Origin of the sequence: Actinoplanes sp. NPDC026623 (assembly GCF_040638275.1) — a bacterium.
Lineage (GTDB): Bacteria > Actinomycetota > Actinomycetes > Mycobacteriales > Micromonosporaceae > Actinoplanes.
This window is the reverse complement of record NZ_JBEZXZ010000026.1, coordinates 1-57,671: the sequence shown is the minus strand read 5'-3', so window position 1 is coordinate 57,671 and position 57,671 is coordinate 1. Positions and strand designations below refer to the sequence as shown.

Here is a 57,671-nt window from a genome sequence, read left to right as displayed (position 1 = left end):
CCCGGCTCGACCGCGAGCGCCTCGGCGTCTGCCTGGACCTGGCCGCCCTCGCCTGCACCTGGGAGGAGCCCATCGGGGTCCTCGACCGGCTCGCCACGGCCGGCATCTCGATCATCCGGGTCCAGGTCGCCGCGGCACTCGAGGCCGCCGATCCGGTCGCCGCCGCCGAGCGGCTGCGCGGGTACGCGGAACCCGGCCGCCGCCACCCCGTCACCAACCCCGACGGCGGCCACGCCGGCGACCTGACCGAGGCGCTCGAGGGCACCCTGCCCGGCCCCTGGCGCGTGCTCTGCCCCGTACCGTTGCACAACCCTCCGGGCCCGCCGCTCGCGGCGACCACCGAGGTCTGGCGCGCGGCGCTGCGGCACCTGACGACCGAGGGCTCGGTCGGCACCGAGCACCTGGACGTGGAGACCTCGGGCCGCGACGACGCCGCCGCCCAGATCGCGTACGCGAAGAGCGCCCTGGGTGAGCTCGGCCTCTCGCCGCCGGCCGAGGCCTGGGCCGTGCACTGACCGCGGGACTTTCGCGGCCGGGGCCACCGCTCTAGAGTCGGTGCAGGCACTGCCGCGACGGGCGGGCCGGCCGGGAGGCGCAAACCCGGGCCGGGCCACCGCGTCCCCGCGGCCGTGCCCACCCGGCCTGCCGCCTCACGCAGGCCACCGGAACCCCTTTCGTGCGGTCGCGACCCACGCGACCGCGGACAGGGAGATGACATGGCCCGACCCATAACGCTCTTCACCGGCCAGTGGGCCGACCTGCCGTTCGAGGAGGTCTGCCGGCTGGCCTCCGAGTGGGGCTACGACGGCCTGGAGATCGCCTGCTGGGGCGACCACTTCGAGGTGGACCGGGCGCTGGCGGAGAGCGACTACCTCGACCGCAAACGCGAGCAGCTGGCGAAGCACAACCTGCAGGTCTTCGCGATCTCCAACCACCTGGTCGGCCAGGCGGTCTGCGACCATCCGATCGACGAGCGGCACGAGGGCATCCTGCCCGCCGCGATCTGGGGCGACGGCGACCCCGAACAGGTCCGGCAGCGGGCCGCCGAGCGGATGAAGGACACCGCGCGGGCGGCCGCCCGGTTCGGCGTCGACACCGTGATCGGCTTCACCGGCTCCTCGATCTGGCACACCGTGGCGATGTTCCCGCCGGTGCCCGAGTCGATGATCGAGCGCGGCTACCAGGACTTCGCCGAACGGTGGAACCCGATCCTCGACGTCTTCGACGCCGAAGGGGTCCGCTTCGCGCACGAGGTGCACCCCAGCGAGATCGCGTACGACTACTGGACCACCCGCCGCACGCTCGACGCGATCGGGCACCGGCCGGCGTTCGGGCTCAACTGGGACCCGTCGCACTTCGTCTGGCAGGACCTCGACCCGGTCAACTTCATCCTCGAGTTCGCCGACCGGATCTACCACGTCGACTGCAAGGACGCGAAGGTCCGCACCGGCGACGGCCGCCGCGGCCGGATGTCGTCGCACCTGCCCTGGGCCGACCTGCGCCGCGGCTGGGACTTCGTCTCGACCGGGCACGGCGACGTGCCGTGGGAGGACTGCTTCCGGGCGCTCAACGCGATCGGCTACGCCGGCCCCCTCTCCATCGAGTGGGAGGACGCCGGCATGGACCGCCTCGTCGGTGCGCCCGAGGCGCTGCAGTTCGTCCGCCGGCTGGCGTTCGACCCGCCGTCGGCCGCGTTCGACGCCGCCTTCTCGTCCTCGTCCTGAGCGTGCAAGGCCCGGCCCATGATCATGGACCGGGCCTTGCGCTGCGGCGTTGGCTCAGTACTTGGCGCCGGTGCCGTTCGACAGTGACGCGGCGCCGGTGCTCGACAGGTCGCTGTCCGAGGAGGTCTCGGAGGAGTGCAGCTTCTCACCGAGCTTGGACTGGTTCAGCTTGTCCTTGCCCTCGGCGACGAGCTTGTTGGCCTGCGCCTGGGCGACGCCTGCGGCTTCCTGAACCGTGGGATGCTCCCACAGCTTCTTGGCGTTGGTGGCGATCTCCTCGTACTTCTCCCGGCCGGCCCGGCTGCCCAGGACGAAGCCCGCCGCGAGACCCGTGATGAACATGAGCTTTCCGCGCATGGCGGCTCCTTCCGTTCGATGACGCTCGTGCGTCTGACCCGCTGCATACCCATCCTGCCGCTCCGTCATTCACCGTGAGCTGTTTCGTCCTTCGTTACGCACCACGCGGCGCGCCAGGGTCACCCACCTCCCGCGGGGGCGGCGCGGTCATGTATTGTCGTTCCGGTCGCCACGGTAACCGCGAACGCGGGAGCCGGGGTGCAGCAATCCCCTGTAGCTCAATTGGCAGAGCAGCCGGCTGTTAACCGGCAGGTTATTGGTTCGAGTCCAATCGGGGGAGCGTTTACGCAGGTCAGGGGCCACTTCGGTGGCCCCTTCGTCGTACCAACCCCGGTTTTTGCCGGTTATTGGTTCATACGCACACGGCAGAACATCGCCAAGATCTTCTTGGGCTCCTGCGCCCAGCTAGCGGAGGCTGGCCAGCAGCGATCGAACGATGAGTGGGCCGAGCCGTAGAGACTCTTACTCCGCTCGTGGAGGGGTCGCTGGGTCGAGCAGTTACTAGCGCTCAGCGAGGGCCGCTTCGGCGGGCGGAGATGCAGGTCGTCGTTCGTTGAGTAGATCGGCCCACGCAAGTTCGGGTGACCTTGCCGTCACGAGGCGCTCGCCCGGGGGGCTTGTCGGAGTTGTGTCCCCCCAGTACGGGCATCGCCGGTCTGCTGGCGCCGCGAGTCAGTCGACCGGCCTCATTACACTGCGATGTCTCAGCTAGTGCGATGAGTGATCATTTTCTGGGAGTATTGGGTGGCCAGTTCCAGGCATCAGGACGGCTTTGCCGCGCCCCTTTTCGACGATAACCCTGCTGTCCTGGACCTACTCGGAGGCGACGCGGTCGCTGACGCGGTCACCAGGGTCGTCACTGCTGGTGGGCTGGACCCAGTCACGGTCGGTATCCACAGCGCGTGGGGCGGGGGGAAGTCCACCGCGTTGAACCTCGTCGCGGCCCGTTTGGAGAGTTTCGGGCACGTGGTCGTGGTCCGCGTCGATCCGTGGGAGTTCGAGAACGCCGAGGACCTTCGCGGCACGTTGATCGCCCAGGTCCTCGACGAACTCCAGAACCGGGTCGAACAGACGGCAGAGGAGTCACCGAAACGCAAGCAGGTGCTGGGCCGTCTCAAGGATCTCCGTCGGCGAATCGCTTGGAGCCGTGTGGCGGGGGTTCTGGTGACGAGCGCGGTCAAGTTGTCGCCAGACCTTCCGGGCCTCATCGAGGCGCTCACTCCTGAGCCGAAGAAGCCGGACTCCGATGCCGACACCGGCGTGACCCAGGGTATGGCCGGGTTTCGGACGGCATTCGAGAATCTGATGAAGGACGTTGGCGGCATCAAGAAGGTCGTCGTGCTCGTCGACGACCTGGACCGCTGCCTGCCGCCGACGATCATGGCCACACTCGAAGCGATCAAGCTGTTCTTGTCGGTGAAGGGCATGGCGTTTGTACTGGCTGCGGACGAGGTACTCATCCGCGAGGCGATCGGGGTGCACCTGGAAGGCGCCGCCCGCGGCGGGTTTGCTCAGCTGTACACGGAAAAGATCATCCAACTGCCGATTACTCTGCCCGTGCTGTCCGCCGAACAGGCTGAGGCATATATCGCCCTGCTGCTGTGCAAGAACGCTGGGGAACTACCGTCCGACGGTCTCGACCAGGTCATCGAGTCGGCACGCCAGCGCCGCCTGGAAGGCAAGGCACCCTACGTTGTCGACCACGGTGACGGGTCCCCGAGTCCCTCGGGCGAGCACCTGCGTCTGGCCGCTCGGATCGCCGGTGGGCTGGCCGCCGATGTATGGCGCAGCCCCCGAGCGATCAAACGCTTCCTGAATGCGCTCGCGGTCCGTGAACACCTTGCCCGCGCCGGCGGTGCCGAGCTGGAACTCGAGGTGCTGCTCAAGCTGTATCTGCTCGAGGTCAGGCACCTGAATGACTTCCGCCTGCTGAGCCAGAAGACATCCCACGCACGTGTCGCGTTGCTCGGTGACTGGGAGGGCTGGGCCCTCGACGAGAGCCTGCAGCCGCCGGAGGTGAGCGAGGAGACGAAGTCCTGGGCGGCCAGCGAGCCGTCGCTGACGGGACACGAAGCAGCCATCGAGCGGTACCTTTCGGTGGCGGCTACCCTGCTCAGCGACGTTCACTTCGGTGGTGCGGTCACCGGCGCCTTGATGCGAATCATCGAGAAGCTAACCAACGCCTCCGACTCTACGCGCGCTGCCGGGGTACTGGATGCGAAGGGACTGGAGCCGGCCGAGCGGCTGATCGTGGTGAACAGCCTCGGAGACCAGCTGACCCGCCTCAGCGATGTCGGGCCGGTCATCGAGTCCCTGGTAGCGATCAGCGAGGATGACAAGGACCTGACCGAGGCGGTCAGCGTGGTGCTTAACCGGCCGACGGTGTTCAGCGTCCTGGAGCCGCACCACGTTGTTTACCTGAGCCGGTTCAGAGATGTCCTGAATGCGATCGTCGCCACGGCCGGGTTGGACGCCGACGTCGTCGAGGCTGCCCGTCAAGAGCTGTCCGAGCCGCCGCACTAATGGGGACCTCGGGCGCGTACGGGGGAAGCGGGGCCAAACCGTGGGAGGACGTCCACGATGCGTACGGCACTGCTGGCGAGGCGGGCAGTCCGGGCGGCTCGGACGAGCCGGGACCTTCCGATGAGAAAATCGAAGACTTCGTCAACGCGCTGATGAACGCCTTGGCGCGGACCGGGGGCCCGGCTCCCGGACCGTCAGGCTATCCGCTTTCATCGCTGCGGCCCCGCCGGGCAGGCGGTGCTGGCGACGGTGGGGGCGGCGGAGGCGGATCCAGCAGCTCCGGCAGAGGCGGCCGTAGTTTCGGCCGGCAGACCGCCCGAGGTGCCGCAGGCGTCGCGGGGGCCTCGGCACTTCGAAACGGCGATCGTGCCACGTTGGCCGAGCTCGGCCTCGACCTGGCCCACCTGGACAGCCTGCCCTCGTCGCGGGCAAAATGCGCCTACATCCTGGACACCCTGCTGGGGGCACCCAGCCACCCCGACGAGGTTGCCCTTCGCGCCGCGACGCAGCGCACGATGGTGGAGATCCTCAAGGCCAAAGAGCCGCCGACCCAGGCGCAAGAGATACGGCTGTTCCTGCAGAACCTGGTCTATGAGCAGGTCCTGGTCGAGCTGACCTCACGGCAGCGAACCGAGAATCTCACCCCGCAGCGTGCCAAGGAGATCGAGGTCAAAGCCAAGAAGTACCTACGCACGAGTGTGTCGAAGATAAGGCTGCCGAAGACGGCGAAGATGAGCGCCCAGACCTTCGTCAACGCCGCAGCCAAGCTCGCGGAGAAGGTCTTCGCCGTTTTCAAGATCAGAGGAGAGCGGTGAACACCCTTGAGCTGATGCCCAGCGGCTCGACAGGCTCCGAAGCCATCACCTGTGCGTGGCCTGCGGAACCGGGTAATAGCGACGAGGTTCAGACCGAGGTCGGGTGGTCGATGAGCGAACTCGGGCCAGCCGCAGCACCCGCCAAGGACTTCCTGCGCATCGTCGCTGCCGCTTACCTGGCCGACCGGACCGTGTCACGACCGCAGCTCGCCATGCTCCGCGACCTGTGCATCGTCGTGCACGTCGAGCAGCCCGAGGCATGGACCGTGCAGATGCTGGACCGGGTGGCCGACCTGCTGCACTGGCTGTCCGGCGACACCTGGCGTATCACGCTGGTCCAAGCCGACCCGGGCCCGGAGCACATCCGACCCGACGCCCCGGTTGAGCCGGCCGAGGCGGTCAGTCTGCTCTCCGGTGGCCTCGACTCGCTATGCGGCGCAATCCTGCAGCTCGACCACCCTGCTACGACCGTCTTCCTCGGGCATCGCGACAGCTCGACCTCGATTCGCAGGGCGCAGGAGACCGTCCGCGCGGCCCTGGTGGCCCGCCAGCCGGATTTCACCTACCTGCGGTACGCGTTCCGGCCCCTCCTGCCACGCCGCGAGTCGACCCCGCGAACCAGGTCTCTGCTATTCCAGGCCATGGCCACCGTGTTGGCCTCCGGACGTCGTGCCATTCGCATTCTCGTCCCTGAGAATGGCTTCACCAGCATCAACCCACCGCTGGAACCGTCACGAGGCGGGCCACTGACCACCCGGTCCACTCATCCCTGGACGTTCCGCCTCGTGCAACAGATACTCGACGCGCTGCCCTTGGCCGGCATGACCATCGCCAACCCGCACGCCACGATGACCAAGGGTGATCTGGTGGCGGCCGCGTTGCGGCCCGGCGCCGCCGGCGACCTCGCGGTGGCTGCCGCGACCGTGTCCTGCGCGAAGCAGAACGCCGGCAGGCTCCCCGGTGCTAACCCCAACCTCAACTGCGGGCTATGCATCGCCTGCATGATACGTCGCGGTGCGTTCGCAGCAGCCGGACGGACCGACCACACCCGCTACTTGGCCACCACGCTGACCGGCGCATCTCTCGAAAGGCTCAAGTACCTTCGCCGCCACGACATCGCCGCCACGACGTACGCGACCAGCGCGGGCCTCGACGAGCACCGGATCGTCGCCTCCGGACTGTGGCCGCCGCATACCGATTTCGACGCTGTACTCGACCTCTGCGACCGAGGGCTGGAGGAACTCTCCCTTGTCAACATCTAACCTCCCGACACTCGACTGCCACGCCCACATCGCCCCCGACGTCACCGCGCCGCAGATTCGGGCACTCAATGGAGCCATCATCTTCGCGATGACCCGCACCCCGGCTGAGGCCAACTATGCCGCCAACCGCGAAGACCCCACGATCCTCTGGAGCTATGGCGTGCATCCCGGCGTCCCGGGGGCCATCGCCGCTCTCACCGAGGACGGCATCCGCAGCGCGCTGAAGCGTCACCTAGTCATCGGCGAGATCGGCCTCGACCGCAAGAGCGTCCTGGAACCTCAAACCGCCGCACTCGATCTCATCTTGCGCGTTTGTGCAGACCAGCCGGTGCTGCTGTCTCTGCACAGCACCGGCCGTACCAGCCACCTCCTCGACGCACTGCATAAGCGCCCTCACGCCGGCGCGATCTTGCACTGGTTCAACGGCACCCGCGATGACATCGAACGCGCTGCGGCAATGGGCTGCTACTTCTCGGTCAACGCGGCCATGAGCGACGAACGCCTGGCCTGGATTCCCCGCGACCGTCTGTTGCCCGAAACCGACTTCCCGAGCAGTCGACGCACGACCCAAGCGCGCCGGCCAGGCGACACCACCTTCCTGGAACAACGCCTGTCGACCCTCACCGATCAGCCGGAAACCGCCGTACGCGAAATGTGGTACCGCAACCTCGCCGAACTCGCTGACCGCGCAGGCATCCTGCCTCGGCTCCCGGCACAGCTGCAGCGTCTTATCTCACGCCTCTAGGCTGCGCCGAGCAGATCGCCAGCCCCCGAGTCGCTGCCCGCAGGCCCGGGTGGATCACGCCGGGCGCGGCAGAGACATGAGGTAGTGGCAGTGGCAGCCGATACTCATGGCGTGACGTCAACACATCGAGATCAACACCGGCGAAGCCGGCGCGCGCGGTCTGTGGCCATGACGGCCGTGTGCCTGTGCCCCGTGCTGCTCGTGGTGTGGTTCATGCCGGTATCTACTGGAACCGACGCGGGCGCTTATGAAGCGACCGCGATCGCGGCGGTTGCGGCGATCACGGCGGCGCTGTTGGTTGTGGTGCCGGCCGTGGTCGTGGTCGCGATTCAGGCGCTGTCTCAGTTCTCGTGGCGCACCGTCCGAGTGCTGGCGGACCGGCAGATGGCGGGATGGGTCGGCGTAGCCGCAGTCGTAGGTGTTTGCGTTCCGCTGGGTTTGGCTGTCAACCCCAGCGCTCTCACGACACGGGTCGCTTTCACCTGCTTCATCGCGTCGATTGTCATCGTTGGTTGGGTGACCTGGAACGGGGCTCGTCGTGCCACGCCGGAATGGCTGGTCCGCCACGTGGCCACCAGAGTTATACCCCCGCGTGGTCGCTGGTCTCGAGGACGTCAGGAACTCGCCCGGCGTGTTGCCGTGCTCGGCGACCTGGTCGGAAGCCCCCGCCTGCCGGTCCGCGAGCATCGGCTCGCCGCCGTGGCGTGGGCCGTCGCCCTGTCCGCACAGGCCCGTGCCGGCGCGGACGTCGACGATGTCGCTCAGGCAGTGCGCGAGGTCGGCGCCGATCTCAGCCGCGAGACAACCCCGGATCATCGGGCGGCGATTGCGGCCATCGCTGCGCTCGGCGTGCATATGACCTGGTCACGGTCGATCAGCGATGCCGTCGTCGATGTCCTATTCGACCTCGCGGCCCAGAATCGTGCTGCCGGGCGGCATCAGGTCGCCGCGGAAGCTCTCGATGCTGTCGTCGACGCAGTCAGCGCGCGACTCGCCGAGGTCACGCCGTCGCAACAGGTGCTCACACTGGTGAATCTGCCGCGCTCCTCCATCGACCCGCCGGATGCGCCGGCCACTACGCCGGCGCCGTTCTCACGTATTTCTCCCCGCCCGACGGTCGTCGTGCCGCCCACATCGTTGAACCGTGATCGGTCCGCGTTCGAGCAGGTCAATCAGCTCACGCGTCAGCCAGTGAGTGTCACAGACCTCGGGCAGATGCTCGACGACCTTGATCTCGATCGAGCGAGCGCGCAGGACCGGAACCAAGACGCTTCTACCGGCGGTGACCGGGGCTACGAGCTGCTGGAGTCCACCGTCAATCGAATGATCGCCGTTCTTGCCTCACCCACGGCTACGTCAACCAGCTGGTCCGGCGGATACCACGAGGCCAGCGACTTCTCCGCGGACGTTGAGCGTCTCGGCCTGCTGGGTCACCGCTTGTACACCGGCCATCGGTATTCGCGATGCGATGCGATCGAGACCCATCTGGAAACGATCGCAGCCAAACTCATCGGCACCGATGCCGCCCCGTCGACGCCGCCGGACCGCACCAGATGGCGCATCGCTCATCTGTCGCGCCGCCCCAGCCCGGCGCCGATGATCGCCGCCACTTTGCGGGACCTGGCGATCGACGCGTTCGACGCCGGCTATGACCGGCGGGCGCTGCTGACCGGTCGCCGCCTGCTCAGTCTCGCCACTGCATCGGCGATCGCCGGCGATGATGTGGCGACTCGCTCGTACACCGACGCGGTCTACATGGTCATCAACCGCACGACCCGTCACGGACGCTCGGCGGCCGTCGTAGAGCGAGGTGCTCTCATCATCGCGGGATTGATCCGCGAGTCGGACGACCTGCGCCGGGCACTGCCAGCAGACGAGGTGGATCTGGACGGCCCGGTCAGCCTGCTGAGCGTTCTACCGTGGCAGGCGGGCGGGTTCGAGTCCGTCTTGGCTACCGCTGCTTGGCAATCCGAGCTCCGCGCTGCCGGCTGGCTTCCGGACGCCCGTACACGCCGCTCGGACCGAATCGTGGGCGGCCGCCTCGCCTCCGCCGCCCGTGACAAGGCGTTCGAGGAGCTCAACTCCCAGCTCGGGGATTCCGATCTGATCTATCCGATCGCCCTCCTGCTGGCGCTCTGGGCCGACGCCGTGGTGGCGCGGGCGAAAGGAGACAACGAGCCGGCCAACACGCTCGCCGCGTACCTGGCCGACCAACTGGCGGAGCTCGACGACCAGAACCGGGACGAGTGGTCGGAGCCTGACGAACCCATGCCCGTCGAAGAGTTGGAAAGTCTCGACGACGTTCCAAGGCCCAAGTTCATCAGTTCGCATCTGCGGCGCATCGTCGACGCGATCACCGTCTGGGCGCAGCCGGAGACTCAGATGGTGCCGGTCATACCCGCCGCCAATGCCGGTTCCCGCCACCTGCTCAGCTTGCTAGCCGAAGCGGTCCGTAACCCCGAATTCCAGAATTGGACCTACCATGGCGTGGCTGACGCCGAGGGCAGCAGCTTGGTTGTCATCCAGTATCCCGACGGAGAACGAATTCTGTTGCGGGACCAGGAAGCTGGTGCTCGGGGCCTATTCACCTGGGGCTATTCCGGCAATGGTCCTCACACGCTGGCCGAGGCGCTAGCCACACATGCGGCCGGTCCGCTGCTGCGTTGCACCGATTGCTTCGGCGCCAGCCCTATTGCACACGGGCTGATCGTTTGCACGAACTGTGCCAACAGCGGCCATCGGCCCGGTATCGCGAACTTCGCGATGCTGCTGGTCGAACGCGTGATCTCGGACCTACCGCGAGAGACCGAGAGTCCGTCCGCGCTGCCGAACGTCATATGGACGATTACCCGAGCCGAGCTCATACGGTCGGTGACCGGCCGCAGCCGACGCCGAACGCCCCGCGGCCGCCGAGCCCTCGACGGCGCGCCGGAGCCGGTCCCGGCGACCTAACAAACGCGCCGACCTCGCGAACGCGCCGACCTCGCACGCCAATATTCCGGCGACCGGGCTCTCGTCACCTTCGGCTGGCGCGAACGGAACATTCAGTTCATCTGGCCGGATAAATCCGCGTCGAAATCCAACACCTACGTCGCAATCACCACGATGTCTGGCGATTTATCCTGCAGCGTTGATCGGTTACGAGGCCACCCAAGTTACGCCCATGGCCCAGACCGCATGTCAGGGCCGAGTCTAACTAATAAGGTAGTCGATTCTCTCGCGTAAGAGGTTGAAGATTGCTTTCTCGCGTGGCTGCATCTCTGCCACCACTCGGCGCTCTCTAACCAATTCTTTCAGGTCATCGTCGTCCAAGGGGATCAGATAGCCGCGTCCGTCAGACGCAGTATCTTTGCAACGCTTCAGAAACAGATCCTTGTCCTGAAGATTTCGGCAAGTGAGTATACCGACCCAACCTCTATGATCCGACAGGCGTCCTGCTAGCTGGTCCAGCTCCGGATTCCTAGGATCCTCACTGTAATTCTTACATTCTACCGGTAGTTCGCGAACCTTGAATCTTGAACCGAGCCACGAAAAGGTGCCCAGGGGGCTTAGGTTGTCATAGGCGATGTCGACCCTCTTGCGTTTCTCATGGATCTCTCGCTCTTTCCTGACATTGTCAAGGTGAGGAAAGAAGAGAGCGGAAAGCAACGCCTCTACCGCGTGGTGATACAGCGTAGCCGCTGCGTTTCCGGGCGGAGTTCGCAGTACAGCTCCAAGTAGGGCGTCGTAGTCGGGTTCTGGTACCCCGAGTGCATGCGACAGTCGAGTATGACTAAGGACAGGAGATGTCTGATGTGAGACTGAACCCTTATACTCGGGGAGCGCCTCAGGAAACTCTGTTGTGTATTTGACGATGGCCAGTTTGTTGACCGGATATTTTTCCCTTAGCCTCCAGCGGTCGACCCTCGGACTACCCCCGACTATTTTTACCAAGTTCGAGCGAGCGTCAATCTCTTTACTCTCGTAGTGCGGGGCTAGAAACCCGTTGAAATAGCGTTCATGGTGGAGTGTAAGTCGAACGCGAACGATCGACTTAGGTATTAGCAACAATGGCCCGTCGTCGGTGCGCGGAAGCCCTACTTGATCTTCTTGCCACTGAAGAGAATTTGGGTTCCATACTATGCCGCTATGTTGCCGGTCGAGGTTGATTCCGTAGTATTCGCAAACCCGGTCAGTGTAGCGAATCAGTGCTCCCCGAAGGACGTGAGTTGAGATATCAGAGATAATATCCGGCCCAATGTCAGGGATGAATAGTGCGGAATCTTCCAAATCGGCGAGGACACCGCTCTCCGCTGCTTTGCTGGATGCGATTCTGGAGGCTACTCTTTCTGCGCCTATTCCCCCGAGGCCGCGACCGCGAGACCGCCCCTTAGAGTATCCGAGGTGTGTCTCATTCGGCTCGCCGAGCTGCCCTAATAAGTAATATATTCGATCATCGTCGCCGGAGCGGATTGCTGCGAGGAGTTCACCAAAGAACGACGCCAGCATTTCCTTGCAATCCTCCGCCCATGCTGACTGTTGAATTCTGATGGCGCGCGGATCAATGAATACTTGCGAGTCGGTAGCAGTATCCACATCGACGAAGTCAAGCTCGGACTGGCTGCGACCAAGGTCGAAGTATTCCGAAACTCTCATAGCTTGGGCTCCCGGCTCCGGTGGCTACCCTGCAGACTATGGCCACTGAAGGTAGTCAATCAATTACCGGGTGAACTCACTCACGTGGCGCCCTCAACGAGCCCTGCCGTTTCGTCATAGTCCTCTGGCGTTTGTCCAGGTCGACCGGCGTGGCGCCGTCAGGCTGATCCGATCCGCGAACAGCGTCGGACCCGCGCTGCCGACGGTGCGGGCACCGCTGGAGGTCGTGCCAGGGCTCCAGTCACGGGCCCGGCCGATCGGGCGGCCGGAGGGGAATCCGTGGATCACGAGTGGCTCCACCAAAGCGATGGACGGCTTCGAAGGCGATCCGGACTTCATCGCCCAGTTCGGCCCGGGTCGACACGCTCGTGGACTCCTGGTTCTGCCAGGTCCAGCTTCCGTCGCCTACGTCCACCCATCCGTTCGCCGCCGTGGTTCGCCCGGGGCCAGGTCCGCGGTCGCGCACCGGAGTAAAGAGGTGGACAGACTCATACCGTGGACGAGTGACCACCGGCCTAACGCAGGAACAGAAGCTGTCTCTAATCCACGAGTGCACCGATGCGTCGTCACTTTTCACTCGCGGGCTTGACATGCTCACGTCTATCCGTGACGACGACACCGGCGCCGTGGCGGTGATGTCGCTGCTCGCTCTCGGAGCGGAGAAGATGCTCAAGCTGACCATCGGCTTGGCGGCGGTGGACCGAGGCGAATCGTGGCCGTCGAAAGGCGACATGCAGGCCATCGGGCACAGGGTGATGAAGGCGGATCTGGTGGCTCGCCCGCTCGTGGACCTACGTCCTGGTACGGCTCCGGGGCATGTTGCCGATCTCAAGGACCGGGTGGCTGCCGACAGTGTGCTGCCGACTCTGCTCGAGGCTTTGGATCGATTCGGAGCTGCCGGCCGCTTTTACCATCTGGACATCCTTGCGGAGAAGACGCAGCCCGAGCAGTCGCCGAAGCATCTCTGGCATGACGCAACCGCTGCCGTTATGACGCAGGACCCGAAGTTGGCGTCTGCTATCGATAGCGCAGCCGACTTTGCGGCGGCCCGCCGTCGATGGAACCAGGTGATGGTCACAGCGCTACAGCTGTGGTGGGAGCTGTACCACGCTGCATGGCAGACAGGAGCAGTTGGAGACCTAGCGCGCCAGTACTCCGGTGAGCTGAAGCTCCGGGCCATCGCCACCGTTTGACCGTGAATCGGTCAAATGGGAAGTATTCTCAGGCGTCGTCGAACCGCAGGATGTCAAGGGCCTTCGCGGCGCCGGTGTCGAGGGTCTTTCGGGCAAAGTAGGTGTCCTGGGTCATGCTGACTTTAGCGTGTCCGAGCTGGTCGGCTGCTTGGCGGGCGGTGAGTCCGGCTTCGTCCATGAGGGTGGCCACCGTCTTGCGGAGGATATGTGACGTGAGGTCGGGCAGGCCGGCGTACGTGAAGGCGTCCTTGATCTGGTGGTCGATGTTGGACGGGTCGCGCAGGGTGCCGACCGCAGAAGGGAAGACCAGGGCGAGCTCACCGAACCTGAGGTCCTCGCGCCGGCGGCGGGCGAGTAGGAGGGCGACCGCCCAGTCGGGCAGGATCAGAGTGCGGTAGCCGGCTTCGGTCTTGGGCTCGGGCTTGATGATCAGGCCGGTGGCTTTGATCCGGATCACTGTGCCGCGCACCTCTACTGTCTTTGTGTCGAGGTTGACGGCGTCCCACGTGATGGCCAGTGCCTCGCCGATGCGCATGCCGGTGGCGGCCATGACGTCGATCAGGTCTGGCAAGTCTCGGCGACGGGCAACCGGGTCGTAGGTGACGTACGCGCGTAGCTGCCGGATACCGGCGGCGGTCAGTGCGCGGGGCTTGCCCTTCTTGGGTTTGACGCTGATTGGTGAGGTGTCGCGGACGGGGTTGCGGGCCATTGCGTCGAGGCGGGCGGCGTAGGCACAGACGTTGCTGAGCACCGACCGGGCGGTCTTGGTGAGGGCGGGGCCGTGCTTGGTTTCGACGGCGCGCAGGAAACGTTCGGCAGTACCGACGGTCAGCTCGCGGCACCGGATGTTGCCGACGGCGGGGATGATCTGTGCGTCGATGCGCTCGCGGTAGATGCGTTTGGTGCCGGGGCTCTTATCACTGAGGGAGAAGGCGGCCCACCATGCTTCGGCGACGGTGCTGAGTTTGGTGTCGGGGTTGATTTCGGCAGTGGCGTCGACGCGGACCCGGTCGCGGACGGCTTCCTTGAGGGTACGTTCGGCGGCGTTCTTGGTGGTGCCGCTGCGTTCGATGGCACGGACGACACCGTCGTAGTCGCGGAAGCCGCATCGGGCCCGCCAGGACGTACCAGATCCGATAGTCCTGATTTTGCCTGCGGTGCCGATCGAGAGTGGCGGACGTCCCATGAGTGCCCCCGGACTTACTCACGTTTTACTACGCTCAATATCGAGATATAACGATCGATGATGAGTATCGCGTTGCTCAATACAGCAGCTCAGAGCGTATATGCGAGGACGCATGCAGGCAACGATGTTAAGATCTGGCTTTTCCGGCAGGTTATTGGTTCGAGTCCAATCGGGGGAGCTTTTCACGCAGGTCAAGGGCCACTTATGTGGCCCTTTTTTCTTGTACCCCCCTGTGGGCATATGCCCGATATCTCACGTCGTGCGCTGATCGTCGGCCCAGCTACCCGCCGCGACCCCGCCCGGCCCGCCGACCGAAATGCGGGAACTCGCCGTAACCGGCTTGCCCGGCGGCGCCCTGACACCTTTGTACGGTACGAGCTCCTGACCGAGAGAACGGAATCACCGGTGCCCCCACGCAAGCGCGCCACTGGACAGGGCGAACTGCCCGGCATGTCCAGCACCAAGCAGATCCAGGACATCCTCTGGAGGGCCGCCGACAAGCTGCGCGGCTCGATGGACGCCGCGCAGTACAAGGAGTTCGTCCTCGGCCTGGTCTTCCTCAAGTACGTCTCGGACGCGTTCGCCGAGCGCCGCGCCCAGATCGCCGCGGACCTGACCGGCATCCCGGAGGACCGCCGCGCCGGCTTCCTCGACGAGCGCGACGAGTACACGTCGGAGAACGTCTTCTGGGTGCCGGAGACCGCCCGCTGGGACTACCTGGTGGACAACGCGCCCAACGGGGTCGGCGCGCTGCTCGACGAGGCCATGACCGCGATCATGCGGGAGAACAGAACGCTCGAGGGCGTGCTGCCGAGGATCTTCAACCAGAACAACGTCGACCAGAAGCGCCTCAAGGAACTCGTCGACCTGATCAGCGACGCCCGCTTCACCGGCCACGGCGACCGGGCGGCACAGGACGTGCTCGGCGAGGTCTACGAATACTTCCTGGAGAAGTTCGCCCGCGCCGAGGGCAAGCGGGCCGGCGAGTTCTACACCCCGGGGAGCGTGGTCAGGCTCCTCGTCGAGATCCTCGAGCCGTACGAGGGCCGCGTCTACGACCCGTGCTGCGGGTCCGGCGGCATGTTCGTGCAGGCCGGCAAGTTCGTCGCCGCCCACGCCGGGCGCGAGCACACCCACGACATCGCCGTGTACGGCCAGGAGGCCAACGAGCGCACCTGGCGGCTGGCGAAGATGAACCTCGCCATCCACGGCATGGACCCCAAGGGCATCGGCGACCGCTGGGCCGACACCTTCGCCGACGACAAGCACCCGGACCTGCGGGCCGACTTCGTCATGGCCAACCCGCCGTTCAACATGAGCGACTGGGCGCGCCGGGAGGGCGACCCGCGCTGGCGTTACGGCGTGCCCCCGCAGGGCAACGCCAACTACGCCTGGCTCCAGCACATGATCTCCAAGCTGGGCGACCGCGGCAGCGCAGGCGTGGTGCTGGCGAACGGCTCGATGTCGTCCAAGCAGTCCGGCGAGGGCGAGATCCGCCGGGCGATGGTGGAGCACGACCTGGTCGCCTGCATGGTCGCCCTGCCGCCGAACCTGTTCCGCACCACCGCGATCCCGGCCTGCCTGTGGTTCATGACCAGGGACAAGTCCCCGCAGGGCGCCAAGGCGCTGGCCGACCGGCGCGGCGAGATCCTGTTCATCGACGCGCGCGGCCTGGGCACGATGGTCGACCGCACCGAGCGCATCCTCACCGACGAGGACCTGGCCAGGATCGCCGACACCTACCACGTCTGGCGCGGCACCCGGTCGGCGAAGGCCAAGGGTCGGACGTACGAGAACGTCGCCGGCTTCTGCCACTCGGCGAGTCTCGACGAGGTGGCGGCCCACGACCACGTTCTCGCCCCCGGCCGCTACGTCGGCACCACCGAGGCCGAGGAGGACCCGAACGCCGAGGCGCTCCCCGACCGGATCGACCGCCTGGCCAAGGAGTTGTACGCCCACTTCGACGAGTCGTCGCGCATCGAGGCGGCGTTCCGTGATCACCTCGGGGCGCTCGATGTCTGAACGGCGGACGCTTGGCGACGTGGTCGAACTCCAGCGCGGCACCACGTATCTGAGCCGGCTGCTCGGTGAACCGGGACCCGCCCTGCTCGGTCTCGGGGTCATCAAGCGCCACGGGGGTTTCAAGGGCGCAGGGCTGAAGACCTACGGCGGCGACTCCGCCGCCAAGCTGCTGCTGCGGCCCGGCGATCTCTTCCTGTCCCTGAAGGACGTCACGCAGGAGGCGGCCCTGCTCGGCGCGGTGGCCCGGGTGCCCGATTCGGTGCCGGTGGGCCGGCTCACCCAGGACACGGTGAAGCTGACGGTCACCGACGGCGACGTCGACCCGGGCTACCTGTACTGGATCCTGCGGGCCCCTCAATATCGCGAGTACTGCCGCCAGCACGCCGTCGGCACGACCAACCTGTCGCTCTCGAGAGAGGACTTCCTGAGCTATCCGCTCCCGCCGGCGACGGCCGCCCGGCTGAGGCTGATCGAGCTCTTCGAAACCATCGAGGCGAAGATCGCGGTCAACAACCGCATCGCCGTCACGGCCGATGCGCTGCGGTCGGCGATGCTGGAGCACGCCCGCCGGGAACGGCCTCAGGACTTCGTGGCGCTGCCGCTGTCGCAGGTCGCCGAGTTCGTCAACGGCCGCGCGTTCACCAAGGACGCCACCGGGGACGGCCGCATGGTGATCCGCATCGCGGAAATCAACTCGGGCCCGGGATCGTCGACGGTCTACAACGACATCCAGGTCGACGAGCGGCATCTCGCCCGCCCCGGAGACATCCTCTTCTCCTGGTCCGGGTCGCTCGCGGTCGCGCGCTGGTTCCGGCCCGAGGCGATCATCAATCAGCACATCTTCAAGGTCATCCCGCGCGGCGAGAACCCCCCGTGGCTGGCCTTCGACGCCGTTCGATCGAAGCTGATCCACTATCGCGCCGTCGCCGCGGACAAGGCGACCACGATGGGCCACATCCAGCGTCACCACCTCGACGAGGAGGTGCTCGTCCCGGGCCCCACCGCGACGGCCCGGCTGGACCGGCAGGCGGCCGGCCTCTGGCGACGCGCCCTGGTGGCGGAGCAGGAGTCGCTGACCCTGATCGCGTTTCTCGACACGTTGCTGCCGGAGCTGTTGCCGGGGCGGCTGCGGGTCAGGGACGCCGGGGAAGCGGCCTAGGCGACGATGAGTGGCGGGGGAGGGGCTGGGATGAGCGAGGCCGACTGGGAGGCCGTCGCGCTGGCGGAGCTGGGCGCCCTAGGCTGGGAACCGGGCGCCGGCAGGGACTTCGCGCCCGGCTCCGGGCAGCGTCGCGACTGGGCCGACCTGGTGCTGGCCGGGGACCTGCGGGCCGCGATCGAACGGCTCAACCCCGGCCTGCCGCCGGCCGCGGTGACCGACGCGCTGCGGGCCGCCGTCGACGTCGCCTCCGGTGAGGCGTTCGCCGAGAACCGCGACGCGCACGAGCGGCTCGTCGACGGCATCCGCTCGGTCTCCCACACCGACGCGCACGGTGCCGCGCACACCTCCACCATCCGCGTCGCCGACCTGCACGACCCGCTGCGCAACAGCTACCGGGCGATCAACCAGGTGATCGTGGTGGACGGCGACCGGCGGCGCCGGTTCGACATCGTGCTCTACCTCAACGGCCTGCCGGTCGCCGTCATCGAGCTGAAGAACGCCACCGACGAGACCGCCACCCTCACCGGTGCGCACGCCCAGCTGCGGACCTACCTGTACGAGTTCCCGCTGGCGTTCCGGCACGCCGTGCTCTGCCTCGTCTCCGACGGGATCACCGCCAAGTACGGCACGCCGTTCACCCCGTACGAGCACTTCGCGCCGTGGAACATCGACGACGAGGGCCGGCGGGTCGACACCGCCGCGCCGGACTACGACGGGCCGGAGGCGCTCGCCGTCGCGCTGCGCGGACTGTTCCAGCGGCGGCGGTTCCTCGAGCTCACCGCCGGATTCGTCAACTTCACCGCCAGGACGAAGCGGATCGCCAAGGCGCATCAGCACTTCGCCGTCACCCAGGCGGTCGAGAGCATCGTCCGGGCGGCGCGGGGCGACGGCAAGGCCGGCGTCGTCTGGCACACCCAGGGCTCCGGCAAGTCCGAGGAGATGGTGTGCACGGCCGCGCTGACCGCCCGCCACCCGGCGCTGAAGAACCCGACGATCGTGGTGGTCACCGACCGCAACGACCTCGACGACCAGCTCTTCGACACGTTCGCGGACAGCGAGCGACTGCTCGGCCAGGCGCCGGAACAGGCCGGCACCCGGGCCGACCTGCGGGACAAGCTGTCCACCCGCAACGCGGGCGGCATCGTCTTCACCACGCTGCAGAAGTTCGGGCTCACCGTGGACGAGAAGGCGGCCGGGCGCTCGCATCCGCTGCTCTCCGACCGGCGCAACATCGTGGTGATCGTCGATGAGGCGCACCGCAGCCACTACGACAACCTGGACGGCTACGCCCGCCACCTGCGCGACGCCCTGCCGAATGCCACATTCGTGGCATTCACCGGCACCCCGATCTCGGCGGCCGATCGCAACACCCGCGAGGTCTTCGGTCGCTACATCGACACGTACGACCTCAAGCGCGCCGTCGACGACGAGGCGACCGTCCGCGTCCACCACGAACCGCGGATCATCCCGGTGTCGTTCCCGCCGGACGTCGACCCGGCGGAGCTCGACGAGAGGGCGGACACCGCATCGGCCGGCCTGGACGACGCGGAACGCCGCAGGGCCGCGGAGTCCGCCGCGAAGATGAACATCATCTACGGGGCGCCGGACCGGCTCCGGACCCTCGCCGAGGATCTCGTATCGCACTGGGAGGCCCGGCGCGAGCTGGTGTCGCCCCAGCTCGGTGGCCCCGGCAAGGCCATGCTGGTCTGCGCCACCCGGGAGATCTGCGTCGCCGTCTTCGACGCCATCGAGAAGCTGCGGCCGGGCTGGGCGGAACCGGCCGTCGACAAGGGCAAGATGAAGATCGTCTTCAGCAGCCTGCCCACCGACGACGCGATCTTCCACCCGCACCTGCTGCGCCCCTCCCAGCGCAAGACCATCCAGGCCCGCGCCAAGAACCCGGACGACGAGCTGGAGCTGCTCATCGTGCACTCGATGCTGCTCACCGGCTACGACGCGCCGCCGATCCACACCATCTACATGGACCGGCCGATGCGCGGCGCCAACCTGATGCAGGCCCTCGCCCGGGTCAACCGCCGCTTCCGCAACAAGCAGGACGGGCTGCTCGTCGGGTATGCCCCGCTGACCGAGAACCTGCGGAAGGCGCTCACCGAGTACAGCTCCGCCGACCAGGCCGACCAGACCCTCGGCCGGGAGATCGACCGGGCCATCAGCGAGGTGCACAACGAGGTCTCGGTCATCGCCGGCCTGCTGGCGCCGGTGAAGTGGCAGGAGATCCTCGCCGACGAGGGCAACGACCACCGATGGATCCAGGCCGTTCGCAAGGCCGCCAACTTCCTGCGCGACCCGCGTACGCCGGGCAACGCGGTCGAGGGCGACGCCAAGCCCCTGCACAGGCGTTTCCGCGAGTCGTCCGGCCGGCTCGAGAGCTTCCACGCCATCTGCGCCACGAGCCGGGACTTCCGGGAGCGGGCGGGCGACTTCGACGCCCTGCGGCGCGACATCCGGTACTTCACGGCCGTACGCATCATGATGGTCAAGCTCGACGCCGCCGAGCGTGAGGCACGCGGCCTGCCACGCACCGCCGAGGTGCAGTGGTATCTCGCGCGGCTCGCCGCGGAGGCGGTGGACGCCGCCGAGATCACCGACATCTACGCCGAGGCCGGCCTCGGCAGGCTGGACATCACCGACCTGAACGCGGCGGCCGTCCACCGGCTGGAGCACTCCGGGACCCCGCACCTGGCGGTCGAGGCGCTGCGCCGGCTGATCGAGCAGAGGATGCGCGAGGTCACCAGGCACAACGTGGTACGCCAGGAGGGCTTCTCCGCCAGGCTGGAGGAGCTGATGACCCGGTACATGAGGCAGCAGCTGACCAGCGCGCAGCTGATCGCCGAGCTCGTCGCCCTGGCCAAGGAGGTCTCCGCCGACGCCCGGCGCGGCCGGCGCTTCGACCCGCCGCTCGACCACGCCGAGCTGGCCTTCTACGACGCCGTCGCGCAGCACGGCGTCGCCCGCGCGGCGATGGGCGACGACGAGCTGGCGAAGATCGCCCGCGAGCTCGTCAAGACCATCCGCTCCAGGATCACCGTCGACTGGTACTCCCGCGAGCCGGTCCGGGCCAAGCTGCGCACCCACATCCGCCGGCTGCTGGCCAGGCACGACTACCCGCCGGACCACGAGCGCGCCGCCGTGGACCTGGTCATCCGCCAGCTGGAGACCTTCGCCGCCGAGTGGGCGCCGGAGGCCCGGGCCTGACCTGCCTCAGGTGCCGGTGCGCCGCACCGCATCGCGGGCCCAGGCGGTGGTCCGGCGGGCATCGCGCCAGGCCACCAGGGCCGTCCGCAGCCGGGGCGACCGGACCTCCTCGCCTCGCCGCCGGGCCCGCAACTGGTCCCTGAGCCACGCCGGGGCGTCGGCCCGCTCGACCGCCGCGCTCTTGGTGAGAAGATCGCCGTCGCGCAGCGCATGCCGGCCCCGGGCCATCGACGTGAGACCGAGATCGGCCATGACGGGATCCCACCAGACCCAGGGGCGCCGCGCCGCCCAGGCCCAGTACCCGGTCAGCTCGGCGCGGGCGGCCTCGCGAACGGCGTCGTCGCTCATCGCCGGAAACACGTCCCGCGGCGGCCGGCCGAACACCGCGAACCCGTGCCGCACCAGCTCCGCCCTCGAGATCCCCGAGAGGATGCGCCGGACGAGAAGCCCGTGGGTCCACGTCGGATGCCGCGCCGCCGCCTCGGCGATCCGGCCCGCGTCGACGTACACGCATCCGAGCCGCGCACCCCGGCCGGCACCCGCGTCGATCCGCCGGTGCAGCGCCACGAGCGCGGCCCCGCGGTCGTCGTCCACCGGGCCGTCGACCAGCGCGACCAGGTCGAGGTCGCTGACGCCGGGACGATGGTCGCCGGTAGCCAGCGATCCCGCCACCAGCAGATCGCCGACCCACCCGAGCGACTCCAGCCGTCCGCCGAACTCGGCGACGACCGGCGGCAAGATCCCCATCGCGGCAGTCTACGAAGTGTCGTAGGCCGGCGATACGGTCCCGACATGCCGTCAGACCGCTCGCTCAACCCGCCACCGCCGCACGACGGCGACACGCTCGCCCAGGCCCGCGGCGACCGCTGGCTGCCCGAACCCCCGCTCACCGCCGTCGACGAGGCGGGCGAATTCATCGACCGGGTCGGGTTCGCGGTGCTGTTCCCCGCCGAGCGGATCGCCGCCCCATCGATGTGGGAGGCGGTCGCCGGCCCGGACGCCACCCCGTTCGCCACCGGCATGGGCAAACTCGAGGAACGAGTCTGGGGCTGGAAGGACGAGCTCCCCCGCACCGGCACCGCGTGGTATGGCAAATTCCTCTACAAACGGGCATCGCTGCTCTCGCCCGCCATGCTCGCCGCGTTGTACCCGGGCGACGGCGAGCCGACCGACCACGCCGGCCTCGACCTGCCCGACCAGGCCCACCGCATCGCCGAGGCGCTGCTGACCGGCCCGCTGCCCACCGCGGCGCTGCGCGAGATCGTCGGCGACCGCGCCCGCTACGACCGGGCGATGTCCGCCCTGCAGCGGCACCTGCTGGTCACCTCGGCCGGCGTCCAGGCACACCGCGCCGGCTGGCCGGCCACCGTCATCGACCTGACCTGCCGGCTGTTCGACGTCGGCGGCGGCACCGACCACGGCTACGCCACCGCCCGCTTCGCCGACACCATGATCGAGGCGACGCCGGCCGAGCTGTCCCGCGCCTTCGGCTGGCCCATCGCCACCGCACGCCGGCGGCTCGCCGCGCTGTCCTGACCTGCGGTTCATCGGTCTTTCCGCTGCCGGTGGCCGGGCCCGCCGCTAGGCTGGGCCTGCGTTGTTCGTCCCCCTGTGAGGTGCCCGTGTCGCAGCCCATGTCGGTGGACGTCGTCATCGTCGGCGGCGGCCTCGCCGGCCTCGCCGCCGCCCGGCGTCTCGACCGCGCCGGCGTCAACTGGCTGCTGGTGGAGGCCTCCGACCGCCTCGGCGGCCGGGTCGCCACCGACATCGTCGACGGCTGGCGGCTCGACCGCGGCTTCCAGGTCATCAACACCGCATACCCGCGGCTGTCCGCGCTCGTCGACATCGACATCCTGGACATGCGCTACTTCACCCCCGGCGTCCTGGTGCGCCGCGGCTCGTCACTGCACCGCCTCGAGAACCCGCTGCGCGACCCGATGGCCACGGCACAGACGCTGAGCTCCGGCGTCGGCTCCCTCGCCGACCGCCTGAAGTTCGCGGCGCTCGCCGCCCGCTGCGCCACATACGCGCCGGAACGGCTGCTGAACGCCCCGGAGATGACGACCCAGGAGGCGCTGCGCCGGGCGGGACTCTCGCACCGCATGATCGAAGAGGTGCTGCGGCCGTTCCTGTCGGGCGTCTTCGCCGACCGCGCCCTGGACACCTCCAGCCACGTGCTGGCGATGATCCTGCGCTCGTTCGCCCGCGGCCGCATCGGCGTACCGGCGGCCGGCATGGCCGCCCTTCCCGCCGCGATCGCCGGCCCCCTCCCATACCAGCAACTGCTGGTCGGCGCCCGCACGCTCTCGGTCGCCCCCGGCCTGGTGTTCACCGACAGCGGCGAGATCCACTGCCGCGCCGTCGTGGTAGCCACCGACCCGTCAACCGCCGCGACGCTCCTGCCCCAACTACCGAAACCGGACATGCGGGGCCTGACGACCTACTACTTCGCCGCCGACCAGGCCCCCATCAACGAGCCGACCCTGCTCCTGGACGGCGACCGCCGCGAAATCGTCGCGAACACCATCGTGCTGTCCAACGCCGCGCCGGAATACGCCCCAGGCGGAAAATCCCTGATCGCGGCCTCGTCGGTGGGCGTCGCGGCCCCGTCGGACGCCTCGGAGACGGTGATCCGGGTGGAACTGGCCCGGATCTACGGCACCCCCACCGACGACTGGGAGCTGCTGAGCGTGGTCCCGATAGCGGAAGCCCTGCCGGCGGCGACCGTCCCACAATCCCGCTTGCGCAAATCGGTGGCGCTGGGAGACGGTCTGTTTGTGGCAGGCGACCACCGCGACAGCCCGTCGATACAGGGCGCGCTGGCCGGCGGATGGCGTACGGCCGGCGCGGTCCTGGCATCCCTCGACGCCCTGACCGGCGCAGGTTTGTAGATCACTGGTCTGCCCCGGGCAGGTCGGGATAGGATCGCCGCCGGTACGGGGCGGTAGCTCAGTGGGTTAGAGCAGGGGACTCATAATCCCTCGGTCGCGGGTTCGAGTCCCGCCCGCCCCACCAGGTCAGAGGCGTTTTTCATCGACGTCCATCACTGTGACAGGGGTTCGGGGGACATTTGGGGGACATCTCCCTACCTTCGGAGGTTGGCTTGCTCGCACTGTTACCGAGTCGTGACCCGGTTCGGCGCAGTGGATCTATGGAGCTTTCATCGTCAGGGTCCGTGTTGAGTCGTGTTCGGCCCGTCCGGGTAATCGCCGGTGGTGGCTGCCTGGATTCTGCTGATTGCAGCGATGGTGGCTGGACCGGGCGCAACGTGATCGGCGGGACGGGTGCGTGGCCCCGGTGCCGGGAGCCGCGGAGCTTTCCGGGCAGGGGTCCGCCGTGTTTGTGCGGGTGCTGGCGAGGTCGGCGTATCGGCGACGGCGAGGCTGGGCGCACGAACGCGGTGACCGCCGCTCCACAGGTGCTCGACGGCAGGTGTTGGATGATTTGGTGCGGAGCGCACCTTTTCTCTGCAACGTCCGAGTGGTCGGGGTGAGACTGGTCGACGATGAACGCGCGCCTGCGAACCCGCCGTCGCCATGCTGGCCGCCACCGGGAGAACCACCTCGAACGGTATGCACGCCGCCATGGCCTGATCGACGGCGGATCCAACTTCACCTGCCTGTCAGACACTGACACCGAAGGGTCTCTAGACGAGCAGCGCCACCACACCGACAACGATGCCGGTCATGCCCAACGCCACGGCGACCACCGGGTGCATCAGCCAGCCCACCCAAGACGGACCAGTCCTAGAGAACCCGCCGATCAGCCGCTCAGGTGTGCGCCTTCCGGCGCGCCGCCATACGAGACCTGCTGCATCCGTGAACGTGAGGGTGATGAGCACTTCGTCTTCGGGGAATGGCTGATCCGGCCCGACAGGGAACGGTTGTTCGAAGAAGACATGGCTACGTTCCGATTCGGCAACCATGTCCAGCCGAGTCTTGCCCGTTGCGAGCTTCTTCCGGATTGGCGTGAGCTTGTGGTCCCTGAAAGCAACATGGACCTCTACGTCGAAGACCGGAGACCCGCTGAAATTGTCGACCTGCCAGGAGATCGTCTTCGCTGCAATTCTCGTTACAACGCCGGTGTCGTCGTCAGTCACGGAATCAAATCAACAGACGCGACAGTGCCGACGATAAGCCTGGCCTGAGCTCCAGCCGAGTCCGCCTGTTCTTCCCGACGGGCTCGGATCTCGTGACGCAACAGCCAGCCGGTGAACAAGACTGCCAGTGCGGACGTCACCGCAGCGGCCAGGCTGCCCCAACCCTGCATCCAGTCGGTGATGTTCGGTATTTCAGTGGCCAGCGGCCCACCGGTGTTTGGCATGTCGGCACACTGTTCCTAATGGTCGTCTACGTTGACGAGGGAACCCCGGGCAACCACAGCACGCCCCGTGCATTGCACGTGTCTGGCGACCGTTAAAGGTGCGGGGCACTGTCGCCTGCGGACAATGGTGAAAGCCTTATTTCCGGCGTCGCTCTCGTATCTGCTTCATTATTTCCGACATCGGATCGGGTGCTGGCGTATAGGAGATCGGCGAACGCCATTCCCAGTGACCGCGTTCCTCGCCGTCCGCCATCGGCCGGTCGCACGGGCATCCCCACGCTTCCACCGGATCTGTGGCAGTAGGCACCCAGAATCGGAATGCCACGTGGTCCACTTCCGGTTCGGTGCGGCCGGGCGGCCATTGCTCTATGTGGAACCGATACGCCCGGCCTGCGTGCAACAACAGGTTCAACGACAGCGGCACCCGCGCACCGCCTCGGTGCACCGCGTCGGCCCTGACCCGGTAGTCCCTTGGCACCGTCACCGTGCCGAACAGGTTGGGGGGGCAGCGATTCCCCGCGCGCGTTTTCTTCCAACGTCGTGACGATCGTCGGCACCGGCCCGGGGCTGAGCCGGTCGTGTTCCCGTTCCCGTTCCATCTGGGCGACGCCACCCGCCTCGCGAGCGGACTCCTGGGCGGCCGTCGCGGACAAATCGGCCGCCTTGACGGCGGCCTCTGCCGCGTCAGCCGTCCGGCGCGTCTCGTCCGCTGTGCGCCGCGTCTCTGCAAGGGCGGCCGGGACACGCGGAGGCTCTTCATGCCGAGCACCACTGACACCACTACAGCAACCATGGCGATGACACCAGCGACGGCCCCGTTCACATCGGGGAGGTTCCATCCATCCACGCCGCCGAACATAGAGGTCCGTGAGCTGCGCAGCCGTACGACTCGCCGGAGGGCGCGCGGTCACCGCCGGTTTCCCCGGGGAGTAACCCGCGCCCGGCTGGTCTACGCTGCCCGGCCCACGTAGTTATCGATCACCACCGTGGCGTCGTACGCGGTCACGGTCGCCTCTGCCGCGCCGGCCATCGCCACCACGTCGCCGCCGAAACCGCCGGACGACGTCGCTCCGGTCAACGGGTCTTCCACTTCGGCGTGGGCTCCCTCGGAATCGAACGTGCCGCGCGTGTCGGGTGCTTCCACCTGGACCACGGTGAGCTAGACGGCCGGTCCCGGCGGCACAAACGCGGCCTCATACGTCGCGTAGTGCACCGCGTGGACAGTCAATATCAGGGCGCAGAGAATGCGCCCACATGTCGGTAATTGCACAGCTGCCATTGTGCCTTGGGTCGGCCACCCGTTCGCCCGTTCGGGTACGTCGTCCTTGTGGACGATCCCGGTCTCGCGCCCGCACGATCGGCGCGCACATGTTCCCTGCCGCACACTAGTCCGGGCGCCGCGACGATCGCCGCCGCCAGACAGCGATCATGGCTCGCCATGGACCTAGCCGACGCGCTCGCCGGAACGTTCGGCCCCGGCCCCAGGTTGGCGCGGGCCGGGGCCTCAACCCGCTGGCAGGAGCCTAGTTGACCTCGCGCAAAGCCTCGCAGAAATCGTCGGCGGCCGACTCGTTCGGGGACCGCCGGTGCAACTCCACGTCCAGTTGCCGGGCCACCATCAGCAGAGACGGCAACGATTTCCGGCCCGCACCCAACGCGCCCACACCGGTCGTGACAGCCTGATCCAGGTCACCCGCGCGGGCCGCGACGGCAGCCAACGTCAGCCGAGCCTCGGCCATCCGCATCGGGCCTTTCTCGCCGTCCGGCCCGGCACCCAACGTCAGCACCGTCCGGGTGTGATGCGCGGCCAACTGGTCATCCCCTGCTAAGCGGTAGGCGTCCATCGCGTAGAAATCCCACTTGTGAGGGTCCACGACGAAATGGTGATCGGGTCGGTCTGGTGTCGCCATCGAATCCAGTAAGGTCCGGCCCCGGGCCAGCGCGTCCCGCAATCCGGCCACGTCACCCAGACGAGCGAACGCCTTCGCCTCCTGCCCGGCTAACTGCACGGCCGCCGACCCGCCCGGCGCGACTGCCTGGCCGGTCTGCGGTCTTTGGGCTCTATTGAACATTGGCCCCCACCGTGCGGTGGGAGGCCAATGTCCTGCTTGCTTCTGGGACGACTTGCCCTACAGGCCGGTTCGCCTGTATTTGGTGACGCCGAACCTGGCCGTGTCTGGAATGTGTCCACCGGCCGCCGTGTCGACATCCCCCCTATGCCCGTCGGTGTCGGACGTGTCGCGGCTGGCGAGACCGAGTAAGAAGGCGTCGACAACCGGCCGGGGATCGGTCGGCTGCGCCTCGATGCTCCGCGCGAGACGGGCGGTGGTGAGAAAGCTGGCCGTCAGGAGCAAAATGACCGCCAGTCCTAGCAGGACTCGGAACGATGCCGCCCGAGCGTTCTGGTACAGATCCAGCGCCGGCATCGCTTCCGTACCGAGGGCCAGCGCCCCGGCGGCGATGCCGCAGATTCCCAGTAGTACCGGAGTCGATGTTAGGCGCACCTTACTCTCATCCTCCGTGCTGTAAGATTTAACCCCCACGTGGTCTATGGTAGACGAGTTCTCGCAAAATTCGGCAACTACTTCTTACGACCGCGAGCGGGGCTCGCGTTGAGTAAAGATCCACAGTGTAAGATTCACACTCCGCATCGGAGGAGGGCAATGGCTCCCGCAGGCGCACCACTGCCTCCGCGGACCCTCGCGGACAAACTTCGGCATCTCGTCGAAACGGTTCACCCACCTAGCAGGGGCCCGTTCTCGTTCCGGGAGATCGCCGAAGAGATCCGGAAGCGACAACGACCCGGTGAGCGAACCATCTCGCACACTCAGATCGCCGACCTGTGTTCGGGACGCAGCGCAAACCCGCAGCAGGCGACGTTGACGCTGCTGGCGGGGTTCTTCAAGGTCCCCGTTGCGTACTTCTTCGATGAGACCGTCGAGCAGCACCTCAACGAGCAGCTGGATGTGGTGGCGGCGTTGCGGGACACCCGGGCGCAGCAGTTGGCACTGCGCCTGAACGGCTTGTCGCCCAAGAGTATTGACCTGGTCGCCGACATGATCAAGCGGGTCCGCGAGTTGGAGGGCCTCGACGACGATCCGAGCTGACGTGTCGGTGGAGCGCACCGGGGACTCTTGGGGAGGCGACCGTGCACGCCGGAAAGCCGTTGCCGCTGCACGACGACTCTGTGAAGAATGCCGGACCGGGGGAGCGACATGAAGCGGCGAGGGCAGCGGCAACGATGCCGGGACATCGTCCGCGATCTCGACATTCCGTCACCATTTGACGTCCAGGAGTTGTGCCGACGCCTCGGTGACAAGCGCGGCCGGTCGATCCTGCTGCTGCCGATGGACCTACCTCCGGACAGTCCATGCGGTCTATGGATGTCCACCGAGCAGCAGGACTATGTGTTCTTCCAAAAGGCCACCAGTGGGCCGCACCAACTGCTGATCATCTTGCACGAAATCGGCCACCTGCTCTGCAACCATCACGTTGGCTCCGTGCTCAGCGACGACCTTTCCGCCCTGTTGGCCCCCGACCTGGACCCAGGCCTGATCAAAACCATGCTGGGCCGAAGCCACTACTCGCAGGAGTCGGAACACGAAGCCGAAACCATCGCCACCCTGATCCTCGGACAGGTCAGCCGCTTCTCACCAGAGGAGACCTTCGAGGTACCGGCTGAGGTAGCCGACGTCGTCGGCCGGATCAGCCGCTCATACCCCTGACACGGAACCGGAGCAGATGAACCCCACGATCAACGACATCCTCTACCCCATCGCCGCGGCGCTCGCCGGTATGGCCATGCTGTTCAAGCTCATTGGCCTGAGGAAGAACCGTGACGCCGCTTCGGTGACCCTCTGCCTCTCTTTCGGCCTCCTCGCGATCATCTTTGCCCTCTCGACGCCCTCGGTGTGGGCGGCCTTCGACCGCGCGCTCGGCGTGCCGAACCTCGCGGCTCTGGTAACCCAGAGCATTGTCATCGCCGACTCAGCAGCTCTGCAGGCCCTGATGCTGTTCTGGATGTATCCCCGGACCCAGGCATGGCGCAAGATCCGATTCCGGGCGACCCTGCTGACCGGGGTGCTGCTCGTGATGAGCGCCCTGTTCCTCATGACGCCGGCCGCGACTGAACGCACCCGGGACTTCGTTGCCACCCACGCACACCTCCCCACATACTCGCTGTACCTGCTGGTGTATCTGGCCGCCTACACGATCACCCGAATCGACATCCTGCGTATGTCCTGGCGCTATGCACCTGTCGCGGGTGCACCGTGGCTACGCCGAGGTCTGCGCATCTTCGGGCTCGGCGCGATCTGCGGGCTGTTCTATGCCGCGGCCCGCATCACCGATGTCGTGGCCGCGGTCGTGGGCTGGGACCCGAGCCGGTGGGAGAACGTGGCGCGTCTCGGCGCCAGCATCGGCGCGATCGTCACGATTGTCGGCCTCACCATCCCGGGCTGGGGACCGAATCTGTCACGGGTGGCCGAATGGTTCGGTAGTCAACGCGCTTATCGGCAGTTGTACCCGCTGTGGTCCGCGTTGCACCGTGCCGTTCCTGGCATCGCCCTGGATCCGCCGTCGCGCAATGAGTGGCTCTACCGCTACGCGGTACGCGCCGTGAAGTTCAAGCTCACCCGCCGCGCCGTCGAAATTCGCGATGGTCGCCTGGCGCTTCGCGACCACTTCGACGCGCGGGTCGAGTCGGCCGCCCGGCAGGCGGCCGCTGAGCGCAATCTCGACGACTCGCAGCTGTCGACTGTGGTGGAGGCCGCCGTGCTCGCCGGCGCGGTGCGCGCTATGCAACGCGACGAGCTGCCGGTGGAGCCTGTCCTGCTCGATGTGGATGGCGACGGTGACCGGACGGACATGGCCACCGAGGTGAAGTGGCTGGTGGAGGTGTCGCTGGCTTTCGACCGCTCACCTGTCGTCGCCGCAGCTCTGGCCGCGGATGCCCCGCAATCCGCTCCCCAAGCCGCCTAGGAGGTGATCACATGGCAACGGTGTTAAACGAGCAAGACCCCTTCGCACTGGTGAACGATCCCGGATTCATGGCTGACCCGTATCCGGCGTACGCATTGCTCAGGACGGCCGGGCCGGTGCGCTGGGCCACTACGCCGGACGGGTCGCCGGTGTGGCTCGTCACCCGCTACGCCGACGTGCGCCCCCTGCTCAACGACCCGCGACTGTCGATCAGCAAACGCAACTCCTCGGGCGGAGGCTATCGCGGCTTCGCGTTGCCCCCGTCGCTGGACGAGAACCTGGCCAACATCGACCCTCCCGACCACACGCGCCTCCGGCGCCTGGTATCGCGCGAGTTCACCGCTCGCCGGGTGGAAGAACTCCGTCCATTCATCCAAATCCTGACCAACCAGATGCTCGATCGCGTCGCCGGTCAAGGCCACGTCGATCTGATGACCGCGCTGGCGTTGCCACTGCCGCTGACGGTCATTGGCGAACTCCTCGGCGTGCCAAACAGCGAGGGAGAGCGGTTCCGCAACTGGACCTCCACACTGCTCGCGCCCAAGCCCGGCCAGCCCCCGGAACGAGCCAAGGAAGCCGTCACCGGCCTTCACCAACTCCTGATCGATATGGTCGCAGGCAAGCGGGCCAAGCCCGGTGAAGACCTGATCTCCGCGTTGATCAGCATGCGCGACGAAGACGGAGACCGGCTCAGCGAGGACGAGCTGACCTCGCTAGCGTTCCTGATCCTCTGGGCCGGCTACGAGACGACCGTTCACCTGATCGGCAACGGAGTCCTGGCGCTGCTCACCCACCCCGATCAGCTCGCCCGCCTACGCGCGCAGCCAGGTCTGATGCCCTCGGCGGTGGAGGAAATGCTGCGCTTCGCTGGGCCAAACCCCTTCGCCATCCGCCGGTTCCCCCTCGAGGACCTCCAGGTCGGCGAACACATCATCCCCACAGGCGACACCGTCCTGCTGTGCCTGGCCGCCTCGCACCGTGACCCGAGCCGCTTCCCCGACGCCGACCTGTTCGACGTCGGACGTGAGGACAACGCCCATCTCGCATTCGGCCACGGAATCCATCACTGCCTCGGCAGTGCCCTAGCCCGGTTGGAGACCGAGATCGCAGTAGGCACCCTGGTGAGCCGGTTCCCTGACCTGGCGCTCAACACACCGGTCGACCAGCTCGCCTGGCTTCCATCATTTCGTAGCCGAGGTCTACAGGAGTTGCCCCTGACGTTCTGAACGCCGGGTCGGTGGCGTACCGGGCAAGGCCGGTCATCCGCGCCTCCCGATGTCGCGCTGGCGGCGGGTCTCGGTCACGAATCGGCGTACGGCGCGTCGGCTGCGCAGGTGCAGCACGGTGGCGTCCCGGCCGTGCTCGCTGATGCACCGCACGACCCTGGGCAGGTGCCGAGCGCGGTAGGTCATCACGTACCGCAGGACCTCACCGGTGATGCGGTCGAAGACCTCGTCGGAATGTTGGCCGCCGAGGTAGCGCAGCCGCCGGCGCAGGATCCTCAGAAGGCAGACGAGCGGGTGCGGGTCGACCACGATGATCGTGTCGGCCGCCGCAGCCCGGATAGGCAGGGTGGCCAGGCTGTTCCCGTCGATCACCCACGCCGTACCGGCGACCGCCTCGCGTTGCGCCGCCTCGAAGTCGTCGTCGGATACGAGGGTCCAGCCGTTTGCTGCTACGAGTTGGCAGCCTGGGGGGTCGTCACGGGGCAGAACCGCCAACTACGTAGTGTGATGATCACCGGTGCCGGTGGCATCCGGATCTGCCGATGAGCGCGCATCGGGATCTGCTTGAAGGCAGTCTCGGCGCGGCGACGCCCGCAACCGCGGCGCGTTCTCCGACATGCTCGCCGCTGCGTGTCATTTCCCGTTGGTTGCCCGGTAGAGGTCGCGTAGCGCGCCGATCTCGCCGCCGTGGTGCATGACTTCGCGGTTGATGTGGACGATTAGGGCGATCATCGGTTCCTTGGCGAAGAAGGCGCCTTTGGGGCCGAGCGGGCGTTCGAGCTCGGTCCGATCGAGGGCCGTGATGGCGGTGTGCCAGTCGCGGTAGGAGTCGGCGAGGAGTTGCAGCGCGCCCTCGGCCGTGCCGGGCAGCTCGGCGGGCTGGTGGACAGGGTGGAACATGTGCTTGTCGGTTTCGGGCCCGAAGAACGCGCTGGTCCGAGTCGACATCGCGGTGGCGACGTGGATGATGCGCCAGGCGAGCGTAGTGAGCGGCGGCGGGTTGGGCTCCGGCTGGGCCATGTCGAGGACAAACTTGCCGTTTCCATCGCTCCGCAGAGACCAGCACCCGTCCGCCGGCTCCCAGAAATATTCGTCGTCGGTGAGCCCGGCCACGCGCGGCCAGAGATTGGCGTCCCAGTAGAACTCGAGCTGCGAAACAATGAGCCCTGCATAGTTGATCATGAATCCTCCTCGACCGCCACATCCTTCCGGCGCGGTCGCCGCGTTCGCAAGTCCGGCCCGCAGGTCGACACGTCAAGCTGCTACCGCGTCGCGCTGCCGCGTGTCACCAGCGGCTCAATGACGATGCCCGCCTTGATCGTCACAACGGACCGTATCTCCATCCCATCGCAGCGATCACGTGCGCGGATCTGCCGCCGAGCGCGCTGCGGGCCGGTGGAGAGCCGTCACGTCGTGTGACGCCGACCTGGGTCGGTCCGGCGCACGCTCGCGCCGAGAACAGTGTGCGGCTAAGCCCGTTGCCGGGAGCTGACTGGTTGCTTCTGAGCAAGTGCGAGGAGGTGCGCACTGGTATTGATCAATAGCGGGTCTCGTTCGACGAGGCGAGCGCAGCGCAGCGCCGCATCGACTCGGTTGTCGAACACCGGCAGGCCAGCGGTGTCCAACGCGGGCCAGGCGGGGCCTTCAACGCCGTAGACGGTAACCTCGGTCAGCCCGGCACTGCGGACCTCGGTCGCGAGTTCCTCGGCGGTGTGGAAATGCGCTGTTACGAAGCCGACGTGTCCGTCGTAATCACCAGCAGTGATCGCCGCACGCACAGCCGGCTCCAGGGCCCCGGTCAGACGGCCGTCGGCGCCCAGTTCCAGGAGCGACAAGTAGCGGCTGATGCCGGCGGCGGCCAGGATTCCGCCCGGACGCAGCACTCGGACGGCCTCGTCCAGGGCGCGGGCGCGGTCAGCAGAATCGGTCAGGTGGTACAGCGGGCCGAGCAGTAGTACGACGTCGGCGCTGTCGTCGAGGAAGTCGAGCGCGCGGGCGTCGCCCAGTTGCGCGGTGACGCCGGGACGCGCTGCGGCGCTTTGGACGTGAGCGGGCACCGGATCGATGACGTGCACCGTATGCCCGTCTGCCGCCAACCACGCCGCGTGGACGCCCGTGCCACCGCCGACGTCGACAACGTAACGGCCCGAGGCTGGCAACCATCGCCGGATCAACTCCTGGGTGCGCAGATACTCCAGGCGTCCATGGGCCGACCGGCGTAGCCGCGTGTCCTCGACACAGTCAACGCCGTAATGCTCTACCAGTTCCCGGTTCATTGCCCCATATTGATCACTGCCTGTACGAGACGCCAGTGATTTCGGGATGACGGAGCCCTCGGACCAGACCGACCTCGGCAGGTCCTCTGGCCGTGCCGCGTGAACATCCCGACGTCGAGTCGCGCGTATCCGCATCTGCCGCTGTCATCGCGCGGGCCGCTAGGCGCGCCATCACTGTCCGTGTCGGCCGAGCCGATGATCGCGTACACGACTTTGCCGACGGCGGACTCGTGATCATGCGGTGACGATTGATCACCCGCGCCTGCCTGAGGCTTCTCAGACATCGATCGATAGGTCCCATACGCGATCCATGGCGAGCTCGGGGGTTTCAGGGATTTTGACACCATTGCCGAGCGTCTCGGCGATGGCCCGCGCCAGACGCGCGCGGATCGGTGAGACCCGCTGCATCGCCCGGACGAGAGTGCCGTTGGTGTTCAGGCAGGGGAGCACGGCCAGCCATTCGCCGATCGGGCCGGGTTGGCGTGGCCAGCATCTACCTCGACATCGCTTCGGTGCGCTTCGGTCGTCGCGCCTCGATCGAGGATCTCGCGGTACGCCGCGAATGGCGCTCCCGAGGCATCGGTGCCAGCCTGCTGACGACCGCCAAAGCGTGGACGCAGGAACACGGCGCCGACTACGTCTTTCTGGAGTCCGGCGCGAACCGAGGCGCACCGCTTCTACCTTCGCCAAGGTGCGACCCAGGCGGCCGCAGCGTTCCGGTGGACCATTGGACAGTCCCGCTGAGGGGTCTCGGAACGCGATCGCGGTATCCGCTTCTGCCGCCGACAACGCGCGCGTCGACCTGAAGACGGTATGATCAAGCGTTACGACGTTGCGCCCTCCCTGGTTGGACGGGGGTCGATTTAAGCCCCGTCCGGGTTGGGGCCACGTCAGACCGTCAGAATCACGCGTCCGATCAGCAGTCAGCAACAAAGCCCCACCCCACCCTTTGCGGCCGGGCCCCGCTGCGACGGGAGCTATTTTCCGCGTCGAGGCCGGATCCGTTGTAAAAGGTCGGTAGCTGCCAAGGTTTTAGGGTTTGGGAGTGGTGGTGGCGCGTTTGACGAGGGCCGCGGCAACGTCGCGGAGTTTGTGGTTGGTGTCCTGCGACAGCTTGGTCAGGATGGCGAAGGCTTCGTCGGCGCTGCACCGCCGATCGCCCATGATGATGCCCTTGGCCTGCTCAATCACCGCGCGGCTACGCATCGCGATTTCCATGTGCTGAGCAAGGGTGGTCTGGGCGTTGTAAAGGTAGGCGTTGGCCATGGCCACCTCGGCATAGCCCGCGAAGGTCTCAGCGACGGCGAGGGCGTTCTCGTCGAAGGCGTCAGGTTCGGTGGCGTAGACGTTGAGCGCCCCGTTGACCGCCTCCTGCACCGGTAGCCCGATCGACAGGGAGCTGTGGGCTCCCGCTTCGCGGGCTCGGGACGTCCAGTCCGGCCACCGGTCGTCGCGTGTCATGTCGGCGACGTGCTGGATGCTGGTGGAGACGGCTGCGTCGAGGCAGGGGCCGTGGCCGAGTTTGTACTGCGTCTCGTCGAGTGCCAGGGCGAGGTCGCCGGTGAAGGCGGCCGTGTGTGCGTCTTGGTTCTTGACGAGGGTGACGGATACCTCGCTGGCGCCCGGGATGGTGCGTTTGGCGAGGTCGGCAATCTGCTGAAAGACGCCGTTGAGGTCGGTCTCGCTGAGCTTGATCCGGCCGAGTTGCGCGAAGGCGTCGGCGGACCCCATAAGCTGCGTCTGCGTCATGAGTGGTGCGTCCCTTGAGACGGGCACATCACCACGACCCCTGATGGGTGCGGGCGTGCGCGGATCCGCTGAAGGACCCTCGTGTGGAGGGCTCTGGACCCGCGCCGGTGTTTGACGCTGGCTCGGTCAACATTGAAGGATGTAGACCTCAGGCCTTGAAGTCTACCCCTCGGACCGTCGACAACCGTTTAGGCGGTTATACGCTTAGCAGCCACTTAACAACTCTGGGTGAGTGTGCCGTGGTGCAACCTGCCGGCCGTGGTCCTCCAGGGGCCGTCGGTTAAGCAGCCAGCCGCCAGCCTCGCGGGGTATTGGCTGTAGCGGGAGCACGACGGAGGCCAAGCCTGTGCGCACATTTATCCTGGTCGGTCTGCGGCGATGGTGAATTGCGCCCAGACGTGTTTGTCTGTGTCGGTCGGGTACCAGCCGACTTCTTGGGCGAGGCGTTGTGTCAGGGTCAGGCCGAGGCCGCCGCTGCCGGGTCGGCGGTCAGGATCGACGGTAGGCCGGGTGGTGGGGTCGTTGTCGGTGACGTCGATGATCAGGTGCCCGTCGGCGCGCAGCAACGCGACGACGGTCGGAGGTTTGCCGTGCCGCAGCGCGTTGCCGGCCAACTCTGTCGCGGCGATCATGAGTCGTTCGGCGAGGTCGGCCAGGTCGGCGGCATTCTTCGGTGCGTGGGCGCGGACCGCGCGTTGCAGGCCGGCGCGTACGGCTTCCAGCGCCGGTGGCCGGTCCAGGGTCCACCGTGCGATCTCCTCGTCGGGCGGCATCGGATGTCGATTCGTCCATCTCGTCATGGCTCCCTTAGTGCCCACCAGCGGCGCCAAGATGCCGATCCACGTCTCATGATTCCCATCCGCGTTTCATCGGCCCGCGCGCCGGACGGTCCCACCTCGAGCGATGCGCGAGCCTGAGTGGGACGGCACCACATGTCACCTGCAGCCGCGCCACTACGGCACCGCATCCAGGCGTGAACCGTGAAAAGTCACCCGCCCGGTGGCCGAGGTGGGCGGTTACGCTATGGATGAACGCCAGCGCCGATGGGTGGGAATGCGATGAGTGCATGGCCGTCGGCGGATCTCGTGGGTCTGCTGGAAGGTGATCCGCACGGGTGTGCCCTGGCGACAGCGGTCCGCGCCCAGGACGGCGCCATCATCGACTTCACCCTCACCTATCTGAACGAAGCCGGTAGCCGGTTCCTGCAACGACCTCGTGACGAGCTCATCAGCCGCACCTATCGGCAGTTGTGGCCCGAGACCGTCACCGACGGGACGCTCCGGTTGTACCGGCAGGTGGTGCAGGAGCGGGTGCCGGCAGTACGCACCGTCTACTACGACCGGGCTACCGTCAGCGGTCACTTCGAGGTCCGGGTCATGCCGTTCGGTGACGGGTTCGTGGCCCGGTTCGTCGATCTCTCCAAGCTGACGATGGGTTCCGAGAGCGAGGGCGGCGCCCGGCTCTACGACGCGCTCGATGCGGCCTTCGACGGCTTCGTGCTGCTGAGAGCCGTCCGCGACGACGATGGCGCGATCGTCGACTTCACCCGCGAGTACGTCAATCAGGTCGGTGCGAAACTCGCCGGCCGTTCCGTTGAGGATCTCATCGGGCAGCGGCTCGCCGAGCGGCCGTCCGGTGCCGCGGAGGTCGACCTGGTGCCGTATCTGCGCGCGGTCGCGGAGACCGGCGAGACGTGGCATCACCAGGTGACCGCGTCGAGCACGGCGCAGGTGTGGGAGCTCAAGGCGGTCCGCGTCGATACCGGCTTCGTCGCGGTGTCCTATCGTGAGGTCACCGAGCAGGTTGATCACCAGCGGCAACTCGAACACAGCGTGGAGCAGGCCCGCGCTGCGGCGCAACGGACCACTGCGCTGCAGAGCGTCACCGCGGCGCTGGTCGCCGCCCAAACCCCCGACGAGGTATACCTGGCCATCGGCGCGGTCCTACGACCCTCCGCCGGCGGGCACGGTCTCGCCGTGCTGCTCATCGAGCAGGACCGGCTGGCGTTGCGGTATTCCGCCGGCTACGAGGACCACGTCGTCGCACAGCTCGGGCAGGTACCGTTGGCGCACCCGTACCCGGCCGCCGGCGTCGCCCGTACCGGGCAACCCCGCTACCTCAGTACACCCGAGGAATTCGAAGCCGCCCAGCCGGACCCCGACAGCGCCATCTCCGGTGGTAGCCGCAAGGCCTGGGCGTTCCTGCCGCTGACCACCGCTGGACAGGTCATCGGCACGCTGGTGATCGGCTACCAGCAGCCCCGCCAGTTCGACGACGACGAACGGGCCAACCTGACGGCGTTCAGCCGGCTGGCCGCCCAGGCGCTGCAGCGAGCTTTGCTCTACCAAGCCCAACTGTCCATCGCCGCCGACCTGCAACGCGCGCTGCTGCCGGCCGCGCTGCCCAGCATCCCCGGCGCCCGGCACGCGGTCCGCTACCTACCCTGGACCGACGGCGCCGACGTCGGCGGCGACTGGTACGACGTCATACCGATCACCGCCGACCGGGCCGCCATCGTGATCGGTGACGTGGCTGGTCACAGCCCTCAAGCCGCGGCGACGATGGGGCAACTGCGCAGCGCGCTACGCGCCTACGCCGCCGACGGCGCCCCACCCGCCGACGTGATACGCCGCGCGAACGAGCACCTGCTGCGCTACGAACCGCAGGCCATGGCGACCTGCTGCTACCTCGAACTGCAGCTGTCACACGGCACCGCGACCGCGGTCCTCGCCGGCCATCCCCCGCCCGTCCTGCGCACCGACGACCACACCGGGCCACTGCACGTGCGACCCGGGCCGCCGCTGGGGACCCGGCACGCCACCTACCGCGACGAGATCCTCCCGCTGCCACCTGGGTGCAGCATCGTGCTGTACACCGACGGACTCATCGAGGACCGCCGCTACACCGTCGACCGGGGCCTGACCGAACTGTCCCAAGCGATCCAGTCCGGACCCGCCAACGACCCCGCAGCTCTGCTCGAACACATTCTCAGCGCCGACGTGGGCCCCAACCCGCGCAGCGACGACGTCGCCATCCTCGCCTTCACCCTCGTTACGCAACCCTGACCCAGACTCACGCACAACAGCGAAAATACTGCCAGTTTTCAACCTCCCCGGCCGAACCGATGGGTTTCTCCTCATAGCATGCAGACGTCGCCTAAAGGGGAATTGACTGGCAATGGCGGAGACGGCGCGGAGGAAGGTCCCCCTGGCTGCGGGCCGCAGAACTCGTCGAATAACCACATCGATGGCAGACTGCGACCGAGTGCCAGACAGGCCAATCGAGGCCACCATCCAAGAGATCGGCCCACCTCACCGACCCACAATCCGTCGGCCCCGAAGGACGCCCTGATCTGCCCCGAGCTTTGCGTCCGCACCGTTTTTCTTTCGGTGACGGAGTGTAGGCGCGAGGCTAGGCATGGTCGAAACAGCGCGGTCAGTGGAGGTCCACCAGCTCGCCGGCGGCCCTACGCCGTCCCCGCGACCATGTCTGGCCAAGTGACGCAGGCGGCCGGCGCGGCGATGTGACTAGGTGAGTCACCCGCAGGCACGAGGCGTCGGCCACCCCGCCCGCGTGCACGCCAAAAGCGCTGGCACGGGCCGATAGCCTCCTTGCGTGGCGAAGCGTGCACCCGACTCGATTTCCATCCGGCTGCCAGATGGCCGAAGCCTGGACGCGACGAATGAGACTCCAGGGCCAGCCGAGCGCGGGACGCTGGAACTGGTCGAGGTTCTGCGACCGCGCCTTTTCGACGTGTGCCCGATCTGCGGCGAACCGGCAGCAACGTCGGCGGAGCATGTGCCGCCTCAGCGTCTCGGGGGCAAGGTGATGACCAGGACGTGCACACGGTGCAACAACGGGTTCGGCAGCAGGGTTGAAGCCGACCTTGTTGATTGGTACGAGGGCGCGCTGACGACGTGGTTCGCCTCGGAGACAGTGCAGGGCAAACGGCGCGTCGGCAGACTGCTGCTTCGCTGGACTGAGGACGGTGAATATCTGCTGATGCCCGCCGGCCCATCAGACGAGATCTTCGCCGAGATCCTTGCCGCCGGCGACGTCGACATGGAGTACGACACCCCGGAGCACAAGCGGTGGTCAATCGCGCTGCTCAAATGCGTCTACCTCGCTCTCTGCATCAAGTTCGGTGTGATCGAAGGCGAGTGGGCTGACCAGGTCCGCGCCGACCTGCTGGCAGCACGTGACGCGCGTAGCCAGGCCGACGTGCCGCCCAGCAAGATCGCGCAGCGTCTTCACGTCCTGCGCAGCTTCGGGCCAGAGCCGATCGGCTCGGACCCGATCATCACTGGCATCGTCCATGGGCCAGACGGCCCCCTGGAGGGCGTACTCCTCGCCGGGCGGCTCTTCGTCTCCTGGTGGCCAGTCAACGATGACCAGGAGACCGCACCGGTTGAGACCGGTCGGCGCGTTACGACTATGTGCGTGGGAGCACCGATGCAGAGCGTAGTGACCGCAGTGACACCGGAGCAGCGCACTCCGACCAGCTGACCTCTGCCCGAAACGGCGGGCAGGTGCCGAGCCGGTTGTTAGCGGTCTCGTGTCGCCTGTGTGGACTCAACCGACGCGTTGAGGGACGAAATGGCTCGCTGCGGTCTACTTGGTGATCATCCATTCGCCTAGCTGCAGGTAGGTCAGATCTGAGTGGAGCATGATCCTGACGGCGTCTTGCGCGGTTCGGGCGATGGGCTCTCCGTGAAGGTTGAGCGACGTATTGAGCAGGATGCCGTTGCCGGTGGCCCGGAAGTATGAGCTCAGGATCGTCGACATGCCGCTGCCGTCGTGGTCGTCGACGATTTGGGGGCGGCAGCTCAGATCTGCCGGGTGCAGGGCGGCGATCATGTCGTCGGTGGCGCTGCCGATAGCGTCGAAGCCGAGCATCATGAATGGGCTTGCCAGGTTCTTGGGGTTGGTGATGTAGCGGGCTTGCTGGCTGGCGAGGATGGCGGGGGCGAAAGGCATCCAGAAGTCACGTTGTTTGATGAGCTGGTTCAGCCGTCGGGGAACGTCGGGGTCGGCCGGGTTGGCGAGAATGGATCGGTTGCCGAGCGCTCGTGCGCCGTATTCCATGCGCCCTGCGCATCGCGCGACGATCTGTCCTTCGGCGAGGAGCCCGGCGACGGTCTCGTGTATGTCGTCCGGTCGTTGTGCGTGTAGTCCGGTTCCGCGGACGGCGTTGGTGGCGTCGTCGTCGGTGATGTCATCGCCGAGGTAGCAGTCGGCCAGCGGTTTCACCCGATCGTGACCTTCCTTGGCGAGCTGGGTGTAGAGGGCGCCGAGGGCGAGGCTCTCGTCGCCGCACGAGGGGAACGCGGCGAAGCTGCTGACCGTGTCGAGTCCGGCGATGCGCTGATTGCTTTTGACGTTCATGAAGACGCCGCCGCCGCCGAGGACGTCGTGAATTCCGGTGGCGGCGACCGCGGTCGACACCCAATCGGCCAGGAGTCGGTCGGTGAATTCCTGCAAGCCGGCGAAGACTTGGTCGAAGCGGATGCCCTTGAGCTCGGCCTCGATGCGCGGCCAGCCGCGTTCGATGCTCAGGTTCGGGTTTGTTCGCTGGAACCGCAGGCCGCCGGCGTCGAGTCCGAGATGCCGGCGCAGGATGTCGGCGACGCGTGTCGCCTGCTCAGGGCGGGCGTACGGCGCCATGCCCATGAGTTTGAACTCGTCCTCGTGGGGGGTGAACCCATAGGCGTGGGTGAGCCAGAACCAGAGCAGGCCCAACGAGTTGCGCATGTCTGTGCGCGCGACTTCCTCACGGTGACCGTTGTGCCAGATGGCGATGGTCGCGCATGCGCCGTCACCGAAGCCGTCGCAGGTGACCACCAGGTATAGCTGGGCGGGGTCGGTGCGGAGACCGTAGTACGCAGCGGCGCCGTGCATAGTGTGGTGGTCGTGGAAGGAGATCGCCGCCTTGGTCAGGCCCGCCTGCTCGAGCAGCGTCCGCACCCGGGTGTCCATGCCGTCGGGGTCGGCCGCGACCAGGCGTGCTTCAGCTTGAGCGAGCAGCGGCCGGCGATGAAATCCCCTGAGCCTGCGGAGCCACTCGTCGCGGGCACAGTGGTCGACCGCACCGGATCGACTGCCATAGGCAACCGAGGTCACCTCGTCGGGCTTGGCGCCGACGGCGTCGAGGCAAGCTTGCACGGCGCGGTGGGGGAAGCCCATGTATCCCTTGAGCCCGGTGAGCCGTTCCTCTTGGACGCAGTAGGCGACATCGCCGTCGACCGCGACCGCGGCCGTCGCGTTGGCACCGCCATGCAGGCCAAGGATGATGTTAGGCACGAGCGGGCTCCTCGCAGCGGTCGGTGACCTGCTGGGTGAACCAGCACCACTCCTCGGCTTTCAGCACGCTGAGCTGCCGAAAGGCGTCGTGCTGGTCCTCGTGCAGGCCGGCGATGACGGGCTGAGCGTTCTCGGTGAACCACGCCTGCAGGTCGGCGTACAGCGCATGCACGGCGGGGTGGGCCATGCGGAACTCGCGATGAAACGGTGCCTCGTCGAGGAGCCCGGCAGCGCGGACCTGGCGTTCTATGACGGTGCCGGGGACGACCCGAAGGACGCTGCGGGCCATGAACTGTGGGATGCGGAAGCGGCCGAAGGCGTCGATCGCTTCGACCTCCGCGCGCAGCGCGGTCAGGGTCTGCCAGGGGTGCCACAGGATGTAGCTGCCGACGATGACGATGCCGGCGGTATCGGCGGCGACGACGACCTTGTTCAGGTGGGTGAGGTCCTGGCGTTTGCCGTAGAGCCGGTGCAGGGTGTTCGGATTGAGCGACTCGATGCCGACCAGCGCGGTGCGCACACCGGCGTCGGCGAGGACGCGGATCGTGTCGGGGGTCAGCGTCTCGGGCCGCACGCTGATCGCGAAGGTAATGATGCCGGCGAGCCCAAGGGCGCGGATACCGTCGCGTAGGGCGACAGCGCGTTCGTGGCAACGGTCGGGAGTGCCGCCGAAGTCAGAGTCGGTGAACGCGAACTGGGTGGCGCCGATGGTGTGGTGCAGGCAGGCGATGTCGGCGAGTACGGCGTCCATCGGAAGCTCGTACCAGCCGCCTCCGGGCAGGTCGGCGTTGTAGGCGCAGAAGGTGCACCGGGACCGGCAGCCGCGGCTGCCGGCCACCGAAACCACGGCGCCCGCGGAATAGGGCAGGTCTGCAGTCCGCAGGTCTGTCAGGGGCGTGTGCTCACGCAGATGCTGGTCGAGGTGGGCAAGGAGCGGGGCCAGTTGGTCATCCTCTGCACGCTCGCCGGTGCCGGCGACGTGGTCGACGGCACCATGTGCGTGCAGTTCAGCGGCGGCGCTGACGGCCAGAGGGCCGAATCCGACGACCCGGACTCCGTGCTCGATACGCGCGGCGCGTAGTTCATCGGCGATGGCGTGCAGTCGGGTGCCGTAGGCGTCGGTGGTGAACAGATGCGCCACGACGATGTCGATTCCGGCTGCCGGCTCGGTGAGCGCCGTGTGGAGGGTCTTGGCCGGGCGGCCGCGGTAGTAGGCGTCGAGCAGGGTGCTGTCGTAGCCGGCCCGCTCGAGCGAGGCTTGCAGGGCGAGTGCTTCGCCGTCGACGTGGTGCTGCTTGAATCCGGATTCGTAGAGGGTCGGGGCCCAGACCAGGACCCGGGGCCGGTTCAACGTCCGCATGGTGCCTCGCATCGCCGGCACACGGTGGCCACTTCACCGCGGAACGGGGCGAAGACCGGGGACTGAAACCAGACCGTGTCGAGGTCGTCGGTGAGCAGGTTCCCGGCGACCAGGTCCGGGTTCTCGACCCCGAAGATGCAGGGGTGGATGTTGGCGCGCTGGTCCACGGCGAAGCCGATGCTGCCGCTGCCGCAGCCTGCCTTGGGGTCGATCGATTCGATCTCGACGTCGTACCTGTCGGCGAGGCGGACGCATTCCGGGAGCAGCGTCTGGGTGATGGTGGCGTCGTCCAGGGTGGTCGCCGGGTTGGCCCGGCCGACCGGCTTCTGCGGGAAGAACTTGAAGTGGCGCACGCCCAGGTCCATGCCGGTCACCACGACTTGTTCGAGTTCGCGCAGGTTGATGTGGTTGACGACGGTGTTGATGACGACCTCGGCGAACTCGCCGATCACCCGGATGCCGTCGAGGGTCTTGTTCCAGCACCCGGGGACGCCGCGGATCATCTCGTGGGTGGCCGGCGTGCCCCCGTCCAGGGAGACCTGGATCGGGGAGTAGCCCAGATTGCGGAGCCGTTCCAGGCGGCCACCGCCGAGGATGGTCGCGTTGGTCGACAACCCGAACCCCAGGCCACGGCGGAGAATGTGCTCGGCAAGGTCGAAGAACGCGGGGTAGAGCAGGCTCTCGCCGCCGGTGATGTAGACGTCCAGGACACCGTAGGCGTCCAGCTTGTCGATGGCGGTGAGCCAGTCGGCCGGCGACAGCAGGAAGGGGTCGGCTTTCGGGCCTCCGGAGCAGTAACAGGTGACGCAGTGCTGGTTGCAGCGGGTGAACGGCTGCAGATGAACCCAGAAGGGCTTGAGCACCTTGGTCCGTGGCCGGGTGGTCTCGGCCTCATCGGCCGCCTGATGCACGTCGTCGGCGGTAACCGGTTGCGGCTCAGCGGCTGTTGCCCGCAATACGCCGCTGGTGTGCAGCTCCTCAAGAGTGCCCATGACCGCGCTGGCGCTAAACGCGAAGCGGCGTTGCACCACCTGCAGCGCATCCGGACAGAGCGTGGTCGATCGCGGTTGCTGATACAGCATGGCGAGCACCGTCGCGGTAGGCCCGAGGTGGAAGATCCGGCGCGGGACGATGGTCCACCCCAGGGCGCCGAAGTACTCCGTGCGCAGCCGCAGGCCCGGCGACGCGCAAAGGGTTGGGGGGAGGTCGGGCATTGCTGCTCCTCGTCAAGCGCTCACCCGGGGGCGGGCCACATCAGGCCCGCCCCCGGCTGTGAAGGGATCCGGTTCGGTGGAGGAGAAGGGCTACTGCTGAGCCGGAGCCAGCCGCGCCGTGCCACCACCGGCCGAGACCGTGCCGGTGTAGGTCTTGCTGCCGAGCGCCATCGTGGCGGCGGTGACGGACTCGTAGGTGGTGACCGTTTCAACCCGGTCGTTGGTCTTGCGCGTGTCCATGGGGAACCTCCCTGGAGTAGGCGGGCCTCGTCGTGTGCCCGCGCTACGTTCTATTGAGAGGTGATTGCCGCCCGGTTCGCTAGACGCTCGCATTGGACAATTAGAGAACGCCGTCAATTGTCCAAATCGGCGCGTAGGTGAAGCCACCGCGCGAGGTGACCGGCAGACGAATAGGCCGCCGCGTGGCGGCGATTTGGCCGTCGATGCCGCACCCTTTGTTCGAGGATCATCGACCGATGTCGCCTCGGTTCGGTCCGATCCCGCGGAGTCACTTGACGCGGTGCGGCGTCGCCGGTCACGGCGAAGCCGGAGAAGGTCGATCGCCGGCATCATCTCGCTGAAATTGGCACCGGTTCCCAGTACCCGATCACAGTCCTTGGCGAACCGCGAGGATGGCCACCGCTGCGCCTTCTCGATCTTCGCGATAAGGGAAAGACTCACATTCGTTGCGTGGCCAAGCGCCGCTAGCGTCATCCCCCGTCGGCGCCGCTCAACACGCAACTGTGTGCCGAACTCCGACAGCTGCGACAGCCCGGCCTCGGTCATCCCGGTACTCGGCCGCGGTGCGTCCTGCGGCAGCCGGCAAACGCTCGCCGTGCGGGGTACCGTCCTCGTGCGGTGATCGCTGCCCAACCGTTCATGAGCCATCCCTTGCCCTGTGCTCGACGGAATGCCACGGCACGGGCGTGAACCGGCTCTACGTCCGGACCCCGGTCCGGGAGATGAGTGTCGGCTGTTGCTGCCGCCCTACCGCGATGTTTGCCCGATCATTACCGAGGCGCCCAGGTAGCGCTATGACAGACCGTGCATGATCGACATTCAGAGAGCATGAAAGGACGTCGAGGACGACAGATAGAGCGAGGAGCGGACACTCTTCTTTTCGACGGATCGTGCCCTTGAGGCGAAGGGATTGGACTGCTAGAGCGTCAGTTCGTAGACGGCGCGATCTTTTCCTGGACCCTTGAAGTTCGAAATGACGTGCACGCCATTTACCATCCTGTCACCGGGAATGTTCGTGAACTTGAGCCGCTGCCAGGTCGACGCGGCGGCGTCGTTATCTGCCTCGGAGGTGAGGTAGAGGCGTCGGCACTTCCAGGCGATGGCTTGGGCTATGACGAAACCGAGAAGCGCCTGCGCGACGCCGCTACGGCGGTGTTCGGGGTGCGTCATGACGTCCTGGATGTACACGTCGTTGGGCTCGTCTTGGCTGCGCATGGCCACGACGGCGCCGAGGATCTGGTCACCGTCGATCGCGACGGGGCAGGTCGAGGAGAACAGCGTGGCGTACAGCCAGTAGTCAGAGCTGCTGCGAGCCCGGACATAGGGCGCACCCATGCCCATAAGATCCTCGATCCCGGCGATCACGTGGTCATTCATCGCGACGATGCGCATGTCTTCTCCCTGATTGGCGACGGCGGACGAGATCGATGAGCTGGCGCGCGGCCTCGGCGGGGTCGACCGCTTCCGCGACGCTTCGGCCGATGATCAGGATGTCCCAGTCCGGGCTGGCGACGATGTCATGATCCGTGGAGCTGAAGCCGCCGGAGACGGCGACAGGCAGTCGGCTCCAGCTGCGGATGGCTCTAGCGGTGTCCAGCGGATGCCTGCCACGGACTCCGAGATCGATGTTGGTCGTCACGGTGAATCCGTCGATTCCGAGACGTTCCATCTCGCGGATCCACGTTTCGCTGAGTTGCGACGCTGCGGCGTCCAGCAGGATCGGCACCCCGAGCCGGGATCCGGCAGTCACCGCGGCTGAGACGCTCGAAGCGGTAGCCGGTCCAATGAGCAGGACAGCGTCGGCGCCGGCCTCGGCGGCAAGGACGACTTGGTCTCGGCCCCAGTCCGCGGACATCATCTCGGCGACGACGATGCCCGCTGGGACACGGCGCTTGACTTCTGCCAGCGCTTTCAGGCCGTACTCCTTGATCAGCGGGTCGCCGACCTCGATCAAGTGCGCACCGGCGTCAACGGCCGCCTGAGCCACGTGTACGGCAAGTTCTAGATCCCGTAGGTCCAGTGCGATCTGCACCGAGCTGCCATCACGGAGTTGCCGGAATGCCTGCCGTGCTGACGGAGCTTGCAGCGGTGCGCGATCTAGCGCTAAGCCCCGTTCGCGTTGTAGGAGCCACCATCGGCTGGATCGCGCCTGTTCGCGCAGCGCGGACAGTTGGACGTCCGGCAGCGACAGCCAGCCGGTGTTGGCCTCGCGCAGCATGCCGAACAGCGCGTGGTCCCGGCCCGAGCTGCTCTCGGGCGTGCGAGGGTCGTGTAACAACAGGAAGCGGTGGCGAACCCGATCGAGGTATGGCGGACACCTCTGCCAGGCTGGGTCCACGAGGGCTTCGATGACGTGGGCTCGAAGTGCCGCTGCCCTACCTACCCCGTCGTCGAGGATCGCGTTGAGCGTGCAGGCCCGCACATGCCAGTTCGCGTCCGACAGCAGCAGCTGAACGGCCTTCGCGGTGTCGTCGAGAGCAAGCCTGGTGACGATCGCGGCCACTGCCGCCCGGACTTTGTAGTCCTCGTCGCGGACGAGCTGGTCGACAGCGGGCGACAGATCGGACTCGAGACCGTTGCCATCTGCGGCCAGCCCAGTCGCGAGCGCTGCGCGGACCCTCCAATCGGGATGCCCGATCAGGGCCGCCAGCGCCGCGCGGTCCGGCTCGTCGTCCAGGGGCAGAAAGAGGTGTGCGTACCGGGCGACGAAAACGGCATGCTGCGGCTGGTTAAGATCGAGGTGCGCGACGAAATCTCGCACCGTCGCAGCGTCGGCATGATGCTCCAGCCCTTGCGCAAGGTCGGCCCAGACGTCGGGGCCGAACCGGTCGAGCGTGCCCACCGCCCAGGCCCCGTATCCGGCGCCGAGTGCGGGCACGAGCTCCGGGAGCGTCAGCAAGGCGTGCGCCAGGCCCAAGGCCTTATCGGTTTCTTGGCAGCGCGCCGCGCAGCGGCGCAGCACGGCGGGAGTGAGGATCGTTGAACCTGCGCCGGCCGCCGCCAGCATCAGGGGTAGCGCGTCCGAAACACTGAGCGCAGGTGCCAACGCTAACGATCGCAGCGCTTCAGGTGCTGTGCCGTCCAACGCCGAAACGATGAACGCCAGCAGGCCGCGGGCAGTGGCCGACGAGCGGCCATCGGCGGCGAGTTGGTTGATACCCGCGACGGTTTCCGTCGTTCGGCCGCGCTCGGTCACGATCGTGGCGATCGCCGTCGCTGCCGCGTATTCACGGATGATGTCGTGGCCGAACACGGGGGTGCCGGCGCGATCAATCAGCGGTGACACCGCAGGAAGCGGCGGGCCGGAGCGGGCGGTATCCGACTGAGGGTGTGGTTCCCGCAGCGGCAGCGGAACAACGTCTCGTAGTTGCGTAAGCGCGTGCTCTGCGAGGGCATCGACGGTGAGATCCTCGTCCGCACCTGCGGCCCGTGCCAGTGCCCGGACGCAGGCATCAACGAGCCAATACGAATCCAGGCCGCCCGACGCCACGTCCTGCCCGGCGGACTTCAGCAGCTTCATGTACAGGGGCAGCCGCGCGAGTTGCTGTACTCGCAGCGGGAGGTCCGTGAAACTTGGCTCTCCGGCCGCCCGCGAGGTGTTCCACACCTGCCGGGCCTCGCCCAAGCTCCATTCGGTCACGCCGATCGACTGCAGGTTGTCGCCGCGATGGTCTGGACGGTAGCTCAGTGCGGTCAGCACCGGGAATGACGTCAGGTCCGGGCGCGGCGGGGTTCTGATGACGAGCAGAAACCGCAGCGCTCGCTGGGGAATCTGGCGAAGCAGTTGGTCGACCTGCTGTCCGACGTGCAGGACATCGCTGTGGGCTTTCAACCCGTCGACGATCACCAGGCAGTCGCCCTCGGGCTGTTCTAGTTCACGCTCCAACTGCAGCATCGGGTCAACCTGTGCGGTGACCGACGCATAGCGCAGGATCTCCTGCGCCAGGTCGGCGCGGCGCTCAGGCCAGGTGTCCACCGAGTGCAACTGCACGGTCAGCCGCGAGCCGAAGCGACGGGCGATCTCATAGGTCAGCTCGGACTTTCCGGCACCCGGCGGTCCCTCGACCACGCAGACCCGGGCCGGGGATGCGATGAAGTCGTCGAGCCGGGGAAATGCGCTTCGGGGCGGCGTGTAGACCAGCGTGTGCTCGCCCTGCTGGCCCACCGCATCGGTCACGAGGCGGGTGCGCCGTGAGGACACCTCGAACAGGGGCCCACTCAGTGCGCCGGCAACATCTCGCTCGTGCGTGGCCGCAAGCTGCGTGTAGGCGGGATCGTCCGGATAGTCGAACCACAGACACTCGCCGGGGATGTGCAACGTCCGTGCGTAGAAGACCAGAGTGTCGAGAGACTGAATCTGACCGTGGTTCTCGATCCGGCTCAGCTGCGGTTGACTGATGCCCAGTGCCTCCGCCACCACCGGCTGAGGCAGCGGTCGCCCGCGGAGTGGATGGATCCGATAAGCCCGGATCACCTGCCCAAAGTTGCGTGACGCGAACGCCTGGCGCATCACCTCATGCCGCCAGAACTCGTGCGGCATCGGCGGCAGGCCATCCGAGCCACGACCGTTGCATGCGGCGCACACCTGATCCTCCGGGTGACGGTCGCGGGCGAGCGTGCCACCACACCGGGCGCATCGTCGTGCGGTCATGCCGTTCATCGATCAGTCCCGCGGCTCATCGGTCAAAGGGAGGAACTGGAGTGTATCGATGATCCTGCACTGGTCGGGTGCGGTCCGCGCGCAGCTGCCGCGCCGGCTCGGACAACGACCGGCCCGGTGTTCGCCGACGCAGCTCAGGGCACAGCACCCTGTCACCGGACAGACATGTTGAGGCACAAGGCGATGTCGACAGCCTGATCGGAGGTGATCACCGCTCTGTCCAGCTCAACCGTCCTCGGGTCAAACGCCGTCAGCACGCTGCCGCGTAAATCAGCACCAGTGAAATCGGCGCCGGCGAGTGCGGCGTTGGCGAAATCCACCTCCACGAACACACCGCCCTGACAACGCGCGCCAGTGAGATTTGCCTGTTGCATCCCGACCTTGCGGAACTCGACCGTCCCGAGCTCTGCACCGGCAAGGCCCGTCGACTGCCAGTTACCTCCGATGATCTCGGTGCCGGTGAAGGAACAACGGTCGAACGAGCACTCGGTGAGGTCGCTACCAGTCAGAACGGCGTCGAAGAAGTTGCAGCCCGCGAACCGACAGGACGAAAAACGGACATCGGTCAGTCGAGCACAATTGAAGCGAACCCCCACGAACTCGCAGTTAATGAACACGCATCGCTCGGCGACGGCCTCGGTCAGGTCGGCGTTGACGAACTGGGCGTCCGCGAACTCCAAGCCGACGTTCGCGCCCTCAAACCAGTCATGCTCGACTAGCCGCCGGCGCGCCGCCGCAGGGCGACCGGTATCCGACGATGGAGACATTCAACACCCTCCGACAGCGCTTGTGCACTCGCTGCGAATCCACCTCTGCGGCAAGCGCTCTACCGATCCGTCTCTCGCACAACGATTCCCAGCGCGCCGGCCAAGACATAGGACAGCCCGAGCAGGTCGTCCGGGTGCACGATCGCGCCCTCCCAATTCGCGATGCCACCAACACCCTCCAACTCGCAGGTGCGGAACCGGGTGCCAGCCATCTTCGCGTTGTGGAACTGCGCGCCAGAGAGATCGCATCCGGTGAAGCTGGCGCCACGCAGATCAGCATCCGTGAAATCCGCGCCGGAAAGGTTGCAGTCTTCGAAGGTCACCACGTCGAACCGCGCGAAGCGCCAGTTTGTCAGGTCGATCTTGCAGTCGGTGAAGGTTGCGTCGCTGATCAGGCCGTCGCTCCACGCCAACCCCGTCATCCGGCAGTCGGACAGCTTCACCCGTTCGAGCGTGCCCTTCTCCGCCCGCAGGTTCGACAGATCAGACGTCTCCACCAGGCAGTCGGTGAACCTGACCTTTGCCAGATGCGAGCCGGCGAGCGTTGCCTTCTTGAACCGGCACTGAAAGAACTCGACGCGTTCCGCCAGCCTGTTCGTGAGGTCGACGTCGTAGTACGCGGCGGCCTCGACGGTCTGCTCGTGCTCGAGATCGGGCTGCGGGTCACTCGCTAGCTGAATGTCTGCAGGAGCAGCAGGGGGCCGCGGCGGACCTTGGCGTGGACGGCGACCCATGGCGCTTCGTCGACTTGACACCTCGCCACCCTACGGACGGCCCGAGATGATCGGCAGCCGACACGGCACCAGACTTTTGGACAACTACACCAACAAGGACGCTGGCGTACTGAGCGGGCCCGCGCGGACGACACGCGCGACGAGGCGAAGATTCCCGTGTGCGGCCACACCTGTCGATCGTTTCGCCGGCTTCCTCGCCGTTCCAAACGTCGCGACATACTTGATTTCGCGCGCGCCGTTTGTCCGGGCTCCGTGCAGTCGGCCTTCGATCACAGCAGCCAGGCCGCCGTGTGCGGAGCCATTAAGGGTTCTCGCTCAGTGGTCGACACTGCATACCGGCTATGCGCGGTCATCATTGCAGGTCAGGCCAAGTTCATTTGCTCAGGCGTGGCCGACGCGGCTCGCCTTAGGTCGAGTCGAATGTTGATCATGCGGGTGTCGTCATGGTCTGGCGCCGCTCGCGCCTTGATGATCTGAGCATGCAGATCGTCGCCTGACGAACTCGGGGCTCGGATCCTGGAACGCCACATTCGAAGGCCCCGCTGTACTGCTATGACACTCGGAGCGGAGGGCTGCTGAAGTGACTCTCACGCCGAGGGCCGCGGCTTCATCTCGCAGTCCCGGTGATCTACGTAATAGCACCAGTGACACGCCCCGTTTTGTGAGGCCCGGGCACGAGGGGAATGAACCCGCTGAGCAGTGCAGACGCGGTGAGCTTGCTCCGTGGACGTTCGGAACGCGGCGTTCGCTGGCTTCTGCCAATGCTGCTTGCATGACGAGACCGAGAGCGGTTCAGCAACCGCCTCAGAAGTCCGGTTCCGAAGCGGAACGTCTCGGCCCCGCGCTGGCCGAACACCTAAGCGCGACATGTAGCAGCGGCTGGCTTGGTGGTACGCCACCGCTGCCAGAGGCACTGTTGTGGGCGGTGATCGGAGACCTCGACGTGATCGAGCGGCTTAGTAGGCACGCGCATCAGGTGCAGCTCCCGGCATGGGCGTGCTTCAGCTGCGGGCTGGCGTGGCCGTGCGAAACCGCTCGCATGGACTTGCTCCTCGATCTTGGCTGGATCGGTGTGGCGGTCTATTGCTCCGTGCTGATGGAGCGCGCAGCCGGCGACCGTTCCTCGATGACCCCAGTAGAGCTCTGGCAACGGTTCTTGGAATGGACCGATCCGCCCGAGGAAGTCCGCAACGTGCTGATGCAACGTAGCGCCTGAATGGCAACGCGGAATAGCTCCCGGTCGTGGTGTCGAGCACGCTTGCTGGCGCTGCGCCCGGGCTTCAACACCTGATCGACCCGCACTCCGGGGCACCCGATCGGTCAGGTCGCGGTGGAGGGCCGGGCGTACCTCGTACGTCGCCACGAGTCGCTGCGCCCGGCCCCACTCCTGATTCCGTACCGCCCGCGACCCTGCTTAAGGAGGCACCGTCATGCACCCCAACGACGCCGGCTCCCTCGGGTCCGCCAGGGCACTCGAAGAGTGCTGGCGGACATGACCTATCCGCGACGAACACCCGGCCGTTCGTTACCGGACGACCAGACTGCGCCCCGCCACGCCGCCGATACCGCTATCCCGCCGGGTGGACGGGCCGCGGTGCCTCAAGCCGGTCATTCGTGGCCAGCCGAGCTGCCCGGCAGCTATGGCGTGCGGCCAGCACACCCAGCTGCGCCGGGCTATGTGGAGCCGCCGGTCCGAGCGCCTCAGCCGTCCGCCTACCCCGGTGAGCCCCGCCACACCGAGCCGGCGCCATCGGGATACCCGCCATCCGGGCAGCACCCGGCGCGGCACGGGCACTTGCCCGGCTTTGCTGCCGCGGCTGAGACCGCGATGTTTGCGGCGGTCTCTGATCCGGCACGGCCGCAGGCGGTGCGTGGGTACGGGTTCGCCGACGATCTGTTCTTCGTTGCGCTCGACGACCGCAGTGGGCTGCTGCGGGTGCATGGCGACCTTGTGGGGGCGGCGCTGGCCGGGGCACTGCTTGTCGAACTTGCGGTCGGTAAGTGGATTGAGGTGAACGACGACCTCGTGAAGCCGAGCACGGAAGCCCTGCGGCAGCGGACAGTCCCGTGGGACGCGCTGGCCCACAAGGTTCTCGACACCGTCCTCGGCCAGCGCGATCCTCTGCCATCGCGAGAATGGATTGCGTTCCTCGCCGACGGCGCGGAGCGGGAGGTAGCCGACCGGCTCGCCCGCGCGAACCTGATCTCCGTGCAACGGCGCCGCCGCGCCTTGAGCATGTGCACCTTCTACCAGCCTGCGGAGAAAAACACTGCGGCGTGGCCACGCGCCAGGCTCTCGGAGCACTGCCGGGTCCGCCGGGAGCTGGATCACCGCGACATCGTGCTGGCGGGTCTGTGTCACGCCTCCGGTCTGCTGCACAACGTTCTCGACGGGGCCCCGGCCGGGACCTACGAGCAGGCGATACAGCAGGTCTACACCCGGCTGGCGGCGTCTGCGTCGGTGGTTGCCCTGCTCGATGCCGTGGAGAGCACCGTCACCGCAGACGCTTCCAAGCTGGCCTGACCGGCCCTCCGGATCACCCCGAAACACACCCCTCATTTCCTGGAGTCCCTTCGTGACTGCACTAACTGCACCTGCTGCACCTCCGATGAGCAACGTGAAGTCTGGTTTGGCCAAAGACAGGCTGGGCGTCTTCGGCGTCACCGCCCAGGTGATGGCGGCGGCGGCGCCGCTGACCGTCATCGCCGGCGGCGCGACCGGCGGGTTCGCCATCGCCCAGCAACGCGGCGTCCCGATCGCCTACATCGCCGTCGCCGTCATCCTCGGCATCTTCGCGCTGCCGTACGTGGCGATGGCCCGGCAAATCCCCAACGCGGGCGCGTTCTACGTCTACGTCACCGCCGGTCTCGGCCGGGTCATGGGCGCCGTGACCGCGTTCGTCGCCGTCTTGGCGTACAACGCTATGCAGGTCGGCCTGTACGGCGGCCTCGGCTACGAGGCGTCCCACTTCATCGCCAACCACTTCCACCACGACGTCGCCTGGTGGACGTGTGCGCTGGTCGGCTGGCTGGCTGTCGGGATCTTCGGGCTGCTGCGCGTCGACTTCAGCGCCAAACTGCTCGCGGTCCTGCTCCTCGCGGAGATCGCCGTCGCCGTCGCGTTCGCCGCCGTGCAGCTATCCCACCCCTACCAGGGTCAGGTCAGCTTCGAGACCCTGTCGCCGTCCTGGCTGCTGGCGGGCAGCGCCGGGGTGATGGCCACGATCGCGATCGCCGGGTTCGTCGGCTTCGAGAACACCACAGTCTTCGCCGAGGAGACCAGGAACGCCCGCCGCACCGTGCCGCTCGCCACCTTCCTCGCCCTCACCGTCATCGGCCTGCTCTATGGCGCCTGCGCGTGGGCGATGACCGTCGCCACCGGCCCGGACCACATCGTCGCGCAGGCCGGCACCGAGGGCACCAACCTGATCTTCATCCTGGCCGGCGGCTACCTGCCCGCCTTCGTCATCACACTCGGGCACCTGCTATTCGTCACCAGCCTGTTCGCCGCGGCGCTGTCGTTCCACAACACCTCGAACCGGTACATCTACGCGATGGGCCGCGACGGGATGCTGCCCGCGGTATTCGGCCGCACCTCCCAGCGCACGAAATCACCCGTGGCCGCGTCGCTGCTGCAGTCGACCATCGGGTTGACCGTCATCCTCGGGTACGCGATCGCGCACTGGGACCCCTACACGCAACTGTTCTTCTGGCTCACCGCGTCCGCGGGCCTGGGTGTGCTGACCCTGATGGTGCTGACCTCAATCGCGATGCTGGCCTACTCCATCCGGCAACGATCCCGGAGGCGGCGGGCCGAGGACACCGCGGAGCTGGTCCGCGGCGTTCCCGGCCCGACCGCCGGCATCCGCAGCAGCGTGGGTCAGGTCAGCGTCTGGCGCGGGCTGATCTGCCCGATCGTCGCCGCGATCCTGCTGACGATCATCCTGTGGCAGACCATCGCGAACTTCCACCTGCTGCTCGGCGTCGACCCGAGCGACAGCCTGCGCTGGTACTTCCCGGCCGCCATTGCCGTGTTCGCCCTGCTCGGTGTCGTCGTCGCCCTGGTCCTTAAAGCCGTCCGGCCCGCCGCGTACGAGCGGATCGGCAACGGCGTCGCCCGCCCGGCCCTGCGAGGCACCCGATGACCCTCACCGACCAGCGGTCTCCGGTCATCCGCCGCGCCGAGCCGAGCGACGATCAGATCCTCATCATGCTGCTGGTGGCCGCGTTCTTCCACGGCGACCTCGCCTCGCATCTCATTCCCGAGGTCGCCGACCGCGCCAGCCGCTACTTCCCCTACTTCGAGATCATCGCCGCGCACGCTCTGACCGCCGCCCACGTCGACCTGATCATGGACCCGGACGCGGCGATGCCCGCCGCCGCCGCGATCTGGTACCCGGTCGGCGCCGACGGCATCACCGACGACATCCCTGACTACGGCGAGCGTCTGGCCGCCGCGGTCGGCCCCTACCTGCCGGCATTCGCCGCGCTCGACATGGCCATGCATCAGCACCACCCGACCGGTCACGACCACGACTACTTGGCATTCCTGGCCGTGCACCCCGTCCTGCAGAACAGGGGGCTAGGAAGCCGTCTGCTCGAGCATCATCACGCGCAACTCGACCCTGCCGGCCGGCCCGCCTACCTGGAAGCGACCGGAGACCGCAACCGCCGCCTCTACGAGCGGCACGGCTACACCCCGCTCGAACCGTTCCCCGTCGCCGACGGCGGCCCGCCGCTGCGCCCGATGTGGCGCCCCGGCAGGCCCGGGAAAGGACAGGCGGCCCGAAACGACAGCGCAGCCAGTAGCGGGGCGAGCCAGTGATCCATATGGCTGCGTCAGACGGTTCCTACCTGCAGCGGGTCGGTGCCGTTGCCGCGGCCGTGTCCCGAGGAGGCGCTGGCGGCGTCAACGAGCACGTGGCGCATTCGGCGCGGGTGTATGACTACTGGCTCGGGGGGAAGGACAACTTCGCCGTCGACCGGGCTGTCGGCGACGCGATCAAGGCTGCGGCGCCGGGGGTGCCGATGATGGTCCGCGCGAACCGGGACTGGATGGTACGCGCCACCCGGTTCCTGGCAGGGGAGGGGATTCGCCAGTTCTTGGATATCGGCACCGGTTTCCCCACGGTGCCGAACCTGCACCAGGTGGCGCAGGGCGTCGCCCCGCAGTGCCGGGTGGTGTACGTGGACAACGATCCTCTCGTTCTCGTCCACGCCCGTGCCCTGCTCTCCAGCGACTCCCGGGGCCGCTGCGAGTACCTCGACGCCGATCTGCGCCACGTCGAGGAGATGCTGATCAGCCCGACCCTGGCCGATACCTTTGACCCTGACCAGCCTGTCGCGATCATCCTCGCGTCAGTGCTGATGCTGCTGGCCGACGACGACAACCCGGCCGCGGTCGTCGACAGGTTGCGGAACTGGGCACCTGCGGGCAGCTACCTCGCGATTAGCCATCCCACCGCCGACCTCGACCCGAAAGCGATGGCCGCCATCGTCGACGTCACCGAGAGTTCAGGGATGACCTTTGTACCCCGTTCCGCGGAGGACGTTGCGGAGATGTTCGGCGACTGGGACTTCGTCGAGCCGGGTCTGGTGCCGGTGCTGACCTGGCGACCGGAGACGCCGCCGGAGGACCCCGACGCCGCCTACTACTGGACCGGCGTCGCCCGCAAACCGGGCGAGCCCGCGGCCCAATAGCCCCGCCTGCTTCTGCAGGAAGGCGACCCGCCCAGCGGCCACGCCATGCCCGCTGCCGGTGTCGCCAAACAGCTGCCAAGCAGGTGCGTGGCAGAGTCCGGCCCCGGCATCAGCTCGGAGTATCGGCGGTGTCGGTGGCCCGAGGTGGCCCCGAACTGGCGATCGGGGCCACCGCTATGTCACCTCTGGCGAGACCACCGGGTCTTATCGCTGGCTATTGAACGCCTCCACGACGGCGGCCGGGATACGGCCGCGTTCGCTGATCTCGTAGCCGTTCTTGACCGCCCACTCCCGGATGATCTGGTTCTGCTGACGGCCGACACGTGCAGGCTTGCCTGCGCCGCGCCCGACGCCGCGGGGGTGCCCGTTCGAGCGACTCACTCGGGTGCCGGCTCCGATGTAGGGGTCAAGGGCCTTACGGAGTTTGCCGATGTTCTTGTCAGACAGGTCAATGGTGTAGGTGACGCCGTCCAGTGCAAATTCCACCGTACGGTCGCCCTCGCTTCCGTCGATGTCATCGGTGATGAGGGTAACCACTTGCTTGGCCATGACGGGTTCTCCAGATGTCAGGTATTTGAATGGTCGTTGCGCTGGTCTGAATTATCGGAATTACGGTTCTGTGCGTCCACAAGCTAGCGGCCATCTCGGCGCGGCGCCAAACAGATTGAGTGCAGGATAGACGGCTGAGAGCGGTATCACTTCTCGATGGTGGTCTGCGCCTTGGGTTTAGGTGTGAAGGTAGCTCTCGCGTTCTCGTCGGAGATCGGCGCGAACATTTGCATCTCCATTCCTAGTTCGCTCTGCCAGGTGGCGTTGTACGTCTTGTGCCGGACCGAGTAGCTGTCCCTGCACGTCGCGGGCCCAAGGCGTGCCGGATGTACGCCGGCGTGGAGGGCCGTAGCTCGGAGGACGCCGGGTCGCCTTCGCGTCACGGTGCCGAAGCGGGTGATCGGTTCCTTCGAGCGCGGAGGTCGTGGATTGCTTGATCGACCACCTCATGTGAGGTCCAGGCGAACCGGTTCCGGACTTTGTGCTCAGCCATGTAGACGATGACGCTGCGTCGGCCCGGGATTGGGACCTCTTCGCCGTCGTCGTTGCGGTAAGCGGCGTCAAGTTCGTCTAGTGTCGTGAGTCGTTAATGCGTGTGCAGTAGCGGGCGATGGATTCGAGGATCTGGTCGGCGGTCTTGGTCCAGACGTAGGGGCGCGGGTTGTCGTTCCAGGTCTGGATCCAGGTTCGGATGTCTTTGTTGAGGTCGCGGACGCTGCGGTGGGTGCCGCGTTGCAGCTTCTTCGTGGTGAG

49 protein-coding genes, 2 tRNA genes and 2 pseudogenes (1 of these 53 running past the window's edge) are annotated in these 57,671 nt (G+C 67.0%); 27 read left to right on the top strand and 26 right to left on the bottom strand.

Going from position 1 to position 57,671, the window contains the following annotated elements; all coding sequences use genetic code 11:
- On the top strand, window positions 1-515 hold the 3' portion of the coding sequence (locus AB0F10_RS11120; protein ID WP_360622487.1) for a xylose isomerase. It extends 577 nt beyond the left edge of the window; only the last 515 of its 1,092 coding nucleotides appear in the window; the start codon falls outside the window, past its left edge; the stop codon is at window positions 513-515.
- Between the two features lie 201 nt (window positions 516-716).
- The gene (locus AB0F10_RS11115) at window positions 717-1,724 is read left to right on the top strand and encodes a sugar phosphate isomerase/epimerase family protein (protein ID WP_360622485.1); all 1,008 of its coding nucleotides are present in this window, start codon (window positions 717-719) and stop codon (window positions 1,722-1,724) included.
- 54 nt (window positions 1,725-1,778) lie between these two features.
- On the opposite strand, the gene AB0F10_RS11110 is transcribed toward AB0F10_RS11115, so the two are convergent.
- Entirely contained in the window at window positions 1,779-2,081 is a 303-nt protein-coding gene (locus AB0F10_RS11110; protein WP_360622483.1) for a hypothetical protein, read from the bottom strand.
- Between the two features lie 207 nt (window positions 2,082-2,288).
- Between AB0F10_RS11110 and AB0F10_RS11105 the strand changes: the two genes are divergently transcribed.
- The 6 genes from AB0F10_RS11105 to AB0F10_RS11080 all read left to right on the top strand — a co-directional run bounded on the left by AB0F10_RS11105 (window position 2,289) and on the right by AB0F10_RS11080 (window position 10,378).
- Window positions 2,289-2,361: transfer RNA gene (locus AB0F10_RS11105), tRNA-Asn, on the top strand.
- Window positions 2,362-2,801: 440 nt separating this feature from the next.
- Window positions 2,802-4,604 carry a P-loop NTPase fold protein gene (locus AB0F10_RS11100; protein WP_360622481.1) on the top strand — a complete coding sequence of 601 codons (1,803 nt, stop codon included), beginning with the start codon at window positions 2,802-2,804 and terminating at the stop codon, window positions 4,602-4,604.
- Between the two features lie 374 nt (window positions 4,605-4,978).
- The gene (locus tag AB0F10_RS11095; RefSeq protein WP_360622479.1) at window positions 4,979-5,419 is read left to right on the top strand and encodes a hypothetical protein; all 441 of its coding nucleotides are present in this window, start codon (window positions 4,979-4,981) and stop codon (window positions 5,417-5,419) included.
- Complete coding sequence (locus tag AB0F10_RS11090) at window positions 5,416-6,681, top strand: 7-cyano-7-deazaguanine synthase (RefSeq protein WP_360622476.1); 1,266 nt, start codon at window positions 5,416-5,418, stop codon at window positions 6,679-6,681. The genes AB0F10_RS11095 and AB0F10_RS11090 overlap by 4 nt, the downstream gene beginning before the upstream one ends.
- The gene (locus AB0F10_RS11085) at window positions 6,668-7,426 is read left to right on the top strand and encodes a TatD family hydrolase (RefSeq protein WP_360622474.1); all 759 of its coding nucleotides are present in this window, start codon (window positions 6,668-6,670) and stop codon (window positions 7,424-7,426) included. The genes AB0F10_RS11090 and AB0F10_RS11085 overlap by 14 nt, the downstream gene beginning before the upstream one ends.
- A gap of 192 nt (window positions 7,427-7,618) precedes the next feature.
- Window positions 7,619-10,378 (top strand): hypothetical protein, encoded by a 2,760-nt coding sequence (locus AB0F10_RS11080; protein WP_360622472.1) that lies wholly within the window; start codon window positions 7,619-7,621, stop codon window positions 10,376-10,378.
- 240 nt (window positions 10,379-10,618) lie between these two features.
- On the opposite strand, the gene AB0F10_RS11075 is transcribed toward AB0F10_RS11080, so the two are convergent.
- The gene (locus AB0F10_RS11075; protein WP_360622470.1) at window positions 10,619-12,061 is read right to left on the bottom strand and encodes a hypothetical protein; all 1,443 of its coding nucleotides are present in this window, start codon (window positions 12,059-12,061) and stop codon (window positions 10,619-10,621) included.
- Between the two features lie 503 nt (window positions 12,062-12,564).
- Between AB0F10_RS11075 and AB0F10_RS11070 the strand changes: the two genes are divergently transcribed.
- On the top strand, window positions 12,565-13,254 hold the full coding sequence (locus tag AB0F10_RS11070; protein ID WP_360622468.1) for a hypothetical protein: 690 nt from the start codon (window positions 12,565-12,567) through the stop codon (window positions 13,252-13,254).
- 28 nt (window positions 13,255-13,282) lie between these two features.
- Here the strand turns inward: AB0F10_RS11070 and AB0F10_RS11065 are convergent, their stop codons facing one another.
- Entirely contained in the window at window positions 13,283-14,440 is a 1,158-nt protein-coding gene (locus tag AB0F10_RS11065; protein WP_360622466.1) for a tyrosine-type recombinase/integrase, read from the bottom strand.
- 405 nt (window positions 14,441-14,845) lie between these two features.
- On the opposite strand from AB0F10_RS11065, the gene AB0F10_RS11060 reads away from it, so the two are divergent.
- The 3 genes from AB0F10_RS11060 to AB0F10_RS11050 are packed head-to-tail and all read left to right on the top strand — an operon-like array spanning window position 14,846 to window position 20,840.
- Entirely contained in the window at window positions 14,846-16,462 is a 1,617-nt protein-coding gene (locus tag AB0F10_RS11060) for a class I SAM-dependent DNA methyltransferase (protein ID WP_360622464.1), read from the top strand.
- Window positions 16,455-17,621, top strand: a complete 1,167-nt coding sequence (locus AB0F10_RS11055; RefSeq protein WP_360622462.1) for a hypothetical protein — start codon at window positions 16,455-16,457, stop codon at window positions 17,619-17,621. Before AB0F10_RS11060 ends, AB0F10_RS11055 begins: the two co-directional genes overlap by 8 nt.
- A 30-nt stretch (window positions 17,622-17,651) precedes the next feature.
- A complete protein-coding gene (locus tag AB0F10_RS11050) occupies window positions 17,652-20,840 on the top strand; it encodes a type I restriction endonuclease subunit R (protein ID WP_360622460.1) in 3,189 nt (1,062 codons plus the stop codon).
- Window positions 20,841-20,846: 6 nt separating this feature from the next.
- Here AB0F10_RS11050 and AB0F10_RS11045 read toward each other — a convergent pair whose 3' ends face one another.
- Complete coding sequence (locus tag AB0F10_RS11045; RefSeq protein ID WP_360622458.1) at window positions 20,847-21,587, bottom strand: nucleotidyltransferase domain-containing protein; 741 nt, start codon at window positions 21,585-21,587, stop codon at window positions 20,847-20,849.
- A 45-nt stretch (window positions 21,588-21,632) separates the two neighbouring features.
- On the opposite strand from AB0F10_RS11045, the gene AB0F10_RS11040 reads away from it, so the two are divergent.
- The 3 genes from AB0F10_RS11040 (at window position 21,633) to AB0F10_RS11030 (ending at window position 23,855) form a co-directional block, all read left to right on the top strand.
- Complete coding sequence (locus tag AB0F10_RS11040; RefSeq protein ID WP_360622455.1) at window positions 21,633-22,376, top strand: hypothetical protein; 744 nt, start codon at window positions 21,633-21,635, stop codon at window positions 22,374-22,376.
- A complete protein-coding gene (locus tag AB0F10_RS11035) occupies window positions 22,331-23,731 on the top strand; it encodes an NAD(P)/FAD-dependent oxidoreductase (protein WP_360622499.1) in 1,401 nt (466 codons plus the stop codon). The genes AB0F10_RS11040 and AB0F10_RS11035 overlap by 46 nt, the downstream gene beginning before the upstream one ends.
- Before the next feature lie 47 nt (window positions 23,732-23,778).
- Window positions 23,779-23,855: transfer RNA gene (locus tag AB0F10_RS11030), tRNA-Ile, on the top strand.
- Window positions 23,856-24,486: 631 nt separating this feature from the next.
- Here AB0F10_RS11030 and AB0F10_RS11025 read toward each other — a convergent pair.
- From AB0F10_RS11025 to AB0F10_RS11005, 5 genes are all read right to left on the bottom strand, one after another.
- Window positions 24,487-24,939 (bottom strand): hypothetical protein, encoded by a 453-nt coding sequence (locus AB0F10_RS11025; RefSeq protein WP_360622453.1) that lies wholly within the window; start codon window positions 24,937-24,939, stop codon window positions 24,487-24,489.
- On the bottom strand, window positions 24,936-25,163 hold the full coding sequence (locus AB0F10_RS11020) for a hypothetical protein (RefSeq protein WP_360622451.1): 228 nt from the start codon (window positions 25,161-25,163) through the stop codon (window positions 24,936-24,938). The genes AB0F10_RS11025 and AB0F10_RS11020 overlap by 4 nt, the downstream gene beginning before the upstream one ends.
- Before the next feature lie 949 nt (window positions 25,164-26,112).
- Window positions 26,113-26,307, bottom strand: a complete 195-nt coding sequence (locus tag AB0F10_RS11015) for a hypothetical protein (RefSeq protein WP_360622449.1) — start codon at window positions 26,305-26,307, stop codon at window positions 26,113-26,115.
- 379 nt (window positions 26,308-26,686) lie between these two features.
- Entirely contained in the window at window positions 26,687-27,235 is a 549-nt protein-coding gene (locus AB0F10_RS11010) for a hypothetical protein (protein WP_360622447.1), read from the bottom strand.
- Between the two features lie 57 nt (window positions 27,236-27,292).
- The gene (locus tag AB0F10_RS11005) at window positions 27,293-27,706 is read right to left on the bottom strand and encodes a hypothetical protein (protein ID WP_360622445.1); all 414 of its coding nucleotides are present in this window, start codon (window positions 27,704-27,706) and stop codon (window positions 27,293-27,295) included.
- A 120-nt stretch (window positions 27,707-27,826) separates the two neighbouring features.
- Here AB0F10_RS11005 and AB0F10_RS11000 point away from each other — a divergent pair, with 120 nt between their 5' ends.
- The 4 genes from AB0F10_RS11000 (at window position 27,827) to AB0F10_RS10985 (ending at window position 31,369) form a co-directional block, all read left to right on the top strand.
- Window positions 27,827-28,270: an XRE family transcriptional regulator gene (locus tag AB0F10_RS11000; protein WP_360622443.1), complete on the top strand. Its 444-nt coding sequence runs from the start codon at window positions 27,827-27,829 to the stop codon at window positions 28,268-28,270.
- Between the two features lie 108 nt (window positions 28,271-28,378).
- Entirely contained in the window at window positions 28,379-28,888 is a 510-nt protein-coding gene (locus AB0F10_RS10995) for a hypothetical protein (RefSeq protein ID WP_360622441.1), read from the top strand.
- A gap of 16 nt (window positions 28,889-28,904) precedes the next feature.
- Window positions 28,905-30,143, top strand: a complete 1,239-nt coding sequence (locus AB0F10_RS10990) for an MAB_1171c family putative transporter (RefSeq protein ID WP_360622439.1) — start codon at window positions 28,905-28,907, stop codon at window positions 30,141-30,143.
- 11 nt (window positions 30,144-30,154) lie between these two features.
- On the top strand, window positions 30,155-31,369 hold the full coding sequence (locus AB0F10_RS10985; RefSeq protein WP_360622437.1) for a cytochrome P450: 1,215 nt from the start codon (window positions 30,155-30,157) through the stop codon (window positions 31,367-31,369).
- Window positions 31,370-31,402: 33 nt separating this feature from the next.
- Here AB0F10_RS10985 and AB0F10_RS10980 read toward each other — a convergent pair whose 3' ends face one another.
- From AB0F10_RS10980 to AB0F10_RS10965, 4 genes are all read right to left on the bottom strand, one after another.
- Entirely contained in the window at window positions 31,403-31,864 is a 462-nt protein-coding gene (locus tag AB0F10_RS10980) for a topology modulation protein (protein WP_360622435.1), read from the bottom strand.
- A gap of 138 nt (window positions 31,865-32,002) precedes the next feature.
- Window positions 32,003-32,551, bottom strand: a complete 549-nt coding sequence (locus AB0F10_RS10975; RefSeq protein WP_360622433.1) for a DinB family protein — start codon at window positions 32,549-32,551, stop codon at window positions 32,003-32,005.
- Between the two features lie 287 nt (window positions 32,552-32,838).
- Window positions 32,839-33,645 (bottom strand): class I SAM-dependent methyltransferase, encoded by an 807-nt coding sequence (locus AB0F10_RS10970; protein WP_360622431.1) that lies wholly within the window; start codon window positions 33,643-33,645, stop codon window positions 32,839-32,841.
- A 276-nt stretch (window positions 33,646-33,921) separates the two neighbouring features.
- Entirely contained in the window at window positions 33,922-34,053 is a 132-nt protein-coding gene (locus AB0F10_RS10965; RefSeq protein WP_360622506.1) for a hypothetical protein, read from the bottom strand.
- Between AB0F10_RS10965 and AB0F10_RS10960 the strand changes: the two genes are divergently transcribed.
- Entirely contained in the window at window positions 34,038-34,451 is a 414-nt protein-coding gene (locus tag AB0F10_RS10960) for a GNAT family N-acetyltransferase (protein WP_360622429.1), read from the top strand. The genes AB0F10_RS10965 and AB0F10_RS10960 overlap by 16 nt on opposite strands.
- 226 nt (window positions 34,452-34,677) lie before the next feature.
- On the opposite strand, the gene AB0F10_RS10955 is transcribed toward AB0F10_RS10960, so the two are convergent.
- Together AB0F10_RS10955 and AB0F10_RS10950 are read right to left on the bottom strand one after the other, a co-directional pair.
- Window positions 34,678-35,394 carry a GAF and ANTAR domain-containing protein gene (locus tag AB0F10_RS10955; RefSeq protein WP_360622427.1) on the bottom strand — a complete coding sequence of 239 codons (717 nt, stop codon included), beginning with the start codon at window positions 35,392-35,394 and terminating at the stop codon, window positions 34,678-34,680.
- Window positions 35,395-35,750: 356 nt separating this feature from the next.
- Complete coding sequence (locus tag AB0F10_RS10950) at window positions 35,751-36,224, bottom strand: ATP-binding protein (RefSeq protein WP_360622424.1); 474 nt, start codon at window positions 36,222-36,224, stop codon at window positions 35,751-35,753.
- Window positions 36,225-36,452: 228 nt separating this feature from the next.
- Here AB0F10_RS10950 and AB0F10_RS10945 point away from each other — a divergent pair, with 228 nt between their 5' ends.
- Both AB0F10_RS10945 and AB0F10_RS10940 read left to right on the top strand, forming a co-directional pair.
- Complete coding sequence (locus tag AB0F10_RS10945; RefSeq protein ID WP_360622422.1) at window positions 36,453-38,459, top strand: SpoIIE family protein phosphatase; 2,007 nt, start codon at window positions 36,453-36,455, stop codon at window positions 38,457-38,459.
- Between the two features lie 550 nt (window positions 38,460-39,009).
- Window positions 39,010-39,900: an HNH endonuclease gene (locus tag AB0F10_RS10940; RefSeq protein ID WP_360622420.1), complete on the top strand. Its 891-nt coding sequence runs from the start codon at window positions 39,010-39,012 to the stop codon at window positions 39,898-39,900.
- Window positions 39,901-40,005: 105 nt separating this feature from the next.
- On the opposite strand, the gene AB0F10_RS10935 is transcribed toward AB0F10_RS10940, so the two are convergent.
- The 9 genes and pseudogenes from AB0F10_RS10935 to AB0F10_RS10895 form a co-directional block, all read right to left on the bottom strand.
- Window positions 40,006-41,694, bottom strand: coding sequence for a carbamoyltransferase C-terminal domain-containing protein (locus AB0F10_RS10935; RefSeq protein ID WP_360622417.1), 1,689 nt, complete (start codon window positions 41,692-41,694; stop codon window positions 40,006-40,008).
- A complete protein-coding gene (locus AB0F10_RS10930; RefSeq protein WP_360622415.1) occupies window positions 41,687-43,054 on the bottom strand; it encodes a radical SAM protein in 1,368 nt (455 codons plus the stop codon). Before AB0F10_RS10930 ends, AB0F10_RS10935 begins: the two co-directional genes overlap by 8 nt.
- Complete coding sequence (locus tag AB0F10_RS10925; protein WP_360622413.1) at window positions 43,042-44,268, bottom strand: radical SAM protein; 1,227 nt, start codon at window positions 44,266-44,268, stop codon at window positions 43,042-43,044. Before AB0F10_RS10925 ends, AB0F10_RS10930 begins: the two co-directional genes overlap by 13 nt.
- Before the next feature lie 90 nt (window positions 44,269-44,358).
- On the bottom strand, window positions 44,359-44,508 hold the full coding sequence (locus AB0F10_RS10920) for a hypothetical protein (RefSeq protein WP_360622504.1): 150 nt from the start codon (window positions 44,506-44,508) through the stop codon (window positions 44,359-44,361).
- A 360-nt stretch (window positions 44,509-44,868) separates the two neighbouring features.
- Window positions 44,869-45,054: pseudogene (locus tag AB0F10_RS10915) on the bottom strand (helix-turn-helix transcriptional regulator); the annotation flags it as partial.
- A gap of 372 nt (window positions 45,055-45,426) precedes the next feature.
- Window positions 45,427-45,900, bottom strand: coding sequence for a GNAT family N-acetyltransferase (locus AB0F10_RS10910; protein ID WP_360622411.1), 474 nt, complete (start codon window positions 45,898-45,900; stop codon window positions 45,427-45,429).
- Complete coding sequence (locus AB0F10_RS10905; protein ID WP_360622409.1) at window positions 45,878-49,168, bottom strand: orotidine 5'-phosphate decarboxylase / HUMPS family protein; 3,291 nt, start codon at window positions 49,166-49,168, stop codon at window positions 45,878-45,880. The genes AB0F10_RS10910 and AB0F10_RS10905 overlap by 23 nt, the downstream gene beginning before the upstream one ends.
- 152 nt (window positions 49,169-49,320) lie before the next feature.
- On the bottom strand, window positions 49,321-49,848 hold the full coding sequence (locus AB0F10_RS10900; RefSeq protein ID WP_360622406.1) for a pentapeptide repeat-containing protein: 528 nt from the start codon (window positions 49,846-49,848) through the stop codon (window positions 49,321-49,323).
- Window positions 49,849-49,994: 146 nt separating this feature from the next.
- Window positions 49,995-50,669: a pentapeptide repeat-containing protein gene (locus AB0F10_RS10895; protein ID WP_360622497.1), complete on the bottom strand. Its 675-nt coding sequence runs from the start codon at window positions 50,667-50,669 to the stop codon at window positions 49,995-49,997.
- A gap of 772 nt (window positions 50,670-51,441) precedes the next feature.
- Between AB0F10_RS10895 and AB0F10_RS10890 the strand changes: the two genes are divergently transcribed.
- From AB0F10_RS10890 to AB0F10_RS10870, 5 genes are all read left to right on the top strand, one after another.
- Window positions 51,442-51,885, top strand: coding sequence for a hypothetical protein (locus tag AB0F10_RS10890; protein ID WP_360622404.1), 444 nt, complete (start codon window positions 51,442-51,444; stop codon window positions 51,883-51,885).
- Between the two features lie 612 nt (window positions 51,886-52,497).
- Window positions 52,498-53,193: a GPP34 family phosphoprotein gene (locus tag AB0F10_RS10885; RefSeq protein WP_360622402.1), complete on the top strand. Its 696-nt coding sequence runs from the start codon at window positions 52,498-52,500 to the stop codon at window positions 53,191-53,193.
- A gap of 94 nt (window positions 53,194-53,287) precedes the next feature.
- Window positions 53,288-54,814: an APC family permease gene (locus AB0F10_RS10880; protein WP_360622400.1), complete on the top strand. Its 1,527-nt coding sequence runs from the start codon at window positions 53,288-53,290 to the stop codon at window positions 54,812-54,814.
- Complete coding sequence (locus AB0F10_RS10875) at window positions 54,811-55,494, top strand: GNAT family N-acetyltransferase (protein ID WP_360622398.1); 684 nt, start codon at window positions 54,811-54,813, stop codon at window positions 55,492-55,494. Before AB0F10_RS10880 ends, AB0F10_RS10875 begins: the two co-directional genes overlap by 4 nt.
- Before the next feature lie 95 nt (window positions 55,495-55,589).
- The gene (locus tag AB0F10_RS10870) at window positions 55,590-56,369 is read left to right on the top strand and encodes an SAM-dependent methyltransferase (protein WP_360622396.1); all 780 of its coding nucleotides are present in this window, start codon (window positions 55,590-55,592) and stop codon (window positions 56,367-56,369) included.
- Window positions 56,370-56,573: 204 nt separating this feature from the next.
- Here AB0F10_RS10870 and AB0F10_RS10865 read toward each other — a convergent pair whose 3' ends face one another.
- Window positions 56,574-56,918 carry an Lsr2 family protein gene (locus AB0F10_RS10865; RefSeq protein WP_360622394.1) on the bottom strand — a complete coding sequence of 115 codons (345 nt, stop codon included), beginning with the start codon at window positions 56,916-56,918 and terminating at the stop codon, window positions 56,574-56,576.
- 570 nt (window positions 56,919-57,488) lie between these two features.
- Window positions 57,489-57,671 (bottom strand): annotated as a pseudogene (locus AB0F10_RS10860) (IS630 family transposase); the annotation flags it as partial.

Coding starts and splice junctions, on each gene's coding strand:
- AB0F10_RS11115 (WP_360622485.1), top strand. CDS start 717: ATGGCCCGACCCATAACGCTCTTCACCGGCCAGTGGGCCGACCTGCCG.
- AB0F10_RS11110 (WP_360622483.1), bottom strand. CDS start 2,081: ATGCGCGGAAAGCTCATGTTCATCACGGGTCTCGCGGCGGGCTTCGTC.
- AB0F10_RS11075 (WP_360622470.1), bottom strand. CDS start 12,061: ATGAGAGTTTCGGAATACTTCGACCTTGGTCGCAGCCAGTCCGAGCTT.
- AB0F10_RS11065 (WP_360622466.1), bottom strand. CDS start 14,440: ATGGGACGTCCGCCACTCTCGATCGGCACCGCAGGCAAAATCAGGACT.
- AB0F10_RS11055 (WP_360622462.1), top strand. CDS start 16,455: ATGTCTGAACGGCGGACGCTTGGCGACGTGGTCGAACTCCAGCGCGGC.
- AB0F10_RS11050 (WP_360622460.1), top strand. CDS start 17,652: ATGAGCGAGGCCGACTGGGAGGCCGTCGCGCTGGCGGAGCTGGGCGCC.
- AB0F10_RS11045 (WP_360622458.1), bottom strand. CDS start 21,587: ATGGGGATCTTGCCGCCGGTCGTCGCCGAGTTCGGCGGACGGCTGGAG.
- AB0F10_RS11040 (WP_360622455.1), top strand. CDS start 21,633: ATGCCGTCAGACCGCTCGCTCAACCCGCCACCGCCGCACGACGGCGAC.
- AB0F10_RS11020 (WP_360622451.1), bottom strand. CDS start 25,163: ATGCCAAACACCGGTGGGCCGCTGGCCACTGAAATACCGAACATCACC.
- AB0F10_RS11010 (WP_360622447.1), bottom strand. CDS start 27,235: ATGTTCAATAGAGCCCAAAGACCGCAGACCGGCCAGGCAGTCGCGCCG.
- AB0F10_RS11000 (WP_360622443.1), top strand. CDS start 27,827: ATGGCTCCCGCAGGCGCACCACTGCCTCCGCGGACCCTCGCGGACAAA.
- AB0F10_RS10995 (WP_360622441.1), top strand. CDS start 28,379: ATGAAGCGGCGAGGGCAGCGGCAACGATGCCGGGACATCGTCCGCGAT.
- AB0F10_RS10990 (WP_360622439.1), top strand. CDS start 28,905: ATGAACCCCACGATCAACGACATCCTCTACCCCATCGCCGCGGCGCTC.
- AB0F10_RS10985 (WP_360622437.1), top strand. CDS start 30,155: ATGGCAACGGTGTTAAACGAGCAAGACCCCTTCGCACTGGTGAACGAT.
- AB0F10_RS10975 (WP_360622433.1), bottom strand. CDS start 32,551: ATGATCAACTATGCAGGGCTCATTGTTTCGCAGCTCGAGTTCTACTGG.
- AB0F10_RS10970 (WP_360622431.1), bottom strand. CDS start 33,645: ATGAACCGGGAACTGGTAGAGCATTACGGCGTTGACTGTGTCGAGGAC.
- AB0F10_RS10965 (WP_360622506.1), bottom strand. CDS start 34,053: ATGCAGCGGGTCTCACCGATCCGCGCGCGTCTGGCGCGGGCCATCGCC.
- AB0F10_RS10955 (WP_360622427.1), bottom strand. CDS start 35,394: ATGACGCAGACGCAGCTTATGGGGTCCGCCGACGCCTTCGCGCAACTC.
- AB0F10_RS10945 (WP_360622422.1), top strand. CDS start 36,453: ATGAGTGCATGGCCGTCGGCGGATCTCGTGGGTCTGCTGGAAGGTGAT.
- AB0F10_RS10930 (WP_360622415.1), bottom strand. CDS start 43,054: ATGCGGACGTTGAACCGGCCCCGGGTCCTGGTCTGGGCCCCGACCCTC.
- AB0F10_RS10925 (WP_360622413.1), bottom strand. CDS start 44,268: ATGCCCGACCTCCCCCCAACCCTTTGCGCGTCGCCGGGCCTGCGGCTG.
- AB0F10_RS10920 (WP_360622504.1), bottom strand. CDS start 44,508: ATGGACACGCGCAAGACCAACGACCGGGTTGAAACGGTCACCACCTAC.
- AB0F10_RS10910 (WP_360622411.1), bottom strand. CDS start 45,900: ATGCGCATCGTCGCGATGAATGACCACGTGATCGCCGGGATCGAGGAT.
- AB0F10_RS10905 (WP_360622409.1), bottom strand. CDS start 49,168: ATGAACGGCATGACCGCACGACGATGCGCCCGGTGTGGTGGCACGCTC.
- AB0F10_RS10895 (WP_360622497.1), bottom strand. CDS start 50,669: ATGGGTCGCCGTCCACGCCAAGGTCCGCCGCGGCCCCCTGCTGCTCCT.
- AB0F10_RS10890 (WP_360622404.1), top strand. CDS start 51,442: ATGACGAGACCGAGAGCGGTTCAGCAACCGCCTCAGAAGTCCGGTTCC.
- AB0F10_RS10885 (WP_360622402.1), top strand. CDS start 52,498: ATGTTTGCGGCGGTCTCTGATCCGGCACGGCCGCAGGCGGTGCGTGGG.
- AB0F10_RS10875 (WP_360622398.1), top strand. CDS start 54,811: ATGACCCTCACCGACCAGCGGTCTCCGGTCATCCGCCGCGCCGAGCCG.
- AB0F10_RS10865 (WP_360622394.1), bottom strand. CDS start 56,918: ATGGCCAAGCAAGTGGTTACCCTCATCACCGATGACATCGACGGAAGC.